We start from the raw sequence: 57671 nt of genomic DNA on the forward strand, positions 1-57671 counted from the left end.
ATTGTTTTCAATTAAGATGTGTGAATGACACTCATGGCTAAACAGATCAATAGTTTTTTTGGAGAGGTCGGCTCCGATGATGTGTTGAACTTTCATAGCTTTGCTTTTAGAAGTAAACAAATCAAGGTTGCTAGCCTAAGACCTTTAATTAGTCTTTAAGGACTTAATATTCTAACTAGGCCTTAGCAACCGTGGGGGAAGAGTGAGGACTAATACAGGGGTAAGACCGCAAGTCTATGTCTCCGTCAAGTTCACCTCACTTTTCTTCCCACAAAATTCTTAATCTTTCTTTTTTCAGCTATTCAATATGTCAATGAACTAATTTGATCTAAAGGCCCCGTGGTTCACATCTCTGAACAAGAATGAACAAATAAACTTTTCTTGCTATTCCTACCTTCGCCCACTTGATAAGAATGGTATTTTCCCTATAGATGAAACCTTGCTGGTAACGGATTTGATGGAGAGCGGATCCGTATCCTACTGAAGATGATAGTTTGATATCCCTTGCGAATAGGCTTGCTATTCTGTAAAAACCTGTGTATATGTGTAACCGTTGGCTGACTACTTTAGTTTTTTCTATAGGCTTTGTGCTGGCACTTACCAGTTGTGTGAATACCAAAAAGGCAACCTACTTCAATGATATTGCCGATACGGCCATGATAGCTGCTACCAACATACCAGAACCTGTCATTAATCCCAATGACCTGCTGTCCATTTCGGTGAGCTCACTGGATCCTCAATCGACGGCTATTTTTAATACGCCTAATCTTCCTGTGTCACCCAATGCCGGTGGTGCAAATAATACATTACAACAAGCGGTGGGTTACCTGGTGAACCGTGAGGGCATCGTGAAATTTCCTATCCTTGGAAATATCAAGGCTGCAGGGCTTACCAAGAAAGAACTGGAGAATACCATTACTTCTCAACTGACAGATAAGAAATTATTATTCGATCCCATTGTGAATGTGCGCTTCCTCAACTACCGCGTAACGGTACTGGGAGAAGTAGCCCGCCCGGGTGTGATCAATGTTCCTTCCGAGCAGATCTCCATACTGGAGGCCATTGGCCAGGCAGGCGACCTGACCATCTATGGTAAAAGAGAGAACGTGGCACTGATTCGCCAGGAAGAAAATGGCAACCGCACTGTGCACAGGCTGGACCTGAACTCTTCGAAAGTATTGAGCTCTCCCTATTTCTTTTTGAAGTCCAACGACGTGGTATACGTGGAGCCGGGTAAGGCCAGGGCCGCCACCGCCAGCCGCGGACAGCAATTGCTGCCATCCATTTTGAGCGGCGTATCCATTCTTGTAGTTATCATCACCAGCATCATCAAATAACCTATGCAGCAAAACCCCATCAAAAAAAATTATTCGGAAGACGAAGAGGAGAACCTCTTCCAGGACCTCCTGTTCAAATTCCTGCCCTGGTGGCCGCTGTTCCTGCTGCTGGTGCTGCTGGGCGGCGCGGGTGCCTGGTTCTACCTGCGCTATAAAGTGCCGGTCTATTCCACAGAAGCCTCCATATTAATCAAGGATGAGAAAAAAGGGATTGATGAATCGGATGCCCTGCAGGCGCTTGACCTGTTTGGCAGCAAAAAGATCGTGGAGAACGAAGTAAAGGTGATCCAGAGCAAGACGCTGGCACAGGAAGTGGTGAAGAACCTGCACCTATACGCACCTGTTACCATTGAGGGCCGTGTGTCTGACCGTTCTGGTTATGTGAACGCTCCATTGTTGATCAGCGTGCAGAATCCTGATTCGCTCAAGGCCACCAAAGAAAAAGTGTATTTCAAATACCTGCCTGGCCGGCAACAAGTGGAGCTGGATAGCCAGGCCTATGCCATCAATACATGGATCAATACCAGGTATGGAACGCTGCGCTTTGAGCCCAATAAATATTACAGTCCATCATCTAATGAAACAGAAGAGGGTGATAAAGAGACAAGGCCTTTATATTTCAACCTGGTGCCGGTAAAATCGGCTGCTAATGGCATGATCGCCCGGATGAAGGTGGCTGCTTCCTCCAAGCAAAGCACTGTTATTGACCTGAGCATCACAGATGAAGTGCCTAAAAGAGGAGAGGATATTTTAAATAACCTGATAGCTGTCTATAACCAGGCAGCGGTGCTGGATAAGAATACACTGGCCGCTAACACGCTTCATTTTGTTGAAGACCGACTGAAGTACGTGGTGAACGAGCTGGATTCAGTGGAAAGCCAGTTAAAGAATTTCAAGTCCCGCAACGAGATCACGGATATCTCTACACAGGGACAGATCTTTTTGCAAACCGTGAGCGCCAATGACCAGAAGCTTTCCGAGCTTTCCATGCAACTGGCAGTATTGGACCAGGTGGAAAGCTATGTGAAGGGTAAAAATGGCAAGGGCAATATCGTTCCCTCTACTTTGGGTGTGGCCGATCCTGTGTTGTCTTCCCTGCTGGATAAATTATATACTACCGAACTGGAATACGAGCGCATGCGCAAGATCGTTCCGGAGAACAACCCCAGCGTGGTGTCGCTGGTAGACGAGATGGAAAAGATCAAGCCGGGCATACTGGAGAACATTCGAAGCCAGCGCCGCAGCCTGCAGGCCAGCCGGGGCGACCTTTCCGCTACCAACAGCCGCTATTCCTCCATGCTGCGCACCATTCCTGAAAAGGAAAGGGAGCTGCTGGGCATCAGCCGCCAGCAGGGCATCAAGAACAATATTTACACCTTCCTGCTGCAGAAGCGCGAGGAAGCCGCACTTTCCTATGCTTCCACGGTGCCGGACAGCCGTATTGTGGACAGGGCCGAGTCAAGTGATGTGCCGGTGAGTCCTAAGCGACCACTCATATACCTGATTGCTGTAGTAGGAGCTCTTGGCCTGGGTATAGGAAGCATTTCTGCGAAGGATTTGCTCACCCGCACCATACAGAGCCGCCAGGAAATAGAAAGATATACCAACACACCCATACTGGGAGAAGTGGTACATGCCAAAACCAATTCACCATTGGTGGTGGGTGAAGGCAAGCGTACCGTCATCGCGGAGCAGTTCCGCCACCTGCGCACCTCCCTGGGCTACCTGGGCATCAATTCGAAAAAGAAAAAGGTGTTGATCACCTCCTCTATATCAGGTGAGGGCAAGAGCTTCATCACTGCCAACCTTGGTATTTCCCTTGCCCTCATGGGTAAGAAGGTGGTGCTGATAGAGCTGGACCTGCGCAAGCCCAAGCTGGCGGATGCCTTTGGCCTTGACCGCAAGGTGGGGATCACCAATTACCTGATAGAACAGAAGGAAGCAGTGGAGATCATCCGCAATACATCGGTCAATAACCTGTTCCTGATCCCATCAGGTCCCATTCCGCCCAATCCTTCCGAACTGTTATTGAACGGCAGGATGCAGGAGTTGCTGGCCTACCTGGAAGGACAGTTTGACTACATATTAATAGATACCGCCCCGGTAAGCCCGGTAACGGATGCTTATATTCTATCGCCTATCTGCGATGCTACTTTATACCTGGTGCGCGACGGCTACACGCCAAAGGTCTTCATGCAGAAGCTGGAAGACGGCAACCGCATCCACAGCCTGAAGAACATGGCCCTGGTGTACAATGATATCAAGAGCAAGGGTTTTGGAAAGTATGGATACGGATACGGTTATGGATATGGCTATGGTTACGGGTATGGATATGCGGAGGAGGAAACAGTGGTGAAGAAAGGATTGAAGAGCAAGGTGATGAGGATGTTCAATTTATAGAGAAGGTTGAAAAGTTGAAAGGTTGAAAAGTTTAAAGGTTGAGGAAAGAAAATACTCAATGTTCAAGTGAGAGAGAAGTTGACAAGTTGACAAGTTAACAAGTTGATAAGGTGAGAGCAAACTGATTGAAGGAGCAAACTGACCGCCCTCCCCCTTTTAAGGGGGAAATCAGTCACTCGGAAAATCAGACTGGTAGCAAGGGGGATTTTGTAAGGAGCGTAACGGAAATAAGTTCTAATAGTCATCATTTACAGGGGAGCCTGTAGGTGACGTGGGCGAAGCCGTACGAGCGGAGCTCGCAGTTTATAGTTTGAAGTTTATAGTTTCTGGTTCTTTAAGTTCAAGAGTCATTATTGAAACAACCTTTACTTAACATGTAGACTAAAAGTTTCAAGGATCAAGCGTTAAGCTAATCTCTTAAACAATCTTAAACAACCTTAAACCATCTTCAACCAACATTCAACCATTATTAAACCATACTAACTAACACATAATTACATCATGAACAACGAAGCACAATGGTTTGCCGTATACACCAAGCCGCGGTGGGAGAAGAAGGTGGCGGGGCTCTTTGAGAAAAGAGGCATCGAGCACTACTGCCCGCTGAATAAGGTGGTGCGCCAGTGGAGCGACCGGAAGAAGACGGTGCTGGAGCCCCTGTTCAAGAGCTATGTATTTATCAATATCACAGCAGAAGAATTAACCAAAGTGCGCATGACCGATGGCGTGGTAAACCTGGTGTACTGGCTGGGCAAGCCTGCCGTGATCCGCAACGAAGAAATAGATACCATCAAGCGTTTCCTCAATGACCATGAGAACGTGGTGCTTGAAAAGACCGAAGTATCGGTAAATGACAGGGTCTGCATCATGACCGGTCCTTTCCTTGACCAGCATGGCCGCGTGATAGAGATCACCAATAAACTGGTGAAGGTGCAATTGCCTTCATTAGGATTTGCCATGGTGGCGCAAGTGGCGAGGGAAAGCGTTCGGGTAATTCCCATTGAGACCGCCAGCGGAAGATATGAGTCGGTAGTCGGGAGTCGGTAGCCAGGACAGTTTGTAGTTTGTAGTTTGTGGTTTGTAGTTGTTTTAGGTGGAAGAGACAATATAGGTAGCTATTAGTCTTCAATTCAAAAGAGGGAAGAATTTAAGCTACAATTCTTTGAACTAAATCCCCCTCTGGCAAGCTCAAAATGTGCGGAAAGACCGCCCTCCCCCTTTTAAGGGGGAAAGCAGGCACTCCGCAAATCGACCACGTCCTAAGGGGGATTTGGTTGATTACCCGGACGTCAAAATCCTTAAGAGCGTTTAATAAAAAGGATAGAACCAGTATTCATATTTTGCAATCAGAACTAAATTCATAAGACAAGGTTACAAATCGGAGCATTCCTTGTCAACATGTTAACCAGTCAACTTATCAACCTTACTCAACCCCAATGAACCTCAACGACAAAATATACATTGCTGGTCACCGCGGAATGGTGGGATCGGCCATTGAACGGCAGTTACGGAAGAAAGGCTTTCAAAATATTGTTACAAGAACTTCCTCAGCACTGGACCTGCGCAACCAGGCAGCAGTGAACGAATTCTTTGCAGCAGAACAACCAGCCTATGTATTCCTGGCAGCCGCCAAGGTGGGTGGCATCTATGCCAACAACACCTACCGTGCAGAATTCCTTTACGATAACCTGGTCATGGAGACCAACATCATCCATGCAGCGTATCAAAACGAAGTGCAAAAATTATTGTTCCTTGGTTCCTCCTGCATCTATCCCAAGGCAGCGCCGCAGCCATTGAAGGAAGAATACTTACTGACAGCACCACTGGAGCCCACCAATGAGCCTTATGCCATTGCCAAGATAGCGGGCATCAAATTGTGCGAAGCCTACCGCGACCAGTATGGCTGCAATTTTATATCGGTGATGCCTACCAACCTGTATGGAATAGGTGACAATTACCATCCACAAAATTCGCATGTACTGCCGGCATTGATCCGCCGCTTCCATGAAGCAAAGGAAAGAGGCGATAATGAAGTGGTAGTATGGGGAACGGGAACGCCTAAACGCGAATTCCTGTATGCCGATGACCTGGCCGATGCCTGTCTGTTTTTAATGGAGCAGTATAATGACAAAAGCCTGGTGAATATCGGTACCGGTGAAGACCTTTCCATTGCCGAGCTGGCGCAACTGGTCAAGGAAGCCGTTGGCTTTGATGGCAGCATTGTCTTTGACGCCACCAAACCCGATGGCACCCTACGCAAACTGCTGGATGTTTCCAAACTCCATTCCATGGGCTGGAAGCATAACATCGAACTCAAAGAAGGTATTGCCATGGCGTATGCAGACTTCTTAAAAAAGGAAATACAGGTTGAAAAGGTTTAGGGTTTAAGGTTTAGATAGTTCCACTTTGAAATCTATGACCTTAAGCAATTCAAACAATAATCAGCCTGTCAGACCTAAAGAAACATAAACCATAAACCTTCAGGTCCTTAGCGCCTTTGTGGCAAAAAAATCTAAGCAAATAAATAGGTCAGCAAATCAGTCAGATTGTTAAACCTACAGAACAAGAAACTATAAACCATAAACCATAAACGGTTTGTAGTTCTCTTCGACCTAACGAACAAGAAACCATAAACAATAAACAAGAAACTTTTCTTAAACCTTAGCGCCTCTTTGTGCCTTCGCGCCTTAGTGGCAAATAAACTTATCATATGAAAGTTGCGTTAATTACCGGTATCACCGGCCAGGACGGCGCCTACCTTGCCGAACTGCTTTTGGAAAAAGGCTATTTCGTTCACGGCATCAAGCGCCGTTCTTCGTTGATCAATACAGACCGTATTGACCACCTGTACCAGGACCCTCATGAAAAGCATTTGAATTTTCGTTTGCACTATGGCGATATGACGGACAGCACCAACCTCATTCGCATCATCCAAGAAACACAGCCGGATGAGATCTACAACCTGGCTGCCATGAGCCATGTGAAGGTGAGCTTTGATACACCTGAGTACACGGCCAATGCCGATGGTATCGGAACACTGAGACTGCTGGAAGCCATCCGCATTTTAGGGCTGGAAAAGAAGACGCGTATTTACCAGGCATCCACCTCCGAGTTGTATGGCCTGGTGCAGGAAGTACCGCAAAGGGAAACCACGCCTTTCTATCCAAGATCTCCCTATGCAGTGGCCAAGCTCTATGCTTACTGGATCACGGTGAATTACCGCGAGGCCTATGGCATGTTTGCCTGCAATGGCATCCTGTTCAACCATGAGAGCCCATTGAGGGGGGAGACCTTTGTTACCCGCAAAATCACCAGGGCTGTGGCAGCCATTGCACTAGGCCAGCAGGATTGCCTGTACCTGGGTAACCTTGATGCGCAACGCGACTGGGGACATGCCAAGGATTATGTGGATGCCATGTGGCGCATATTGCAGCAGGATACCCCTGAAGATTTTGTGATTGCAACAGGAGTAACAACTGCTGTACGTGAGTTTGTAAGAATGGCTTTTGCTGAAGTTGGAATAACAATAGGTTTCAGTGGTGAGGGAGTGAAAGAAAAAGGAGTTGTGGTTGCTTGTGATAATGAAGATTTCCAGGTAGCAATTGGTAAGCAGGTAGTGGCAGTTGACCCGGCATATTTCAGGCCTACTGAAGTGGAGTTGTTGATTGGTGATGCGACAAAAGCTAAAACAAAATTGAATTGGAAGCCTCAATATGATCTATCCAAATTGGTGAAGGAGATGGTGGATGTTGATGTAAGGATAATAAAAAGGAAAGATTTAAATATAAGTAAAACAATGTTTGTTTAACAATATGAAAACTTTTAGTTGAAAATTGTAAAAGGATAATAAGAATTAATCAGAAAATAAGTTTTATGAAGTTAGCTGCACATGTTTTAGCATACAATGTGAATCGATTTTTAAAAGCTGTCATAGGCAACTTAGAGCCACATGTAGATAAAATTTATATTGCATACCCTGAACGACCGTTTGGATATAACACAGCGTCTAGACAAAATTTAGTAAATCCCACAAAGCTTGAAGACATCTTATCAATTACAGACAGTAATAAAATTGAGATTTTAAGAGGGGATTGGATTACAGAAGAGGATATGAGAAATGATTGTCTTCAAAAAGCAAGATTTGAAGGATTTGATTGGTTTTTAATCCAGGATGCTGATGAATTTTATACTGAGTCTACATGGAATCAAATTAAAAGAATATTATTATCAAATAAATCAGATAATTGTTTTAAGACAACTTGGTATAACTTCTGGAAATCCTCACAATATGTCCTAGTACAACCAGATGGAAGTATTAAAAATACGAATGCAAGCTTTGCCATCCGATGCAATTCAGATATTAAGTTTTTAAGAAAGCGCTGGTTTGGGGGCAATATACCTGTACTAGATTGTCCCTGTTATCATTATGGTTATGTTATGTCAGATAGGGAAATGGCCGAAAAAATTACAACATGGAGTCATGCCAATGATATTTTTAATAATAACTGGTATAAACACAAATGGCAGAACTGGAATGAATCAACAAGATTCTTAAATCCTATTGAGCCAACAATGTGGTCTCGCGCAATTAGATTCCCATTTGAACAGCCCAATTTTGCAGAAGAATTTGCTTTACCAATAAAAAACCTGCAGTCCCAGTCTTTTTCTGATATGTTTGGTGACGCAGTTTATAACTTAGATGTAAATCTTTATCGAGTAAGAAAATCTATAGGTAAAGTTGTTAAAAAACAAGTCATTTAATATGAATGACATTTTAATATTACGAGAATTATTCCTTTTAATAGCCAATTAATAAAATGATAAAATATATATCTGCTATCAATGATCCAGTATTAACTGATGCTTTGGAGGAAAAAATGGCAAAGTTTTACAAGAAAAATGAATCCTATTATGATGATATAGATTTTAACCGGTCAGCCTGGTTTGATAAATCCAATCTTTTATATCAAGACATATTAGAAAATAGCTTAGGTAAGTTAATTTGTGAGATTGGCTGTGGAAGAGCGGGTATATTAGATACTAAACAGATAGATCCAAACAATTATAGTGGATGTGATTTTTCATCTTCTCTTATAGAATTAAACAAAACAAAGTACCCTACCGCTAATTTCAAAACAATTACAGATCCAAAAAAATTTCCCTTTGAAGATGAAAAGTTCGACATTGTTTTTTCAGTCTTTGTATTAGAACATGTTGTCCGTCCACATCTTTTTTTAAATGAGTTAATCAGAGTCGTAAAACCAGGCGGTAAAATAATAATTCTTTGCCCAGATTACTTTGGCAGGTTAAGCATTAGCAGTCAGAAATTAGGAAAACTTCCAGGTACTGGTACCCAAAAACTTAATAACGGAAATTATATTGATGCTTTTAGGACTGTTATATATGGAAGAGTATTATTACCCATGTTTTTTTATTGGAAATTAAGAAATGCAGGAAGAAAGTCTGTTTTCTTATTAAACAACGATCCATCTTGCTTTTCATTTCCTTTTTCACCAGATGTTGATGCTGTTTATGTTACACATAAGGAGGAAATAAGTAATGAGTTAAATAATTTAGGAGCAAAGCCTTTAGAGATAAAGTCTGATCTGAAAGATTTTGCAAAATTGAAGCGCTGGATTTATTTAGTACATGAAGTTAATTAATCAATGCAATCAGGAACATTAAAGAGGATACTTTCGGGAAGTACGGCAGGTTGGTGTAATATTTTTTTGGGTCTACTTGCTCAAATCATTACAGTACCAATTTATTTGGTAAAGTGGGGGGCTGATGTATATGGACAGTGGTTAGCTTTAACTTCATTTTTCTTTTTTATTCAATTAATTGATACTGCGCATCAAACATTTATTGGATATGAAGTTCTCCGATTTGGAAGAAGCAAATTGGAGATGTTAGAAAGAACATTATTTTCTGGAATTGTAATTGGAATTATTATTGGTATATCTCAAGTTTTGCTTTTTGTTTTCTTATTTTATTTTACTGGGTTTGAAAGTTTTTGTATTGCAAAATTTTCCTTTGACAAACAATTTGTAAATGATCTGAAAATATTGATTATTGCGTACAGTATTATGTGGGCAATATTCGGCTCAGTTGGAGGTATACTTGTTCGTGGTTTAAGTGCATTTGGATATTATCCAAGAATGGCATGGTGGTCAGTTTATATTAATCTTATTAGCGTTGTTATACCTGCATTTGCAGTGTTACTAGGCTTAAGCTTTTATCAAGTAGGCATAATACTAATTCTTGTAACCTCTTTGGGTAATATTCAATTAGGATTTGATTATTATAAGCTTTATAAAAATTTGCAATTAAATCCAAATTCGTTTTCTTTTAAACTAGGATTTTCAAATTTCAAATTATCCATTTTAGTTGTATTCAAAAATTTGGCAGATGCACTTCGAATCCAAGGTGTAAGAATATTTTTAGCACCATTAGCAGGAGTTTCAAATTTAGCTGCTTTTTCTACAATGCGAACAGGAGCAAATGTAGCAATGCAAGGTTTGCATACCTTAACAAACCCACTTATGCCTGAATTAATGAGATTTCTGCAAAATAAAGATCAAGAACGAAGTGAAGCAGCTTTTGGTACTGTTTGGATTATGGTAGTTGGCATCCTTGCACCCTCGCTTGTGATTATCCAAACCTTTATTGGTAAATTATTTTTGGTTTGGACAAAAAATCAAATCTTATTTGATCCTTGGCTATTTGGTGTGCTTTCTTTATCTGTTTTAATTTATTCTATAGCACAGCCTGCCTTAGCAATTGTATCGGGAAATAATATTATTAAACCACAACTAGTTGTTTCTTCTCTTATGGGGGCATTTGTTATAATAGGAATTATTATCCTGGTACCTTTATTTGGAATTTTGGGTGCTGGCTTTGCTTTATTAATTGCAGAAATTACTGGGTTATTAGGATATAGTTATTTTGCGAAAAAATGGCTTTCTGAAAATGGTTTATATTGGCCAAAGCAATCATCGAATAGGGCAACACTTTCAGTAATTATATCTAGTATTGGAATTACTGCAATTATTTTATTTCCGGTTGTAAAATGGATAACATTATCCTGCTGTATTGCATCACTAATTTGGAATTTTTGCAGGTATTTAAATACTTTACCAGAATTCGCGACTAGAAAAATATATTCATTTATTCCTTTCTTGGAAAAAATATATTCAATAAAAATTTAGTTGGGTTTTTAAACTTTCTAATATCAATTTCTATTAAAATTTATTTTGTAAAGGGTTTCATGCGGCTTAAAAATTATCACAACTTCATCTATAACCGTCCACTTGAATATTGGATATTGACAACTACTCCAGCATGGTTTGTGGCTTGGGTTAGTGGTTATGTTTTTGTTGCAGATATAGGAGCGTTATGGGGGTCTCTTGTTATGGTTTTATGGATATGGAATATTATTGGAAATCCATTTAAGATGGTTCAAATGGTTAGGTTGAGTGCTGCCTCATTATGTGCAATTCAAAATATTTCTTGGTTGACAGCATCAGTAATTCATCGATTTCTTTTAAACACCTCAATTAAGGAATCATTAAATGAGGCAATGATGGGCGGTCTCCAATTTACATATTACGCCTCTGCCATTTTTTATATTGGACTTTTTGCAACCGTACTTGCTTATATAGGTTCTAATAAAAAAATTACATTACTTGAGAAGAAGCTTTGTACTTCTATACTCAAACTAAGATTCATGCCTATTTCTACTTTGATAGTTATTATCGTAGTGTTATTTTCGATTGAATTGTCATTCGTTATAAAAGGTATCATTGGACAAAGAACTATAATTACAGAAAACTATGAAAATGGCGAAATGCCTTTTTGGATTGTATTTTATGAATCTCTTATCCCCGCACATATTATGTTAAATGCTTTGCTTGTAGCAAAAAATTTACAATTAAGAGTTGGGTTAAAAAGAAAAATAAATTGGTGTTTATTTTCTATTTCATTTGTTTTAGTCCTCTTTCTTTATTTTAATAAAGGACGAGCTCCAATGATATTTTCTTTATTAGCACATGGATATTGGATTTGTTTTTTTACTTTATGGCGACCAAAATTTTTAAAAGTAATAATATTATTATGCATTTGTTACCCATTATTTTCGCAGGTTTTGCTTTTTAGTAATTTTATGCGAAACGGGGGAACAGAATATTTTGATTGGAAAACTAGTGCTATAGATATAGTTCCTAAAGCCTGGCAACAATTTCAATCCTCTAAGGAATTAATATTATTAGAGGAAGAAAATACCACAAATAATCTCGCAACAAGACCATTGGTTGCTACGCCTCTTGCTCTTTGTATACAATTGCCTTTTCAGTATAAATCATATATGCTTGGTGAAAATCTGTTTAATTCCGCTATTTCTGCTATACCAGGCCCAATTTTTCCTTATAAAAAAGATTACCCAACGCAGGAGGAGTTGCTTTATGATCATTTTCCAATTGGCGATAAGGATACTGCAGATTCGCTTTATTTAAGTTCATATGCAGAATTTGGATGGGGTGGAATTATCATTTACCCTTTTTTTGTTGTTATAATTTGGTTTATTGTTTTGTCATTATCCAAAACACTTAAGCTTTCTGGTTTCATTAAATTAATTAGCCTTTCAATTTTTTTCTATTTATTTATTTTGGGTATCGGCGAAGCGTCAGTAAATAGCTGGTTTGTTTCATTGCGTTCTTTCTTTTTTTGGGTAATTCTATATTACTTCTCTACTTTATTATTTTCTAAAAGAATTAGATAACAAATTACTGAACAGTATAATAGTGATGAAGATTTTTTATCTGGGCAACTTAAAAAGTGGTACTACTTCATTTCAACGATATGAAGCTTTAAAAAGGCTTAACCATGAAGTTTACGCTAAAGATCCATACGAAAAATTTCAAAATATATTTAATGGTAAATTGAGACATTTCCATTTTTATTCTGGTTATCGATTTATACAGAAAAAAATAAATGAATGGATAAAGGAAGTTATAGAATCAAACTTTAATCCTGATATAATTTGGGTCAATAGTGGAGAATTGTTTGGCAGCAAAAGTATAAAAATACTTAAGAATTTAAATAAACCAATTTTATTGTATAACAACGATGATCCCACAGGCAATATAAGTAGGTGGAGATTTGCTTCTTTGCTTAAAGCAATTCCTTATTATAGTCTTTGCGTGGTTATGCGAGAAATCAACATTTCTGAGTTTAAAAATAGAGGTGCTGTAAATGTCTTAAGAATTACTATGTCCTATGATGAGATAGAGCATCGACCATTAGATTTTAGTTGTAATATTCAATCAAATTATCTATCAGATGTTGCTTTCATTGGTACATGGATGCGTCATGAAAAAAGAGATAAATTTTTAACTGAGCTTATTAAGCTAGGAATTCCAATTAGTATATGGGGTTCCCGATGGCAAAAATCAAAATATTGGAAAATATTAAAACCTTATTATAAAGGTGGGGCATTGTCAGGAAGGAGTTATGTCACTGCAATACAAGGAGCAAAACTTTGTTTAGGGTTACTATGTAAAAGTAATAGGGATCTTCATACAACAAGGTCTCTTGAAGTTCCTTATGCTGGTGGCTTATTATGTGCTGAAAGGACATCTGAACATCAAAATATGTACAAGGAAGGCGAGGAAGCAATTTTTTGGTCAGATGCAAAGGAATGTGCGAAAGTTTGCAATGAATTATTACTAAATGAAACTTTACGTGAAAGAATTCGTTTGGCAGGAATGAAAAAAGTAAGGAGTCTTAAAGTTGGTAACGAAGACATTTGTCAAAAAATCCTAGATGAAGTAAATTATAAATGCTTAAATAAGCAGTAGTAATTCCTTTCATAAGCCTATACCCTTTGATACAATGAAAGTGTACTTATTTTATAGGAAGTCTTTTCCAGATAATTATAGCATTGAAAAGATATTTGATGGTGTATTATTTAGTCTACAGAATGAATTGAAAGTTACAAAAAGGATTGTTCCTTATTACAGTAATTCAATTTATGGTAGATTAAAAAACCTAATATGGGTTTCAAAGAACCAAGCCAGGATTAATCATGTAACAGGTGATATTCATTATGTTGCAATAGGGCTTAGAAAAAAGAATACTATTTTAACAATACATGATTTGAATTTCCTGAACCGTTCTAATCCATTTAGTTTGCTAATTTATTATTTATTATGGATCAAATGGCCAGTAAAGAAGGCTAAGGTTATAACAGTAATTTCAGAGGCAACCAAACAAGATCTTTTGAATAGAGTTGCCATTCCAGAAAGTAAGATTAAAGTTATACCTAACTATTATAACCCAAACTACACACCTGTTCCTAAGGTTTTTATCAAACAAAAGCCTAGAATACTCCAAATTGGTACCAAGAAAAATAAGAATGTTATCAGGTTGATAAGTGCCTTGGAAGGTTTATCATGCTCTTTAATTATTATAGGTAAACATGAAAGGGAAATCGAAGACCAACTAATTAAAAGGAAAATTGATTATAAATGGTTATCAAACTTAACTGACGATGAAATTAAAATTCAATATGAGAATTGCGACATAGTAAGTTTTATATCAACATTTGAAGGGTTTGGAATGCCAATACTAGAAGCTCAAGCTATTGGGAGAGTTGTAATCACAAGTAATATTTCTTCTATGCCGGAAGTTGCTGGGAACGGAGCTTTGTTTGTTGATCCTTATAATATTGATTGTATAAGGGAGGGAATTTCAAAATTAATTGAAGATGATACTTTGCGAGATGTATTAATAAATAATGGTTTAGAAAACATTAAGCGTTTTGAGTTAAAAAGAATTGCATCAATGTATCACCGCTTATATCAAGAAGTATATGATGATTTGGAAAATGAAATTTAAATTTTATAAATGCATAACCAGTAATGAAGGTTCTTCATATTACACCTACTTATAAACCCGCTTATATTTATGGGGGACCTATAGCATCAGTTAGTAAACTGTGTGAAATTGAGTCAAAAATAGGTGTTGAGATTTCTGTTGTGACAACAAATGCTAATGGATCAAATAATTTATTAAATGTTGAAACTAATACACCAATAATAGTAGATGGAATTAAAGTTCATTATTTTAAAAACCAAATAACAGGTAATATTTTTATTTCAATTGGATTATGGAAGTATGTGTTTAAACATTGTAAAAAATTTGATGTCGTACATATTCATTCTTGGTGGAATTTATTAGTTATTATATCCTGTTTAATATGTAAAATAAGAGGCGTAAAGGTTATCATCTCACCCAGAGGAATGTTAAATCATTACATTTTTAACTCAGGGAAGCAAAAAATGAAAAAGTTTATTCATTTTATTATTGGAAGAAGATTATTAAGCAATTGCACATTCCATGCAACTTCCGAGCAGGAGTATAATGATTGCAAAACATTAATAAAGAATTGGAATGGATTTAGGTTGCCAAATATTATTGAATTTCCAAAATTAGAAATACAGAAAAGTATAAATCAGCAATTTACAATAACCTTTCTTTCAAGAATACACCAGGTTAAAGGATTGGAATTCCTTTTCGAAGCTTTATCGTTAGTAGATATACCTTTTATTTTAAAGATTGCAGGCCGCGGAGATGATGATTATGTAAAACAATTAAAACAATTTGCCATTAGCCTAGGTATTGAGCATAAAATTGAATGGATCGGATGGTGTGATCAAAACAAAAAGTATCTGGAGCTAATGAATGCAGACATGTTTGTTTTGACCTCTTACACTGAAAATTTTGCCTGTGCTGTTATTGAGTCTTTGTATATGGGGACTCCAGTACTTATAACTAACTCTGTAGGTCTTTCAAACTTTGTCAAATCAAATGGATTAGGTTGGATTTCAGAATTAAATTCTGAATCAATTGCGAAATCAATAATAGAAGCCAATAAGGACAAAGGCAAAAGACACTATATCAATAGTAATGGTAGAAAAATTGTCGAAATGTTCTTTCAAGATAATGTACTAGGATCAAAATATTTGGAAGAATATCATAAAGTCGTAGCTGCTAATTAATGAAATAATGATAATCCTTGTAAGATATAAGTAAAGTTTTTTAATGGAACTAATTTGTATAATGATCTTTCAAATCAGCCATAGAACTTTAGTAATTTAGGTGCAATACAAAATGTGTTAGTAACATAATATCATTGCGAAGTTGATTTATAACGTATTGGATTAAATTGGGCATACCAATACCGGACATTAATGATTAACAATAAACCTATAATGATTTCCTTTCACGATTCAAATAGTCCAGATGCATATATGCGTCCTGTATTTCCAATCATTGATAAGTTACGTCGTTATAGTTGGAGTTTGGTTTGGTTGATTTTATGTAGGTGGACACCAAATCCAATGCATTCCTGGAGAATATGCATATTAAAAATATTTGGAGCCAAAATTGGCGGTCATAATTTTATTTATCCAAGCTGTAAAATTTGGGCTCCGTGGTTGTTAGAAACCGAGGCGGTTGTAACTATTGGGCCTGGTGTTGAGATCTACAACCCAGGAGGAATAAAATTGGCTCATCATACTATTATTTCGCAAGATGCGTACTTATGCGGAGCAACGCATGATTATAATTCTATTGATTTTACTTATTTAAAAAAACCCATCATTTTAGAAGCTTATTCCTGGATTTGCGCAAAAGCAATTGTTCTTCCTGGAGTTTTATGTAAAGAAGGAAGTGTATTGGGTGCAGGTGCTGTTGCCTCCAAGGACCTTGACCCATGGACAGTTTACACTGGTAATCCAGCATTTCCTGTTAAACAGAGGAAAAATATATTGCAGGATATAAAATCAACTGCTTCAATTAAAATTTAAATGTACAGCGAAACTGTTTATGATCTTTGTATAGTAGGAAGTGGTCCTTCTGGTATTATCCTGGGTCTTGAATTTACTTCTTTGAATCCCAATAAAAAAGTTTTATTAGTTGAATATGGACCTAAGGGTATATTGAAAAATAATGACCTTGATAATTCTATTCAAAATAAGAATAAAATTAACCACCATGATCCATATGAATGTACCAACAAAGGCCTAGGAGGAACTTCTGCAACCTGGGGTGGAAGATGTGTAATGTATGATGAGGTTGATTTTGTGAATCGCCCTATAATTGGAGATAACTGCACATGGGATCAGGATCTTTTTCAAGAAGTAAAGTCATATTTGAAATCTTCTGCGGAATATTTTGAATGTGGTGAACCTATATTTAATTCGAATGAACTCATCAAAGAGAAGCGAATAGCTGAAAATTTTAGTGAGGGAGATGTTACGGATTCAGTCCTGGAAAGATGGAGTATGCCCACAAGATTTGGACAGCGTTATAAAAAGGAGATTGCAGAAAGAAATAACCTGACAATTTTATTTGGATTTGAAGCAAGGGATTTTTTAAAATCTAAGAAAGACAATTCATTGTCTTTCTTAAAAGTTCGAAATCTATATAATAAAGGGACAATGGAAGTAAGGGCGAAAGCTTTTGTGCTTTGCGCAGGCGCCCAGGAAAGCACAAGGATTTTACTTAGAAACAAGCAGATTTTTGAAAGCATTGGAGGGCCCCCTTGTTCACTAGGCAAATATTACCAGGGCCACTTGTCAGGTAAAATTGCCTCAGTAAGGTTTAACGGAGATCCCAGAAGGACTGATTTTTCTTTTATAAAGGATTCTGATGGTATATATGTCCGAAGAAGATTTCAGTTTAACAAAGATTATCTTGTAAAAGAAAACCTTCTAAATACTGCCATTTGGTTAGATAATCCTCTGTACTTTGACCCTAAGCATAAAAGTGGTGCTATGTCCTTTATGTATTTAGCTATGTTAATGCCATTTATTGGAAAAAGATTAGCTCCTCCCGCCATAGCACATTCTATCACAAAAGGAAAGGTTCAAGATGTTTCAAAACACGTAATAAATATAATTAAGGGATTTCCCGGGTCATTGCTAAAACCTGCTTCAATCTTTTATAAAAGGTATTGCCTAAAAAGAAAACTTCCAGGCGTATTTCTTTATAGTCCTCAAAACTGTTATGCCCTTCACTTTCATGCAGAGCAAATTCCTACCGATGAAAACAGGATGGAATTAGCAGAAGATAATGAAACATTGGTAATACATTATTCTTTAACAAATGACGATATAGAATCCGTCATCAGATTGCATGAAAAGCTCGATAAACATTTAAGAAGTAATAATTGTGGCAAGTTGGAATATTGGTATCCACCAGCCGAATTAAAAGCTGCGATAAAAAATATGTCAAAGGATGGAATCCATCAATGTGGAACTACCAGGATTGCCAATTCAAGTGATAAGGGTGTAGTTGACAGGAGTTTAAAGGTATGGGGTACTGAAAACCTGTATGTATGCAGTAGTTCAGTATTTCCTACTTCCGGGCAGGCAAATCCAACATTTCTTCTGGGTGCCTTTGCCGTACGCCTTGCCCACCATTTAAGTAAATAATATGCGTAGAATAGAATTAGTGAAAGGTGTTTTTTCTTCACCTATTGGATTTGGCTGTGCCCCAATTATGGGTGCAGTTGATGCAAAAAAAGCCAAGAGGTCACTAGATTGTGCCTTTGATCATGGAATTAACCATTTAGATCTTGCACGTTCTTATGGTTATGGGGAAGCAGAGAAATTTGTAGGAAAATGGTTAAAAGGCAAAAGGAATAAAATAGTTTTAGCAAGCAAATTTGGAATAACAGCGAATTGGAAAGCTAAACTTTTCAAAACAGCAAAGCCAATAGTAAGACTTTCACTTTCAAAATTAAAAGGCTGGAAGTCATTAAATGGAGATTTAAAGCCAGGATCTTCCATTTCTGAGCGTTTTCATTCCAGAATAAATCTGAATGCTAGAGAAATGGAGAATAGTTTAAACAAATCCTTGAAGGCTTTAGATACAGAATACCTGGATTATTTTTTTATTCACGAACCTTTAGAAACTATATCGCAATATGAAGATCTGATAGCAACTGCTAAACTTCTTAAATCTAAAGGTAAAATAAAAGGGTTTGGAATAGCCTATTTATATTCTCAGGAAGATCTTCATTCTGAATATATTGATCAATTCGAGGTTTTGCAATTCAATACCTCACCTGGGATGATTGCATATGATGAAATAATTACAAAACGTGGAATGCAACCGAATGTTATTTTTTCTCCATTAAGAGGAGGAAATGCGCAACTAAAGCCAGAGCTTAAATTAAAGAAGCTTATTTCCGATTTTCCAAACAGTGTAGTACTATGTTCAATGTTTACCGAAGAACACATAAGGGCTAATGCATCGTTAATAGAAAAAATGGTTTAACTAAGTATCAATATTTTCTTATTATGGTATCAGTTATAATACTTACCAAAAATGAAGAGCAAGACCTGCCAGCTTGTTTGAAATCAGTAGATTGGTGTGATGACGTACATATTTTGGATTCTGGAAGCACAGATAAAACTATTGAAATAGCTCAAAAATCAAAAGTTACCATTTGGGTGAATGATTTTAAAAGTTTCGGGCAACAAAGAAATTATGCTATCGATAATATAATGACTAAATATGAATGGATATTTTTTTTAGACGCTGATGAAGTAGTTAGTGATAAATTTAAGAGTGCCATATTTAAGTCAATTAATGATGTAAGTAATGATATAGCAGGGTTTTACTGTTGTTGGAAAATGATTCTTGATGGAAAATGGTTGAAAAAGTGTGATAATTTTCCAAAATGGCAATTTAGAATTTTAAGAAAGGGTTGGGCAAGATTTACTGATTTTGGACACGGTCAAAAAGAAGATCAGGTCAAAGGAAGAATTGAGTACATAAAGGAGCCTTATTTACACTATGGATTCTCCAAGGGGTGGTCTCATTGGATTGATAGACATAATCGTTACTCAACTCACGAAGCGAAATCTAGATTGAATAGTAATATATCTTACAAACATATATTTAATGTTCATAGTAGTGTCAGGAACCCTGCATTAAAGATATTTTTAAGCAAAATACCTGGTTGGCCCGCTTTACGGTTTTTTCAAGCTTATTTATTCAATTTAGGTTTTATAGAAGGAATTCCTGGGTTAATTTATTGTTTGAACATGGGGTATTATGAATTTTTGATACAAATAAAAATGAGAGAAGAACGAAAAAATAGTAAAACAACTCATTCATAATTATATGAACAATTTTTATTTTGAATAAACAAGTTTTATTAATTGGTGGCAATTTTTCACCCGAACCTACAGGAATTGGTAAGTACAATGGTGAGATGATTATTTGGATGGCTCAAAATGGTTATGAGTGTACTGTAATTACAACTCAACCCTATTATCCCCAATGGAAGGTGCAAGAGCCTTATACTAATAAAGGGTACGTAAAGGAAATAATTGAAACCTCAGGAAATACTATCACCATTTTTCGGTGCCCCCAATATGTTCCTGCCAATCCAAGTGGCAAAAAAAGACTATTTCAGGAGTTCTCATTCACTTGTTCTTCTTTTATTCGTTTACTGGGAGTGCTGGGCAAGAAGAAATTTGATTATGTGCTCACGGTAGTCCCTCCCTTTCAATTAGGACTGCATGCTTTATTGTATAAAAAGCTTAGAGGAGCTAAGTTTTTATATCATGTGCAGGACCTGCAGATAGAAGCTGCAAGGGATTTGCAAATGATTAAATCAAAAACATTGATCAAAGGATTGTTTGGCCTGGAGAAGTTTGTATTAAAACAGGCAGATGTGGTAAGCAGCATATCGAAAGGAATGATCAAAAGGGTAGAAGCGAAGACTGGTAAAGAAGTTGTGTTTCTTCCCAACTGGGTGGATATGAATTTCTTTTACCCGCTATCTAATCGTGATGAATTAAAAATAAATGCCGGTTTTGCTGCTGATGATATATTGGTTTTGTATTCAGGAGCTATTGGAGAGAAGCAGGGGCTGGAAATGATACTGGAAAGTGCAGCACGTTTAAAAGATAGTAATGGTGTTAAGTTTCTTATCTGTGGTTCCGGGCCTTATAAAGACAAACTAATTGAACAGGCTAAGCAACGACAACTTCATAATGTGCAGTTTGTACCATTGCAGCCTTTCGAACAGTTCAATTCTTTCCTGAACATGGCGGATATACACCTGGTAATACAAAAGAAAGGAGCCAGTGACCTGGTGATGCCTTCCAAGCTAACTACTATCCTTGCGGTGGGCGGAGTGTCATTGGTTACGGCTGAAAAAGGAAGCAGTCTTTATGAAGTGGTGAATGAAAATAATATGGGTGTGCTAGTTGACCCGGAGGATGAAGAAGCATTTTCCAATGCATTGCTGAAGATCATTGGTGATGATCTATCTGTTATTAGAAATAATGCCCGTCGTTATGCTGAGGAGCATTTGGCTATTGATAAAGTGCTGGGAAAATATACAGAGCATTTGAATTAAGGTTTTGCATGAGTACATTTTTACGGTATTTCCTGGTTATTCTTTTCGTGGTCTTAACAGGGGTACTTTGCACGCTTCCCAATTTTCATCCAGAGCACTACCTGGGTACGGGGTATCACTGGTGGCTGGATATGATGATCCATGGGGGTTATTATTTTTTACTGAGCGTATTGCTTTATAGTTTTTATAAAAAAGAGAAAAGGCCTGCCTATTTGTTCGTCTCCATCTTATTGTTCTCGTATATACTGGAGCTGGCGCAAAAGGAAGTGCCGGGAAGATCGTTCTCGGGATTGGATTTTTTGAGTAATACGATTGGGGTGGGGTTGGCATGGGGTTTTTGTGTTTTGAAAAGGAAGAGGGCCAGGTTAGCTTCCGTTCAATAGTATGAGATTGCCACGGCGCTATCTCACAAAGCCAATGCTTCGCCTCGCAATGACGATAGGGAAAATGAGATTGTCGCAGCGATATTATACAAGCCAACACTTAGCCTCGCAATGATCCCGCACTGCGGCGGGACAGCGCCTACGTTCCTTGACAATTACGAAGGTTATACCAAACTAATATCAACAAGATCTACTAACTAACATGAACCAACGCTTACTGCGGGTGGTCAGGCTGGCTGCTTTTGGCCTGGACCTTTTTACACTGAACTTACTGGTGCTGCTTTTCCAGTTGTTGCTGCAACGCACACAGGGAGGGGAAGTGGTGGGCTATATCCGCTTCTGGATGTGGCTGAACATTGCCTGGATGCTGGTGAGCAACCTGGGCAACCTGTACCGCGAGAAAAGCCTTGCCTCCTTTGAACAATTCTGCCGCCGCACCATGCACTGCTTTTTTTACTGGCTCTGCCTGGTGATGGTGTACCTGTTCTTTGCCCGCCAGTTTGAGCTCTCGCGGCTCTATATCTTCCTGGTATTGAGCGGTCAGGGTATGCTGCTTTTGCTGAACCGCTTTATCTACCTGGGCGTGCGCCAGCATTTTCTGCGCCGCCAGTATCTCACCCGCAAGGTGATGATCATCGGTTTTAACGACACCGCCAAAAAACTGGCCACCTACCTGGAGGAAGAGGATCATTACGCGGAAGTGGTGGGCTTTTGCGAGGAGGAGGAGAACGTGCGGGAACTGACACACTACCCCATACTGGGCCCGGTGTCAGAAAGCATTGCCACCTCCCGGGCCCATGGGGTGGAGGAGATCTATTCCACCATCGCCCCCGAGCAGGACCTGGGCATTTACCAGGTGATGGACGAGGCGGACCAGCTCTGCATCCGCTTCAGGGTGATCCCCGACCTGAGCTACGTGATGAACCGCGCCTTCCACATCGACTACCTCAATGATATACCGGTGCTGAGCACACGCAAAGAACCACTGGATGATGGCGGCAACCGCATACGCAAACGCATATTTGATATCGCCTTCAGCGGCATGATACTCTTATTAGTCCTTCCCTGGCTGGTACCCCTCATTGGCCTGCTGATCAAGGTGGAATCGAAAGGTCCCATCTTCTTCAAGCAACCCCGCTCGGGCAAGAACAACCAGACTTTCCAGTGCATTAAGTTCCGCAGCATGCGCCTGAACGATGATGCCCACCATAAACAAGCCTCGCGCAATGACAGTCGCCTTACCCGCGTCGGTCGTTTTCTTCGCAAGACCAACCTGGACGAGATGCCCCAGTTCATCAACGTGTTCAGGGGCGAGATGAGCGTGGTGGGTCCACGGCCCCACATGCTGAAACATACGGATGATTACAGCAAGCTGATACAGCAGTTCATGATCCGCCATTTTGTGAAGCCGGGGGTAACGGGATGGGCGCAGGTGAATGGGTATCGCGGGGAGACCACCCGCCTGGGACAGATGGAGGGTCGGGTGAAGCATGATTTGTGGTATGCGGAGAACTGGAGTTTGTGGCTGGATGTGAGGATTGTTTTTTTGACAGTTTGGACGACCGTCAAGGGTGACAAGCAAGCATTTTAGGAGTTTGTAGTTTGTGGTTTGTAGTTTGTAGTTCTTTAGGTGGGAGAGGCTTTATAGATAGTTTATAGTTTGTGGTTTGTAGTTCTTTAGGTGAAAGAGGCTTTATAGATAGTTTCTGGTTTTTGGTTTATAGTTTATGGTTCTTTAGGAGGCAGTGGCTTTATCGAATGCAGTCTGTCCTAAGGATTGGATAGAGAGGTTTAAAAGAAAGACACTCCACTTGGGGTCTACCCTTTTCGGGTATGCGCGTTTGCCAGGGGGACCCCGGGTGATCAGGGACAGTTTATAGTTTGTGGTTTGTAGTTTGTAGTTTTTTAGGTGGGAGAGGCTTTATAGATAGTTTCTGGTTTTTGGTTTATAGTTTATGGTTGTTTAGGTGGCAGATACTTTGTCGAATGCAGTGTTTACTAAAGGACAACGTTCGGAGAAGCAACACTATCTGAACTTGCCTGTCCTGACGAATGGCGGGGTCATTGCGAGGAACGAAGCAATCTGTTTTTTAGAATGATGCTCCTGGCATTTGATTTTCTAAATGAAATCCCCCTTTAGCACTTGTCCGATTTGCGGACTGCCTGCTTTCCCCATTTTAAGGGGGAGGGCGGTCTCTCTGCACATTTTGAGCTTGCCAGAGGGGGATTTTGTTGGGTGGATAACGATATTGTGTATACGTTTTAAGTGCCTTCGGCGAGTTTCTTTGTTCGTTTTTTTTGCTTCCCGCAATGCTGCGGGACAGGTGCCCAAAAGCAGGCAAAAAAGGGCACCTTGCCGGTATAGCTCTCCCGCCATGGCGGGACAAGGAAGCCAGCGCACAACAACCATAACTACTGGTTGCTTGTCGCATTAGGATTACAATCTTTCCTCTATAGTCTTTACTTTAATATACATAGTAAGGCTCTAGAAGATCAATCACGTGTTATGCGGAGATGCTGAATCCTCCTTCGCTTAGCTACGGCGGACAAAGGGCGCTGAATTGCTGACGGTGGGCTTCGGACTAATAACGGCAGTGTAATCGAATACCTGCAATTAGGCGCTGGACGAGGCTAAAAGATCGAAGTGTTTTTGCAGTGCGTGAATTCGAAGCGGTTTAGATAGTGCAGGCGGCCTTCCGTTTAGAGTTTTTTACTTTTTAATTTTGACTTTTGACTTGCTCTCTCCGGGCTTCGGCCTACTATGGTTTCAGGTATCGAATTTCCGCAATGAGGCGCAACAGCCAGTCTGCAAGTTCGTAGTGTTTTTTCCTTTCGTGAAGTTGAAGCGTTTTATTGTGTGCTGGCAGACCATTGTATTGAAGGTTTATACTTTCGACTTTTACCTTTTGACTTGCTCTCTCTGTGTCTTTTCCGTAACTTTAAGTTATCAGTTTATGCCAACATCATTAAATATAAACGACATACTGTCTCAGGTAAAGCAACTTGACAAGGAGGATCAGCTAACACTTCTTCAACGGATGGCATATTTACTGAAGAGAAGAGAGACGAAAAAGGCAACGCCATCCGCCCGCCTGACATCACTTTCAGGTATGGGAAGTGAAATTTGGAAAAGTCAGGACAGTATTGACAAATACCTTGATGAAGAACGACAATGGTAATCCAGGATTTTGCCTCGAAAACCGTCTTTCTGGACACCGCACCTTTAATTTACTATATTGAGGGACATAGCGCTTATCAGCCTGTTCTTTCAGATCTGTTTGACTTTAACGACAAAGGTGGCTTTTTCTTTGTTACTTCTTCTATGACGCTGCTTGAAGTATTGGTGAAACCTTTACGCGAAGGGCAAAAAGCTTTGGCAGAACAATATAGAGATATTCTGACCACAGCAGCAGGAATTGAATTATTTGATATCACATCTGCCATTGCCGAACAGGCTGCCCTGTTAAGAGCCAGGTACAACATACAGACACCTGACGCTATTCAAATTGCTACATGTATTGAACTTGGGGCGGATTACTTTCTGACAAACGACAACCGACTTAAAGCTGTCAGCGAAACAACGGTTATAGCAGTTGGTGAACTTCAATAAATAATGTATTTGCCATAATAGGTTATTAGTGGGAGATGGCTGAAAAAAATTGCCAGATGAGAACAGTTGCTCAAGGCATTTGATTTTCAAACGAAATCCCCCTTAGGACGTGTTTGATTTGCGGAGTGCCTGCTTTCCCCCTTAAAAGGGGGAGGGCGGACTTGTCGCACATTTTGAGCTTGCCAGAGGGGGATTTTGTTCAATGAGTAAACGCATAATTCACCTGAAATAAATTCGTCCTACTAAACTTAAACTCTTAAATCCTTCATCCTTGAATCCTACATTTTCCTTGTCAACCAGTCAACTTTTCAACTTGTCAACCTTTGCGTTCCTTCGCGCCTTTGCGCCTTTGCGGCAAAGAATCTCTTTCATTGTACTCATTGGCTTGTTGTCAAACTTCCAATCCTCCGCCCAACTGGTGCCGTTGGGTCATTGGTACACCAACGAAGTAAATAGCCTTTCAGGAGGTGATACGGTGCGGTTTACGGCTATGAAACCGATGATGGTATCCTCGGTGCCACAGGAAAGGATAGACGCTGAAGGATGGTTGTTAAAGGGTTGGGACAGGGTGCCACCACCTAAACGCTCCTTTGGCAGTCGCCTGCTGAATGGTCACCTGCTGGAAGTGCACGAGGAAGGGGTGCACCTGTTCGTGGATCCTATAATTGACCTATCACTGGGTAAGAGCAGCGGCCGCAACGAGGCTACCTACCAGAGCTCCCGCGGCATCAGGCTGGAAGGTACCGTGGGTGATAAATTCTTTTTCAGGACCTCCTTCGTGGAAAACCAGGCGCGCTTTCCCCGCTATATAGATTCGGCAGTGCGCAACAATGGCTACGTGGTGCCGGGCAGCGGCATGGCCCGCAACTTCGGGCAGAAAGGCTTTGACTACTCACAGTCGCAGGCCGTGGTGGCCTTTGTGCCTTCCACCCATTTCAATGCCATGCTTGGCTATGGCAAAAACTTCATCGGCGATGGCTATCGCAGCCTGCTGCTGTCGGACAATGCCTTCTCCTATCCCTACCTTCGACTGAACGCGCAGTTCTGGCGCATACACTATACCGTTTTATACAACCAGTACCTGAACCTGCGCAACCGCGTGGGAGATACCTACCAGCGCAAGTTTGCCACCACCCACTTTGCCAGTATCCGCGTGGGCCGCAAGCTGGAGCTGGGATTTTTTGAGAATGTGCTCTGGCAGGGCAGTGACAGCACGGGCCGCGGCTTTGAGCTGCAGTACCTCAACCCGGTGCTCTTCCTGCGGCCGGTGGAATTCTCTGTAGGCTCGCCAGACAATTCGATGTTTGGCTTCAGTGGTAAGTACCAGGTAAGTGGCCATACCTTTCTCTACTCCCAGTTGATGCTGGATGATTTTAATTTCGGTGCCACCCGCAGCAGCGGCAAGCAGCACCTGAATAATAAGTATGGCATACAGCTGGGGCTGTGGACAAAGGACCTCTTTAAGATTGCGGGACTAAACTACCGCCTGGAATACAATACTGTGCGGCCATATAGCTATGGTCATAGAAAGATAGCGCAGAACTATACCCACTACAACCAGGCGCTGGCGCACCCGCTGGGCGCCAACTTCCATGAACTGGTGAACCAGCTTTCGTATAGCCATGGGCGTTGGTATGGATTGTTTCATAGCACCCTGGCATTGATTGGTGAGGATGTGAATGGTATTCTTTATGGCAACAACCTTTGGGGTGGTGAGGCTGGTGTGCCGCAGTTGGGCAGCTATACCCTGCAGGGAGAAAAAACGTCATTGATGTATAACCGCCTGCAGGCGGGATGGGTGGTGAACCCGGCGATGAACCTGCGGGTGGAGGTGGAGCTGGGGCAGCGGTCGAGGGTTAATGATCTGCGTTCGCAGCGGGAAGGGTTTTTTAGTGTGGGGGTGAAGACGGCGCTGGAGAATTTTTATCATGATTTTTGAACAACCAGTTGACAAGTTAACAGGTTGACAGGTTGACAAGGATCCACCTACGCTAAAGCTACGGTGGACGAGGGCGAGAAGAACCACAGCGGCAGAACGACACCGAAAGGCACCAGGAACACTAAGGGTTTCTGGTTTATGGTTTCTGGTTCTTTAGGTAGAATATACCCTATAGGTTGCAGTTAGTTTTAGCTAGAACAGAAAAGGTTTAAAAGGAAGACACTACACCTGGGGTCTACCCTCCTGGGTCTTGTGAGTTGGGCAGGGGGACCCCGGGATTGGCAGTTTCTTGTTTATGGTTTATTGTTTCTGGTTTTTTAGGTGGAAGAAACCCTATATGTTGCAGTTAGGTTTAAGAAAGTTCCTGGTTTATGGTTTTTGTTTCTGGTTTTTTTGGTGGAAGAGGCTTTATTTCGATGCAGTTTTTACTAAAAGAAACCATTCAAAGTAGTAACACAATCTGAATTTGCCTGTCCCGACGAATGGCGGGATCATTGCGAGGAACGAAGCAATCTGTATTTTAGGATAGTTTATTGTTTATAGTTTTTGGTTTCTTGTTCGTTAGGTGGGAGAAGCTGTTTAATTGCAATCCTTTCTTAGGATATAGAATATTGAGAAGAAAGACGCTACACCTTGGAACCCTGGTGTGGTTGAATTACGCTTTAATAGAAAGACTTTGGTGTAATAGAAAATGATGATGGCTGCCGTTGGCGGCTTTTTTTATTTGGCAAAGTGTAAGTGTCTTGTCCTCATTTCTGTGATCCTTGTTGCGCAAATAGCGCTAAGAGTAGCAGAGAAGATGAAGGTTGTTGATGAAATCCCCCTTTAAGACCTGTTTGATTTGCAGAGAGCCTGCTTTCCCCCTTTTGCAAAGGGGGACTTCGGTTTCTCCGCACATTTTGAGCTTGCCAGAGGGGGATATTGTTAGGTGGGTAATGTTGTTGCCTTCGGCCTTTGTTCGTTTTTTTTGTTTGCCCAAAAAAAAGAACCAAAAAAAAGGGCACCTTGCCGGTATAGCTCCGCTACCGCAAGGAAGCCAGCGCACAACAGTCAAAACTACTGGTTGCTTGATGCATTTTGAATACAGTCATTCCTTGAGCATGTTTACTTCACTACAAGTAGTTACAGTCTGAAGTTCGAATACGTGCTATGCGGAGAGTTTGGAGGCGCTGAATTGCGGACGGTGTGCTTCGGCCTATGAGCGGCAGTGTAATCGAATACCCGCAATGAGGCGCTGGACGAGGCTAAAAGATCGAAGTGTTTTTGCGGTGCGTGAATTCGAAGCGGTTTAAATAGTGCAGACGGCATTCCGTTTACAGTTTTTACTTTTAAATTTTGACTTTTGACTTGCTCTCTCCGGGCTTCGGCCTACTATGGTTTCACTAATCGAATTTCCGCAATGAGGCGCTGGACGAGGCTGAAGGGTCGAAGTGTTTTTTCATTTCGTTCGGGTAGAAGGATATTCATTAGTGGCTATTTGACTTGCTCACAGTTTTGACTGCAAAGTGTAAGCCTGGTTGTTGTCCTTGCTTGTCCCGACGAATGGCTGGATCATCCTGAGACACGAAGGATCTTTGGACTACACTTTAAGAGTCGTGTTTGTTCTGTAAGACCCTTGGAGCTAATCATTATTTGAGAGGCGCTACGTTTATTTATTAAGAAGGTCAAATTGGCTTTAAAGTTTTAACGGCCGCCTAAACATTCCCCACAGATCCTTCGTGCCTCAGGATGACAAGCTTGTGGGAGAAGGATAGCAGTCCGTATTATTTTCGACAACAGAGAAGAGAGAGATAGCAGTCATACTATACAAAGATTTACGTAAACTTTTAAAATTAGGACTGACTGCCAATTATAAACAATGATTCTTAGTCATTGGCAGGCACGAAGGATCTTTGAACTGCATTAGATCGGCGTTATTATGTAGCGCTGGTGAGCAGTCAATAGGAGCGCTTCCATTATTTTTTATAAGTCTTAAAATTTTGATCAATTTTTTGTTGACTTGCTTTTGGGTCACGGTGAAGCATATGCGTTGAAATTGTTATCCATTTTTTAAGTAAAGTTATTTTCCTTTTAACCTTAAATTTTGTCCTGCCCGCATTTGGCTATTGCTAAAAAAATTAGTAAATTGGGAATAGTTCTTTGACATATTGGATAAATAAAAAATTAAAGTTGTATTTCGAATTAAGGAATTGTTTTCCAGGACTTTGTGTGATAATAAAATCGCTACTCATCAATGAGGTGGTAACATGGACTAATTATTTCAAGGAGTCAGGTATCAACCTTTTCTGAACATCTGAAACCTTGGTTTTATCAAAATTTTTGCTTGCGGGTAAAAAAGACTAAATTTATTGCACTGATAGAATTATCCCCCCTTTAAATACTCATCCTTACGCTACGAAAATGATTGCTGATATTCATTAATTGGAAATCCTAAACAATATTGCTATGTCGGACGCTAACATTTTATTGCAGATGACCCTGGAAAGGACAAGGCTGATAGAGGAAAGGATCGTTCAATTCCTGGGACATGTACCAAGCTGGAAAGAAAGGAAAACTTTCCGCATTTTAAACAGGCTGGGTGAAAGCACCATTTATTACGAAAAGCAACTGGTGGGTACCGTGTACTTCCAGCCAGTTGACGATCCTATTATATAATCACCTTTTCGGTATCCTTTAAATAAGCGTCATCAATCACCGCCCCCAGGCCGGGAACTTCAGGTGTGTCAATGACTCCCTTATCCAGGTATTGTATGCCCCCGATCACAGGGTCTTCGGTGTACATGAGGGGTGTGTCGAAATCGCAATGATAGATATGGTCATTGGCCAGGGCCAGGTGCGCTGCTGCGGTCATGCCCAACCGTGATTCCATGAACCCTCCTACCTGCATGTGTAGTCCTGCGGCTGCACCGAGTTGTGCTATCTTCAACCCCTTATAAAATCCGGATGATTTACCCAATTTAATATTGATCATGGTGCAGGCGCCTATGGCGATCAGCCGTTCGGCATCGTGGTCGTCTCCACAGCTTTCATCGGCCATAATAGGAATAGGTGAGGCTGCGGATACGCGAGGCAGTTCCATGAAACGGTAGCGCGCAATGGGCTCTTCGCAGTGTTCTATATTATAGGGTGCCAGTGCCTGCAACACTTCAATGGCATTGTCGGCCGTGCTCCAGCCCTGGTTGGCATCAATGCGCAGGGGGTGGTCATTGCCAATGCCTTCGCGGATGGCCTTGATGCGGGCTACATCAATATCCTTTGCTTCTCCCAGCTTCACCTTGATGGCGGGAAAGCCTGCACTCTGGAAGCGCATGGCATCTTCCTTCATCTTCTGCGGATCGCCTATGCTCACAGTCATGTCTGTCTCCAGGATCCTGTCTTTCTTTCCTCCCAAAAACTGGTAGAGGGGCACCCCGGAGTGCTGGGCGGCAATATCATGTATAGCAATATCAAAGGCGCTTTTGATGCTGGTATTGCCATAGATGGTGCGGTCCATGATCTCCATGCAGCCGGCAATATCCAGGGCATTCTTTCCCTTGAGCACCTTGGCAAAGTACTGGCCCACGATGAAGCAGGTGTCGATGCTTTCTCCATTGATGGTCATGTAGGGACTGCATTCGCCATACCCGGCACAGCCGTCATGCGTGCGGATGATGACAACAACATTCTGTACGTCGTGGATGGGACCAAGGGAAATGACAAAGGGCTCTTTGAGGGGCAGGTATAATTTATAGATCTCTATTGATTCAATGGTAGTGCCGTGCTGCATAGCGTGGGTTTAGTAAAGGGTAAAAATAAGGAAACTGGGTTGAGTGGTTGAAAGGTTGAAAGGTTGAAAAGTTGAAAAGTTGAAAGGTTGAAATGTTGACAAGGAGGAAGAGAGTCGGGAGTCGGAAGTCTGGAGTCTATAGTCAGGATAGAAAGAGAACCGCAGAATATCGAACAAGGAATATTGAATGATGAAGAAGGGAGAAAGAGGTTGAAAAGTTAACAGGTTGCAAGGTAGACAAGGATCCACCTACGTTAGAGCATTCCAACAAAGTCGAGGTTTGAGATTACGTATACCTGATAGGGTATAATTTATACCAAATTATTAATTTTATACCTAAAAGGGTATAAATGAATAATATTTAGTAAATTCATACCCGAAGGGGTATAAATATGGAGCAAATGTTGACATTGAGGGATTTTCTCAAGCAAAAAAGAAAGAGTGCCAATCTAACGCAGCCTGAGCTAGCTTCTAAGGCTGGTGTAGGACTTAGATTTATTAGAGAATTAGAACAGGGTAAAACATCGGTTCGCATGGATAAAGTGAACCAGGTGCTGCGGTTATTCGGGCACGAAATGGGACCTGTACCTATGGATCGTCAAAAACTGACAGATGAGAATAGCTAATGTTTTCATGTTCGATCATTTGGCTGGCTATCTTTCTGAAACAGATGAAGGATACCATTTTATCTATGATATCAATTACCTGCAAAATCCTAACGCAGAAGCTGTGAGTCTTACGCTTCCATTATCTCATGTTCCATTTACCAGTGAAAGCATGTTTTCCTTTTTTGATGGACTGATACCTGAAGGATGGCTTTTGGAAGTTGCCGAAAAAAACTGGAAACTTGATGAAAGGGATAGAATGGGTTTATTAATGGTTTGTTGTACGGATTGCATAGGAGCAGTAAGCATTGTTGGAGTCAAAACAGAGGAAGCCTGATGCGGTGCCTGTATTGCTATAATGAATTGGAAAATGGCCTGGTAGATTTTCATCCTGACTGCAGTAGAAAAATATTTGGAACCAGGGTGCCTCCCCGGCTTCCTTATGATGAAAAGCAAATGCTTGAACTTGGAAAGCAGGTAATTAAAAGTCATGTTGCCGTAACCGGCGTACAGCCAAAGCTTTCTCTGGACATAGAAAAGACCGGCAGGCATATTGGTAAAATGGAACCTAAACGTTTTACTATTGTAGGTCTTTGGGGTGGGTATATTTTAAAACCTCCTACCTCTGCTTATCCCCAGTTGCCACAATTAGAGGATCTTACCATGCACCTGGCTGCATTGTCAGGTATTGCCACCGTCCCGCATTCCCTGATCAGGATGCAAAGTGGAATCCTGGCATACATTACAAAGAGAATTGACAGGGTTAGGAGTGAAAAGATACACATGGAGGATATGTGCCAGTTAACAGAAAGACTGACGGAAAATAAATACAAGGGATCTTATGAACAGATAGCAAAGGCTATCATCAAATATTCAATAAATCCCGGGCTGGATATGATTGATTTTTTTGAGCAGGTGGTATTCTCTTTTTTGACCGGTAATGCAGACATGCATCTTAAAAATTTTTCCCTTATCAAAAGACCAGGGATAGGATATATGTTATCACCGGCTTATGATATGATCCCATCCAGCCTGGTGACGGAAGGTGATAATGAAGAATTGGCATTAAACTTAAATGGTAAAAAAAGAAAGTTGCAGAAAAAGGATTTCGATGCCTTTGTAATTGCGGTCAAACTTTTGGAGGAGAGGTCTGTTGAAAATATATATAATAAATTCAGGACCACCATACCGCGTTGGTTTGACTTTATACCAGTAAGTTTTATAGATAAGGATTTGCAGGGTCAATATATATCATTAATAAAAGAAAGGGCTGATGTATTAGGGTTAATGTAATTGCACACCAAATTTGAAGAATGCTTTTAATGAAAGTTGATTTTAAAGGGATTCTATTCATTACATTACAAGCGATTTTACTGCCCGTGGTAATGGACCTAATGGAAACGAGTTTAACTGATTCAGATGGCAAGTAGCTGTTCACTGCAATTTCTCCTTAATATTACAGCACAATCAAAAGGTTTGAAGAAAAGGATCATTGTTATAGGACTGGCCATATTTGTATGCCAGGCTGCTTTTGCACAGGTGCGGTTTAGTATTGCTACTGATATTTCGCTGTTGCGCAATTTTAGTCCGCATCAAAAGTTCTGGGCTTTTGGGCAGGGGGTGGAGTCTGACTTTCATTTCTCTAAAAAGAACTCCGGCTATGCCTGGCTCAATTATCATACACAGGGCGCTTTTACCAACCGCTTTACTGCTACCGCCGATTCTTCCTTTACTGTGCCGCAAAAGCTGTCGTATGATGTGAAAGGCAAATGGCGTTTTCGCCAGGTGTCGCTGGGACTGAAGCATTATTTTAAGGGCGGCTATGATGTGGAGAACGATTGGAATATTTATGGCGCCATTGGCTTTGGATTGATGTTCACCAGGGTGGTGAATGAATTGCTGACACCTGTTGATACTTCATTATATACTTTGTCGCCTGCTCCTGCTATTGGTACGGATGATTTTAAAAGACTGACGCTTGATCTTGGCATGGGTGCGGAGTATCCACTGGCTGCCGGTATTTTTTTATATGGTGATGTGAGGACCACATTGCCTGCTTCTGATTATCCTTCGCCGTTATTGCATGATACGCGGCGGGTGCCGTTGCCCCTGAGCGCGAATGCGGGAATAAGGATATTATTCTCCTTTGGAGAATAGGTTTCTTGTTTTTGGTTTTTTGTTTCTGGTTTGTTTAGGTCGAACATGCATGTCGTATTGCAAGCAGGATTAAAGCCAGGGATGTGAATGAGATTACTCGTTGGCGGGGACGCCAACAAGAGCAATTGAGAATAGGTTTCTTGTTTTTGGTTTTTTGTTTCTGGTTTGTTAGATGAACATGTATGTGTTATAACAAGCAGGAGGAGTGAGTTGTTTTATTTATTAAGATAGACTTCATTTTTCGGGGATGATGGCAGAGGTGTATAATGTCTTGCATTTATCTCTGCGACCCTTTGCGAAAATCTTCGCGTTCTCTGCGAAACTAATTACACAAGGAGAAATATAGATCTGCTATTTTGATTAGCTCTACCCTGTCAACATTTCAACTTGTTAACTTATCAACCCTTCCTTCGTGTTCCTTTGAGCCTTAGTGTCTTTGTGGCCTCTCTACTCCCGACTCAACTCTCTTGCCCTGGCAATCCATTCTTTGCTTTCCATTTCTTCATCGCCGCTGGAATAGATGGCGGCCTGGCAGGCTGTGAGCAATGATTGGGCATCTCTTCTTTTTTCGGGTGTAATTGAAGCATGTTCCTGGCCAAGGAAACTAGATAGGATCTTTTGCAACTCAATAAGCTTTTCTTTTCCTGTGAGACTCGCTGTTTCGAGTTGATCTAGTTGTTGCCGGAAAATGATGGCTGGAGATGGCTGGACATTCTGTTTCTTTTGCCTGGCAGCTTTGTAGCGATACCATACGAAGGCTGAACTGGCAAGGAAGAGTAATACAATGGGTAACCATATATACGGAGAGGAAGTGCGTTTGCGTAGCTGGCTCACATAAGAGCGAATGGTCCGGGGTGTTACCTGGAGGTTCAATGTATCTGTGTGTACCTCAACAAAGCTTTCCTTTTGTGGGTTGAAAAATGAAAAGCTCACCGGCGGCAGCGCATAGTTGCCGGCAGAATCGACGGCAAAGCCAAATTCATACTGGCGCATTCCCTCTATCGGGATCTTTTCCTTTGCCAGCTTCTCTGTAATGACCGGCTCAAAGGGTTCGATGCCAGCAGGCCAATGTACTACCGGCTGGCCAAACTGGATGAAATTGCCATTACCCCTGATGGTGATCAGCAGCTTTCCCTGGGCATGCTGCTGCAACTGCGGATGATCTAACCGGGCTTCAATGGTGAAATTTCCTACACCACCAGTGAAGCCCTCTGGCCTGGTGGCAGGCAGGGGTTTCACGTTGATGGTTATGGGTTCCGTGATCAGCTCCTTGTCAACTGTTGTACGGCCACCGGTGAGGCTGTCAACAAATTCCACTTCATTATCAACATAAAGTTGATCTATGGTCAGCTTTCCAGCCTGCACAGGATAGAGCTGCACTTTGCGCAGGATGGATGTATTAAAGACGTTACCGTTTATTTTTTCCACGCCCATATGCGCCTGGTTGATGTCCAGTACATCTACTACGCTGAAGCCATAAAAAGAAGGTGACTTTTCAGCCTCAGATGTAGACTGTAAGCGTGAGTAAAGCGTGAAGCTGGCCACCACGGGCTCACCTTCGTAGCAATTGCGCTTGTCGACTGTTGTTTTAATAAACAAGTTCTGGTCCACCAGTTGCTGGCGGTCCACTGTTTTGGAAGGGGCATACAGGTTGACATCGGTATAGCTGGAAGAAGTGCTGAAGCTTGCCTTGGGTGGGGGCACAGCCGTAACTCCTCCATTAGAGCTTACCACCTGCCCGCCACCCTTATACATAACCGTTATAGCGCCTATCCTCAGTACACCCACTGTTTTGGGCTGGAGGGTATAGGTGATGTTCTCTATGGGTTGCATTTTTCCATCTATCATGGCATCGCCCCGGTACACATTGGGCCCGCTGATGACCTGGCAGCTATCAAAGGAAGGTTGCGATGCTTCCAGTAATTCCGATGGATTGGTAACGACATACTGCACCTGGAAGGCCGAGCCTACGATCACAGGCTGACCAGGCACGATCAACTGCACCCTTTGTGCAAAACAGCAAAAGGGCAGCAGCAATAAAATGATCATCGTACATTTCATGGCCTTGAATATAAAGAATGCTCGTTGAGGCTTTTCATGGAAGGGTGGAATGGACTTACAGTTTTGTAAATGGTCAGAGATCGCCCATTTGCGGGCGCACCACGATCTCTTCCACCACTGCCTGCGGCGATAACTGCGTGGCATTGTAAATGAGTTTGGCAATATCCTGGGCTTCCATGATCCGCTCATGTGGCACACCGCTGCCTTTCCAGGAATCGGTATATACTGCACCAGGTATCACGGCGGTAACCTTGATGCCATGGAATTTCATTTCCTGCCTCAGGTTTTTGGTGAAGCCCAATAGTGCATATTTGCTGATGCTGTAGGCGCCTCCGCCGGGATAAGCTGCCAGCGAAGCAATGGAGCAAATGTTGAATATATGTCCCTGCTCGGCAGCTATCATGCGCGGCAATAAGGCCCTGGTGGTATGGTAAGCGCTATAAAGGTTCACCTCCAGCATTTTTTCCAGTGCACCGTCTGGTTCATCACTCACATTGCCCTGGATGAAGGTGCCTACATTATTGACCAGCACATCTACCGCGCCTGCCTGGTTGAGCAGCCATTCAGCAAAAAGTTGGGCATTTTGTTTCTTGCCCAGGTCAAGGGCCTGCCCATTGATACTGATATTGGGATACAGCATCTCCAGTTCTTCAATGGTCTTCAGCAGGCTTTCTTCGTTTTGCGAACAGAGGTAGAGATCATATCCATGCAGTGCAAAGATCCTGGCCACTTCCTTTCCTATTCCCCTTGAGGCTCCTGTAATGACAGCATTCATTTTGTTCTGTATTTTTGAAATCTTTCTTTACAAATCTAATTCTCTATTTTCTAAACGATACATGAAGTATAAACACCTGTTCTTTGACCTTGACCATACCTTGTGGGATTTTGATGCCAATGCAAGGGCCACGCTGCAACAACTGCATATAGACCTGGACCTGCCGGGCAAAGGCATTCATGATTTTGATCTTTTTTATAAAAACTACCTGGTGCATAATGAAAAGCTCTGGGCCCGCTACCGGAATGGATACATCAAGCAGGAGGAACTGCGTCTCAAGCGCATGTGGCTGACGCTCCTGGATTTTAAAATAGCAGATGAAGCACTGGCGCAGCAGCTCAATGAATTGTTCCTGCAGTTGTTGCCCGGGCGCACCATTCTTTTTCCTCATACCAAAGAAGTATTGCAGTACCTGTTGGATAAGGGTTACCAGCTTCACCTGATCACCAATGGATTTGAGGAGACGCAACACAGCAAATTAAAGTACAGCGGGCTTTCGCCTTTCTTCCGCGAGGTGATCACCTCGGAGGGCTCTAATAGCCTGAAGCCGGAGAAGGAGATCTTTGATTATGCTCTGGGAAGGGCAGGGGCTGTAGCAGAAGAAAGCATCATGATAGGAGATAGCCTGGAGATAGATGTGGCGGGGGCGCTGAATGCGGGGATGGATGCGATACATGTGAATTTTACCGGTGCGGTGGATGAAGGGGTGAAGGCGACGTATGTGGTGACTGCGTTGAAGGAGTTGGAGGATATTTTTTAGTTGGATTCATATTGATTACTTGTGTGTTGTTGGTTGCCTTCGGCGAGTTCCTTTTGGCATTATCAAGGTATCTGTAGTTTTATTTTGGTCTTGATGAGAGCTTCGCAGGTGCCCCAAAAGCAGGCAAAAGGACACGCTTCCTCCCGCCATTGCGGGACTCCGCAAGGGAAGCGCAGGCCACCGCACAATGATCTTTTATGCGTAGAGGCGGAGGCACTGAATTGCGGACGGTAGCTTCGGACTATTGAGGTTTTAGTAATGGAATTTCCGCAATTAGGCGCTGGACGGGTGTGCAGGTTAGATCAGTTTTTTGGTTTATGTTGAAAGACGTTTAGTTCTTACAGGTTTAATTATTCCATTGGTCGCTTATGCTTTTGCTACAGACTCTGCATGTGGCGGGATTGTCACTCCATTCTTAGCAACATGCAGTCAAAGAGTGAGTGGTTGCAGGCTTATTGTATTCACTGGTTGATTTATGTATTAATCTGCTCAATGTATCAAATCTTAAAACTTTTGAAATTAGTACGGACTGCAAAGTGTAAATAATGATTTTTTGTCATCCTGAGGCACGAAGGATCTTTGGATTGCACTGTGAGCGGCGTTTTGTGTGATAGGGGTGGTGAGCATGGATAAATAGAAACGTGTACATTCTTTTTGTTTTAGGTCGTATAGACTACAATAATATAAAGGTTACCTAAGTGGCTACCACAGATCCTTCGTTCCTCAGGATGACAACTTTGTGGGTGAACGATAGCGGTTTTTATTATTTTCGACGACAGAGAAGAGAGCGAGGCAGGGAATGAAGCTAAAGTGTCTTGCCCTTATCTCTGCGAACCTTTGCGAATAGCTCTTTGTCCTCTTAGATAGTGATTACGCAAGGGTGGATAGGTAGGCTGCTTAACTTAGTAGTCTTTTTCTTTGGTTAACAGATTGGATAATTATTGAGAGTATTTTATTTTTTATTTTGCCTTCGGCGAGTTCCTTTTGGCACCCCAAAAGGAACCAAAAAGTCTAGGCAAACCCAATAGCTCCGCTGGGTATTGCCGGGCCAGCGCACAACAACCATAACTACTGGTTGCAACAATCATTTTAAATACAGTCATTCCTTTAGAGTGTTTTACTTCACTACGTGTATGTAGAGTATGCAAGCTCAATCACGTGCTATGCGCAGAAACTAAAGGCGCTGAATTGCGGACAGTAGGCTTCGGACTATTATGGTTTCAGTAATCGAATTTCCGCAATGAGGCGCTGGACCAGGCTGCAGGTTCGATCAGTTTTTGGGTTACGTTGAAGTGGAAACGGTTTGGATGGAGTTGCCAATAAGGTATTATGTTATTACTTGTTTATTTTAACTGGCGCTCAATGTCAACATTTCAACTTTTTAACCTGTCAACTCTTTCCCCTTCGTGTTGCTTAGTGCCTTTGTGGCTTTGCGGCAAGCTTCACTACTCACTATACTTATAGCCTACCCCTCTAACCGAATGGAAATGCTTTGGATTGCGGCTGTCATCTTCAAAGTATTTGCGGAAATTGAGAATGAAGTTGTCGATGGTGCGGGTGGTGGGGTATACATTATAACCCCATACCGACTGGAGTATCTTTTCACGGGGCACCACTTCATTTTTATTTTCAATCAACAGTTTTAACAGCATCGCTTCTTTTTTACTTAGCGGAAGCTTTTCGCCCGAGGCGGTGATGGCTTCCTGTCCCTTGAAGTCAATGGTATGCCCTCCAAAAGTATAGGTATCGCCAACGGTGGATTTATCTTGCAATTGTTTATTCTTCCGAATGAGCTTTTGCACCCTTAGTAATAATTCTTCCAGGTTGAAAGGCTTGGTGAGGTAATCATCTGCGCCCTTACGCAAACCCATCACACGGTCCTCGCTGGTGTCTTTGGCACTTAAAATAAGAATAGGCACTTCTGTATTGGTAAGCCGGATGTTTTGGGTCACATTAAAACCATCGATCTCCGGAATCATGACGTCCATAATGATCAGGTCGAAGTATTCATTTTGTACGGCCTTCATGGCCTGGATGCCATCGAAAGCTGAGGTAACTTCATAGCCTTCCAGTTCAAGGTTCATCTTGAGCGCTTCGTGCAGGTTCTCTTCGTCTTCAACTAATAATATGGATGTTTTCGCCATGCTTGTTTTTTTATGCCGGGAATTGAACAATAAAATTACTGCCTTGGGGTTGATTATCTTTCAACAGTATAGTGGCATCGTGATCAGCTGCAATTTTTTTACAGAGGTACAATCCCAGTCCTGTGCCCTGGGTTCTTCTTGTCTGCTCGCTGCCAATGCGGTAAAACTTTTCAAATACATTCTTCTTTTCATCATCAGCAATGCCGGGACCTTCATCCCTTACCTGCAGCCTGATGTTGCCATCCTCCCGGGCCAGTTCCACGTAAATAGGTTTATCGCGGGCAGAATATTTATTGGCATTTTCCAACAGGTTGCTTACCAGCAGCTTTAACAGCAGTGGATCACCCGCCATCTCCACTTCTTCCTCAATAGCTGTATGCACAGGCCTGTCGGGGTAGCGGTTGGAAAACTGGTGCACCATATCATGGGTCAATGCAGAAAAGTTGATATCATCTTTTGATAACTTATATGAGTTGCCATCCAACTGCGAGGAGATGAGTATGTTGTTGATCAGTGTGTCAAGGCGCAGTGTTTCCTGCAAGGTCATATGCAGGAGTTTATTCTTTTTCAGTTCATCAAGCTGGTATTTGAGCAAGGTTTCCAGGTTGAGCCGGGAAACAGCTATGGGTGTCTTTAATTCATGGGTGACTGCCATTACAAAATTCTGCTGCTGCAACTGGAGGCGAAACTGCCTGCGCACAGACCTATATATATAAACAGCACCGATCAGTATCAGCAATAAAAAGGTGCTGCCTTCTCCTATGAATTTCGAGACGGCTCTTTTGCGTTCGAGTTCTATTTTTTGCAATTCGGCCTGGAAGAAGGGCGCATTTTTGTAATGGGTGACCAGGTGTTGTTTTTGTAAAAGATAGATCTCTTCATTTTGTTTTTGAAGTGAGAGTGCCCACCAAAGCAATGCGGCTATGATATATACCAGCAGCACCCAGTAGATAACAGTGGTAATTTGCAGTTTGCGTTTGCTTTCATCGGCCATGGTCATCAGGGTTTCTTTTCCAGCCGCAGGCCTACATCCATTACCTGTTGCAGTGGATCTTCACGCATGATATGCTCTAAAGTAAAGATGTATTCACCTTTATGCTGGAAATATAGCTTTTGATTTTGCGGCGTAATAGCGATGCGGTGCTCATATATATCATCCATGGCACTACCCAGCCAACCTTTTTCTTTTGTCGCCAGCGGTAGTTCGTACTGCACTTTTTGGGCAGGACTATTAGGTGCCTTGGTGTACAGGTTCAGCCATATATTATTAAAATTATAGCGGTCATTATGCCGTATAATGATATATACCTGGTAAGGTACCGTAGTATCTGTAATGGTGAATCTGAACTGGGGCTTGAACCTGCTATCCCAGGCATGGTTGGGAATGGGCACTGTCTTTTCATAGAGGTCTATGGAGGTGCAGGATGAAATTGAAAAAAGAGCCACCAGTAGTGGCACTATTAAAAAGGAACGCATCATTTTTTGGGAGAACATGTTACAAATCTAAATGCTTTCTATAATGGGCAGTAATCATAATACATTCAACACCTGTTCTTTTGCTTTTTCAAGCTCGTCTTTCATCAACACCACGCATTTCTGGATGGTGGAGTCGTAGGCCTTGGCGCCGGTGGTATTGATCTCGCGACCGATCTCCTGCAGGATGAAGGAAAGTTTTTTGCCCTTGGATTCTTCGGGTTCATTCATAACGGCATAAAAGTAGTCGCAATGGTTGCGCAGTCGCACCTGCTCTTCACTGATGTCTATCTTCTCTATATAATAGATGATCTCCTGTTCCAGCCGGTTGCCATCATAATTCTCTTTTCCCACATTCTCTTCAAGCAGCTTGGTGATGCCTTCCTTGATCTTTACCTGGCGCAGGGGTTCCAGCTTTTCTACTTCCGATTGTTGCACAAGGATATTATCTATGCGCAGTTGCAGGTCTTTTTGTAAGGATTTGCCTTCTTCAACGCGGTGAGCATTGAGGTCATCTATGGCGGCTACGATGGCGGTAGTGAATTGTTTCCATTCTTCATCGTTCAACGTTTCACTGGTAGGGGTGATCACTTCAGGGAGTTTGATAAGTGTGGCCAGGATACCTTCCGTATCCAGTCCCAATTCTTTGGAAAGGGCAGCCAGTGGTTTGTAATACGCTTTTGCCAGGTCCGTATTAATGGTAACAGGTTTTGCATTTCCTGTTTCTTTCAGGTTGATGGAACAATCAACTGTTCCGCGGCCCAGCTTCTCGGAAAGTATCTTGCGGATATCAAATTCGAATGGTTTGAGAAAGGCCGGCATTTTCAGTTGCAGGTCAAATTGTTTTCCATTGAGGGACTTGATGTCGATTAAAAAGGTCTTGTCACCAACAGCTTGTTCCGCTCTTCCAAAACCGGTCATTGATTTTAACATGCAGTATTTTTTTATGAAGAAAGTAAAGTTATTTTAATTGAAAGTACGCATCTATCCTGTATTGTAAATACTATAAACAAAAAGCCCCGCGGAAGGCGGAGCTAATATGTAGATGGGTTAGTAAGTAAGGGAATAAAATTCCCAACACAATATTAAAAAGATTTTTCTCTAACTAAAAAATTTTAGTGTAAAAATTATTCACATTTTTTTTATGCTTTTGTGGATTGCCCCGGCTTGCAATGGCCTTTTGCAGGCGCATTTTCAATGAATGGTGAATACTATTTCTTTCAACTTAATGTAATGGTAAAATCATGCAATCCCCTGAGATGCACTGTTCATCAATGTTTCAGCCGATCACGATTTTTTAATAATGAAATTGCATACACCTGCATTTGGTGTTGCCATCAATAAAATACATGGAATAAACAACGAAGAGAATGGGCTGAAAGGAGAAAATTATTTTTTATTTTCTTCACTCTTTTTTTTGAAAAAGGGAACGGATGGTAATGAAATTTATCAAAAGGAAGCTCCGGCAGGTTATAGATGGCAAGGGTATTTTTCACCCATTCCCTATTTCTATGAAGAAGCATCTATTCATTGGGATGATGAGGTGAAGAAAAAACTATGATGATTTTCATCCAAAGTATGGAAATGAAATGGAGCTGGCAGGGTAAAGTTTGTTTACTGTTCCAGGGTCTTTCTGAAGTGTCAGTAGCCCTACCTTTGTCAAAATTTATTGCATGCGTTTTGAAAAACCTGTACCCCTAACAACAATCGCCAGTTTAATTGGCGCAGAAATAGTTGGTACATCATCAGGGATGGTAAGGGGTATCAATGAGATCCATAAAGTGGAAGAAGGAGACCTGGTTTTTGTTGATCATCCTAAATATTATGCTACATGCATCAACTCTGCAGCTACGTATATTATTATTAATACGCCCACAGAGTTTCCTCCAGGTAAATCTTTGCTGATTGTGGATGAACCATTTGAAGCTTACCAGAAAATCGTGCAACATTTCAGGCCATTTGAACCGGTGGTGAAAGCCATCAGTGATTCAGCTACCGTAGGCGCAACCTCTGTTATTATGCATGGTGCCGTGATAGGTAACCATGTGACCATAGGGGAGCATTGCGTTATTCATCCCAATGTAGTGATCATGGATCATTGCGTGCTTGGTGATCATGTCATTATCCAGGCCGGTACTGTCATTGGAAGTGATGCGTTTTATTATAATAAGAAAACTAACAGGGAGATCTATTTTAAAAAGATGCTGAGTGGTGGCAGGGTAGTGATAGAAGACTATGTAGAGATAGGTGCCAACTGCACTATTGACCGGGGTGTGAGTTCGGATACAATATTGGGTGCAGGTACCAAGCTGGATAATCTTGTGCATATAGGTCATGATACCGTAACGGGTAAGAATTGTTTATTTGCGGCCCAGGTAGGCGTGGCTGGTGCTGTGACCATGGAAGATGAGGTGATCATGTGGGGCCAGGTTGGGGTGAATAAAACTATTACTATAGGTAAGGGTGCAGAGGTGTTTGGACAAAGTGGCGTGGTATCAAGCATTGAAGGTGGAAAGAGATACTGGGGTACACCTGCGGAAGATTATACAAAAAAGCGAAAGGAAGTAGCCTGGATAAAAAGGATACCGGAGTTGTGGGAGAAGGTGATGGGAATGTCGGATAGGTAATAAGAGAGAGAACTAAGATTGGTAGGATTGGAGATGATTTTTGAGGAGGAGGGAGAGAGGGTTGAAAGGTTGAAAGGTTGAAAGTTGAAAAGTTGAAAGGTTGATAAGGGATTGAATATCGAATATCGAACAAGGAATGTCGAATGAAGAAGGGGAAGAGAAGTTGAAAGGTTGAAAAGTTGAAAGGTTGATAAGGATCCACCTACGCTAAAGCTATGGCGGACGAGGGAAAAAGAGAACCGCAGAATTTCGAACAAGGAATTTCGAATGATGAAGGAGAGAGGTAGAAAGGTTGAAAAAGGGGAAGAGAGGTTGAAAGGTTGAAAGGTTGAAAAGTTGATAAGTTGGAAGAGTACTTCAAATATCGAAGGCTTGGGTGGAATACTTTCTATAGCGATTATTTCTTAGGTCATTAAAGAAGAATACGCATGTACTACTCAATTAATAATGAATCATTGAATATATCCCAATAGTGGGATTTTTTATGAAAGCAAAATATACGATACTGCTGATAGCATTTGGGTTTTGCCTGGGATATGTGGGCGAGCAAATGCGTTTGATGCACTGGCAGGGATGGAATATTATTTCTTTAATGGCTACGATTCTAAAAGTAGTCGGCGTTCTTTGGTTTGCTTTTAAGATACTGAGCTATGATGGTTTCAGGCGCTTTATGGAAAAATAATTACCGTCATTTATAACACTGATACTATTGCTCTATTTTAATCTTGCCTGGAGCCTGTTCATAAAATTCGGGCTGTACCAATATATAGCGTACCAATGCGTATTCCTTTTTGATCATATCACGAATTCTCTCAATAGCTTCATTGATATCAGAGGTATCAAGGTTTTCATGAAAAGCAACAACGATCATTAATACGATCTCTTCGGGCGATTGGTAAGTGGATAAAATATGCAGCACTTTTTTCACATGAGGATCCTTTTCAATAAGCGCAGTGATCCTGGCCTGTGTATCAGGTGCTATACCTTCACCCATTAAAAGACTCCGCGATTCACGGGCAAGGATCAATGAAACAGCCACTAACAGGAGGCCAACGGTAACTGTAGCTATACCATCCAGGTAGGGTAGCTGGTAGCGATGCCCGAAGTAAACTGCTGCCAGTACAACCAGCAAACCAATCACCGCAGCACCATCTTCAAATAGTATGGTAAAACTGGTGGGGTCCTTACTGCGGTGAATGGCAGACCACATGGTTTCTTCTTTATGCTGTTTATTGAATTCTTTAAAAGCAATGAAAAGTGAACTGCCTTCGAATACAATTGAGATGATTAATACTACGTAACTCCAGGTAGGATCGCCCAGCGGTTCGGGATGGCGGATATGCTGGTATCCCTGGTAGATAGAGATGCCACCTCCCAGGCCAAATATGAGCAATGCCACAATAAAGGACCAGAAGTATAACTCTTTCCCATATCCGAATGGACGAAGGGCATCGGCAGGCTTTTTACTTAGCCTGATGCCATATAACAGTAACAATTCATTTATAGTATCAACTACCGAGTGCACTCCTTCGGCAATCATGGCCGAACTGTTGCTGATGGAGCCTGCAATGAACTTGGTGATAGCAATAAGTATGTTGGCTGCCAGTGCACTGTAAATAGACTTTTTAGATTTAGTCATAGTTCGATGGAGAGCATTGCAAATAATATTCCCTGTTAATGATGGGCTTTAATTACAGTTGAAAAAATACCAGGCATTTTTTGTAACCTTTTTGGTAGCTGGCTGCTCTATTCTAAAAATGGGTCATACAGCATTGGTAATGAAGAAGAATAAGTAAGATTTCAATTATTCATTTGCCCTGTATTTATAATTCGGTACCTAAGAATGACAGCGTATTAATGGTATGCGGAATCATTTAGGTTCAACGCTGCCGCCAGAAATCTGTCTTAAGTAAAGTAATTTTAAGTTACCTGCTGCGGGGAAACAGGCCATTTTAATTGTTCAATAATAAAAAATGCACATGCAAATGCTTCTCACATCCGGCCAGGATTCCGGTGAACAAGTTCTGATCCGGTCAATTATTGACGGGGAGACTGATTTGTTTGCTGAATTGATCAGGAAAAATAACGCGGGACTTTATAAAGTGGCAAGAAGTTATGGATTCAATCACCAGGATGCACAGGACCTGATGCAGGAAACCTATATCAGTGCCTACACAAAATTAGCCCAATTTGAAGGGCGCTCGTCTTTTAAGACATGGATCACCCGGATACTGATCCATAAATGCCTGTATAAAAAAACGTATGGTGCTTATAAAAGAGAGAGCAGCCAACCAGAGATCCAGGAAAATGCCCAGCCTATGCATTTAAACACAGTTTCCCCCGAGAAAGATCTTATGCGCAAAGAATTTGGAAGGGTGGTGGCTTATCACCTGGAACATTTGCCACTCATTTATAAAACCGTATTTATATTACGAGAGGTGGAAGGTTTTTCTGTGGCTGAAACCGCTGAACTTTTAGACATTTCGGCTGTTAGTGTAAAAGTGAGACTTAACAGGGCCAAAACAGTACTACAAAAAAGGCTGGAAGAAAGTTATAGTACAGCAGATATTTTTGAATTTAACCTGGTGTATTGTGACTGTATGGTCAATAAGGTTATGGAACAAATAAGGAATATTAAATAATTGCCATGGAAGAAATACAATTATCCCAAACAAGGGTGTTAGTCAATGACCGGTCGGTGCTTAAAATGAAATTGTTCACTGAGTCAACGCACAGCCTTGTAGAAACAAAGGTGAATGAATGGCTTCAGCATCATAGTGTTACGATAGCGCACATTGGACAATCGCAAAGTGAAAAAGGAGGTAAGTTCTTATTTACTATATCACTGTTCTATTACCCTTAATTGAAAAGTGCTTAATCTTCCGTTTTCTTAGTGTCATCTCTTTGGCCCCTGCGCTCTTCCCTTTCAAAGTTTTTAGGAATGGGTTCATGTTCATGCCCATTCATATCCTCTACTTCTTCAGGGTTGAAGGTATTTACGGCACCCATGCCCTCTGCTGGTGACTGTTCATTTGTAGAAGCGGGATTGTATATCTTTTCTTTCATACTAATATTTATTATTACAGGTGAAAAACCTGTGCCAACTTATAGGCCACAGGTTCGCAAATTTTAACGGTGCCTCAGCATTATCCTCATTAATTTTAGGCAATGAAATCATCACGGCCTTTCTATACATTGATCTTGTCCCTGGCATTCATTATTATTTCCATTACTGGTTTTGCCCAAAAGCCTGTGAACTGGACCCCGGATCATGTTATGCAGCCATCTGAACTGGCCCAAAAGTTAAATGACAGTTCAACCGCCTTGCCAGTAATAATCAGTGTAGGTCCGGGTGCACTAATACCTCATTCCATAGTAGTGGGACCGGTACAGGAGGAGGAAAACCTGGCCAAGCTGACCAACCAGCTAAAAGGACTGGACAGGAAAAAGGAAGTAGTGGTCTATTGTGGTTGCTGTCCTTATGAGCATTGCCCAAATGTGCGCCCTGCAGTGGCCTTATTGAAGGAACTTAAATTCACTAATTATAAATTGCTGGACCTGCCACATAATATGAAAACAGACTGGCTGGACAAAGGTTATCCGCGGGTGAAACTATAATGCTAATGTGACTGCTCCTTCATCCTGACAATAGTGATTTTGGATTGATCATCTCCTGTGATGATCATCGAGTCACTGGTAATGGCTTCCATAGAATAATTACGAATACCTCTTTTGGAAAAAATGGTATCGCCTACCAGTAAGTAATTGATGGTATCAGCGTCTTTTTTTGAACCTGCAGCCCGATGCACTGTTGTATCATTAATAAAAGAAAGGTATCTTTTAGTAGTATCCGTTCGGGCATTATACAAAGCCACTTCTTTTCCCGAAGAATCTTTTCCTTTCAATAAAATGATTTGCCACCTTCCCAGCAAGGAATCATTTTTTTTATGCAGGCAACCTGCCAGGAACAGGAGCACTAACAGGTAAACAGGCTTCATTCCATAATTATTTTAAGTCAATTAATAGGGAGGTTCTTTCAAGGAGTGGAAAGGAAATGTATATGACTGCCTAAGCATCAATCTTCGACGCACGAAACCAGCATGCACTGCAGGATAAATCTATTTCATTTTTTGTTAGCAATGGAAGGTGTGGTCAGAAAAAGTATTTGCTTCAGTGACAGCTGTTTTTTCAACAGTATTCCGCCAGCCATTTGATCTTTTGCAACATCATCTGGCAATTGCCTGAAACAAGTTTATATAAGCCTGGTGAAGGTAATTCCAGTTCCTGCGAAATGATGAGCCTGATGCCTCCTTCTTCCGGGGCCAATTCGTAAGAACAGGTTACTGGGGATTCAGCAAATTCAGGCAAGGCATATAAGGTATACTGCATGGAAATGCCCGGCACTACTTCCTGTACCGTGCCTTTGCTAACAGATTCCCGTATGCCGTTGCTTTCAATATCAAGTATAATAGGACTGCCTTTCATCCAATCGGAACGCAACTCTTCGTTAAACAGGAACTGTCGTGCATATTCAGAAGAGGTAAGCACTTTCCAGACCTTGGAAGGAAGCGCATGAATGATGAGGTCATGCTGAATTTTGTGTGTATGCATGTTGGTTGGTTAGTCGTTAAACGAATGATTTCGTCATTAAGTCTTAACAAACTGTGAAAGTGTTGACAACAGATGTTTTTCCCCATTGTCAATTTACCACAAATTATTCACCTTTTGGGTGGAGACAGGTTTGTAGTGTACAGGTTTTCCACAATGCTAAACATTATAGCAATTCACTGCTACCTTTGATACATGTCCTTACTGAAAGATAAACTGCTCCAAAACTTCAATGCTGAATACAATAAACTGAATGCGCAGCAAAAGCAGGCCGTAGACAAGATCTATGGGCCTGTGATGGTGGTAGCTGGTCCGGGAACGGGGAAGACCCAGATACTCAGTGTGCGTATAGGTAAGATTTTGCTTGAAACCGATGTGCTGCCCTCCAATATACTTTGCCTGACGTATACCGATGCGGGGGTTTTGGCAATGCGGAAGCGCTTACTTTCTTTGATAGGACCTGATGCGTACACCGTGCAGATCCACTCCTTTCATTCCTTCTGCAATATGGTGATCCAGCAGAACATGCATTTATTTCATAAAAAGGACCTGCAGCCCATCAATGAACTGGAACAGGTTCAATGCCTGGTAGAATTGATTGATTCGTTTGATAATACCAATCCTCTGAAGCGTTTTAAAACGGATGCCTATTTTGAGGCCAACTACCTGAAAGAACTGTTTGGAAGTATGAAGCGGGAAGGATGGACCCCCGAGTTCCTGTTGCAAAAGATTGATGACTATGTTGAAAACATCATTCCCGAGACTTTTTATAATAAAACAAAGTTCAAAAAGGGTATTGTAGAGTTAACGGTTGAGGGAAAAAAGGAAATAGAGAAGATGGTAATGCTAAAGGCGGCTGTGCAGGCCTTTCCTCAATACCAGCAAATATTGAAAGAAAAGCAGCGCTATGATTTTGATGATATGATCAACTGGGTGATAGCTGTATTTGAAAGCGACCCGGAAGTGCTGGCATCTTACCAGGAGCAGTACCAGTTCTTTTTGGTAGATGAATACCAGGATACCAGTGGAGCTCAAAACAAACTGGTGGAATTGCTTGTTAGCTATTGGCAGGAAGAAAGTCCTAATCTATTTGTGGTGGGTGATGATGACCAGAGCATCTACCGGTTCCAGGGGGCCAATATGGAAAACATGGTACAATTGGCGCGGAAATATGAAAAGGACCTGCTGCAGGTGGTGCTTACCCAAAACTACAGGAGTGTGCAGCCTATTCTTGATGCGGCCCATTCACTGATCCAAAACAATGTGCAGCGCCTGGTAAATGAATATAAAGACCTTGAGAAGATACTTACATCGGCCAACGAAGCACATAAGGACCTGCAGATTGCCCCTGTTATCCGGAGTGTAAACAATGAATTTGAAGAGAACATACTGATAGCAGAAGAGATCAGGGAATTAATAGCTGAAGGGGTAGAGCCGGGACGCATAGCTGTAATTTATAAGGAGCATAAGACAGGAGAAGAATTACAGAAATTCCTGCAATTGCAAAGCATACCTTATTATACACGCAAGTCGTTGAACTTACTGAAGGAACCCCTGGTAAAAAAGATATTATCGTACCCGCAATACATCATTGCAGAAAAGGAAATTCCCTTCAGCGGCGAATCTGTTCTATTTGAAATACTGCATCATAATTTTCACCACTTGCCCGCACTCAAGATTGCTACCATTTGCAATGAGGTGAATACCAATAAGCGGACAAAGAAGGAACCGGTATTTCTCAGGGATTACCTGGGCAGGCTGACCACTGCCAACCAGCAAAAGCTTTTCAGTGATGATGAAACCACGGACAGGTTTATACGCGTTCACCAGGTGCTGGAACAACTGATCTCAGCTTCTGAGAACCTTCCCTTGTTGAAATGGTTTGAATTGCTATTCAACGAAGCGGGCATTCTGTCTTATATCATGAAGCAGCCCGACAAGGCCTGGCTGATGAAATTGCTGAATGGGTTCTTCGATTTCCTGCAGGATGAATGCCGCCGCAATCCGGATATGGATTTGGAAGGGCTGTTGAAGCAAATTCACCTGCTTGAAGAAAATGGCATCTCAATACCATTGGTGCAAACTAGTGGTAATGAAAAAGGTGTGAACCTATTGACCTGTCATGGCAGTAAAGGATTGGAATATGAATATGTATTCTTTATTGGTTGTTATTCCAGTGTTTGGGAAACCAAAAGAAAATTCAGCCAGGGATATAAGCTGCCTCCCAATGTATTCAATAGTGAATCGCCTGAAGAGAAAGAAGAAGAATTGAGAAGACTATTCTTCGTGGCTGCCACCAGGGCCGAAAAATACTTATATATTTCTTTCCCTTCATTTACAAATGAGGGTAAAGCGCTGGAAGCTTCGCGTTTCATTGCTGAAATGAATTCCCTGGATCTGAAAGTGCAGCCTATAACAATAAATGAAGATACCAGGCTTGTATATTCTTCACTCCGGTATGGCCTTGTACAACAACCCGAGTTGGAAAAGGCGGAAAAGGATTTTATTGATAACCTGCTGGTCAATTTTAAAATGAATGTTACGGCACTTAATAACTACCTGGAGTGCCCGATTAAATTTTATTATAACAATCTTATACGGATACCTTCAGCCATCAGTGAAAGTGCGCAATTTGGTAGCAGCATGCACGATGCTTTGAATTTCTTCTATGTAAAGATGATGGAAGCAGGGCGGCAATATCCGGGAAAAGAAGTATTGATCAACCGTTTTCAGTGGCATATACATTTTAACCGGGAAGTGTTTACAAAGGAAAGCCTGTTGCGTTTTACAGAGTATGGGTCCAGGTGTTTATCAGCCTTCTACGACCAGTTCTTTGCTGGTGCTGGAGAGGAATTTGTACGCACAGAGGTGCCTATGGAGGCCGTTGTGGATCATGTGCCATTAAAGGGCTTTGCTGACAAATTGCAGTATTGGGGCAACGAAGTAATGATCACTGATTTTAAAACCGGGAGCCTTGAAAAAAGTAACCGGCGTTATGAATTTGTTGAACCAGGACATCCGCAAAAGCCGGAAGGTGGCAATTACTGGAGGCAGGCCGTATTTTATAAGATCCTGTTTGACCGGCAGAAGGCAAAAAACAAGGAATTAAGAGGCATCGAATTCCTGTTCATTGAGCCAAATGAAAAGAATGAATTTGACCATAAGAAAATAATTATCAGGCCAGACCATGAAGAGATAGTGCTTGACCAGGTACAGCAAAGCTGGGAACGCATACAGGCGCATGATTTTTACAAGGGCTGTGGCAAGCCGGAGTGCCACTGGTGCAATTTTGTAAAAGAACATAAGCTCTATGTTTCCCTTCATGAACTGAAAGAAGAAGAGGAGCTTACAGAATTCAGGGTTATGTAAGCCGCCCGATTAATTTACAGTTTACATGTTTGGGTCAGTATAAATATTTACTTGCAGCCTATCCAGCTTTTAAGGCTTTATTAGTAACAGCCTTTAAAGGATTTATGGGAAAGGTTTTATGTTTGCTTTTCAATGAGGCATGTTTTTCCAGTAGCTATATTGTTTTTTGTAGTTGTTGCCAGCCTGTTCGGTGGTTCCTGTGCCAATATTATTCCCCCGCAGGGAGGGCCCAGGGACTCAATTCCACCAGAATTATTGAGCGCCACACCCCGCGATTCTACATTGAATTTCCGATCTGACCGTATCACCCTTACTTTCAATGAATACGTAGACTTGCAGGATGTGCAGAACAACCTGCTTTTTGCGCCATTGTTTCAAAACAATCCAAGGGTGGATGTAAAAGGCAAAACAATCACTATTCATTTCAGGGATACGCTGGAACCCAATACTACCTATATATTTAATTTTGGTAATGCCATCAAGGATTTTAATGAGGGGAATGTGTTAAAGAACTATACCTATACTTTTTCAACAGGCCCGGTGTTGGATTCCCTGGAATTGAAAGGGAAAGTTCTGTTAGCGCAAACAGGCAAGACAGATTCCACCTTAATAGTTGTATTACATAAGAACCTCCAGGATTCGGCGGTGATGAAACAAAGGCCAATGTATGTGACAAAGGTGGATGCCAGTGGTAATTTTCGATTTCATAACCTGCCGCAAGGCACTTTTGCTGTTTATGCACTTAGTGATGCCGGAACAGGAAGGAAATATATCAATAAAACACAGTTATTTGCTTTTGCTGATTCTCCTGTTCATACCGGGGCTGCGGATACTGCACTGACATTATATGCCTATAGAGAAGTGCCGGTTGCAACACCTGTAGCTGCCAATCCTTTGGCCAGGGCAAGGGCTGAAAACCGCCTTATTTTTACTTCTGATGCTTCAGCCGGGCAGCAGGACCTGAATAAAGACCTCCTGATCAATTTTGGCACAGCTTTAAAAAGTTTCGACAGCACGAAGATTGCCCTGACAACGGATAGCAGCTTTAATCCTGTGACTTACACGGCAAGACTGGACAGTTCAGCTAAAGTACTAACCATTCATACCCCATGGAAGGAAGCTACCCGCTATAACCTGGTGCTGAATAAGGATTTTGCAGTTGATTCTGCTGGCAAAAAACTATTAAAAACGGATACGCTGACCTTTCTGACTAAATCACAGGCTGATTATGGCAATGTGAGTATACGCCTGCGTAATATTGACCTGGCAAGGAACCCCGTTTTGCTTTTTGTACAAAATGACCAGGTGATGTACTCAGCTCCTGTTAAATCAGGGACATTCAGTAAAAACAGTTTTGTACCGGGCGATTATGAACTTCGGATATTGTATGATATTAATGATAATGGAAAGTGGGATCCCGGGCAATTCTTTGGCACAAAAAGGCAACCTGAACTGGTAAAACCAATAGAACAGAAGATCACCATCAAGCCTAACTGGGATAATGAATTTGAAAGATGACCCTGTCTTTCTATTGGCCATTTTTACCCTGGATTTCTTAACAACAATTTGAACCTGTGAAGCAGGTTTTATACCGTCCTGCTGCCTCATTTTTAGTACCTTTATCACTTATGCAATTCTCTTCTTCACTCCTGGAAAATGCTGTCAATGAGTTCTCGAAGTTACCTGGCATTGGCAAGAAAACGGCATTACGGTTAGTGCTTCATTTGCTGAAAGAAGATGCGGAAGACGTGCAGCATTTTAGTGAAGTTATGAGCAGGATGCGCACGGAGATCAGGTTCTGCCAGCGCTGCCATAATGTAGCGGATGCCGATATATGTTCTATTTGTGCCAACAGTATGCGCAAGCAGGATGTGATTTGCGTGGTGGAGAATATCAGGGATGTGATAGCCCTGGAGAGCACCCAGCAATTCAGTGGCACCTATCATGTATTGGGAGGGGTAATTTCACCTCTTGATGGCGTAGGACCTAACCAGTTGAATATAGAGACCCTTGTGAACAGGGTGCATAAGGAAGAGACCCTCGAAGTGATCTTTGCACTTAGTCCTACCATACAGGGTGATACTACCATTTATTATATTCAAAAGAAACTGCCTGAAGGCACACGGGTTACCACCATTGCCAGGGGCATTGCCTTTGGTGGTGAGCTGGAATATGCTGATGAAATGACACTGGCACGCAGCCTGCAGAACCGCCTTCCCGTGGATAGTTATGTCTCCAGCCGGTAATTTTTCCTTTAACTTTTATTGATACAGGTAAAGTTTTTACCATTACGGGTTATATTTTTTACTTTTGCGCTTCACAGGCGGATTTGTTTATTGTTCGGCCTTAACAGAACTAATAAACGTAGAAACTCACTCTAAGGGATTCCTCGTTTATTAGCTACTCCATACAAACTGGTAAGAATAGAACAATGTAGGACCTGCATTTATTCTTTTGCTAAATAAATTCTTTATGAAAGATATCCGTGATTTACTGAATCATCGCATTTTGATCATTGATGGTGCTATGGGCACCATGATACAGCGTTATCACCTTAAAGAAGAAGATTACAGGGGTGAACGCTTTCAAAACTGGCCAAGTGATGTAAAAGGAAACAACGACCTTTTATGCCTGACACAGCCCCATATCATCCGTGAGATCCATGGTCATTACCTGGAGGCCGGCGCCGATATCATTGAGACCAATACTTTCAATGCAAACAAGATATCGCTTGCTGATTATGGCATGCAGGAACTTGCTTACGAGATCAATGTAGCTGCTGCCCGGATTGCCAAAGAAGCTACCCTGCTGGTAGGGTCTGGAGAAGAAAAATATGTGGCAGGTGCAATTGGTCCTTTGAATAAGACGCTTTCACTTTCCCCCGATGTGAACAATCCCGGGTACAGGGCGCTTACTTTTGATGAGGCTGTGGAAGCTTATTATGAACAGGTGAAAGGCCTTGTAGATGGCGGCGTTGACCTCTTATTGATAGAAACCATCTTTGATACCTTAAATGCAAAGGCTGCCATTTTCGCCATCAAAAAGTACTTCAGGGAGACCAATCAAAAAGAACTTCCTATTATGATCAGTGGCACTATTACTGATGCTTCAGGACGTACTTTAAGCGGACAAACATTGGAAGCTTTTTATACTTCCATACGTCATGCGCATCCATTGAGTGTGGGATTGAATTGTGCGTTGGGTGCTAAAGAGATGCGTCCTCATATTGAGGAGTTGAGCCAGATAGCTGAATGTTATACTTCTGCCTATCCGAATGCAGGCCTGCCAAATGCTATGGGTGAATATGATGAACAACCAGAGGAAACGGCTCACTTCATTGAAGACTGGGCTGAAGCCGGGTTTGTCAACATCGTTGGTGGCTGCTGTGGTACCACTCCTGATCATATCAGGCATATCGCGGAGCATGTGCGCAATATCAAACCAAGACCCTTGCCGGTGCTTGAAAAAGATCTGGTCTAATTAAGCAGCGGCCGCAAAGACACAAAGTCACAAAGAAACACAAAGAAGGAAATAAGAGATTATTAATGGATAAGGCAGAGAAAATATTCATTGAAAATGTTGGAAAAGAAATAGTTGATATTGCCTATCAATTGCATACAGCACTGGGTCCGGGTTTGTTGGAAAGTGTTTATGAAAAGTGTTTTTGTTATGAACTTACAAAAAGAGAATTAAGCTTCATCTCACAAAAGAAAGTCCCGATTGTCTATGATAATTTAATCTTTGAAGAAGGATTAAGATTGGATCTGTTAGTTGAAGATTGTGTTATTGTTGAATTGAAAGCACAGGAAAATTTTCATCCTGTTTGGGAAGCTCAATTATTAAGTTATTTGAAGCTTACCAACAACAATTGGGTTATTTAATAAATTTTAGCGTCCCACTAATTAAAGATGGCATTAAAAGAAGAATTCTCACTTTGTGAACCTTGGTGCCTTAGCGTCTTAGTGGCAAAATAAATAAAATGAGTGAACAGACTATTATCAAACCTTATCTGAAACTATCAGGGCTGGAGCCTTTGACCATCAGGCCCGAATCGAATTTTATCAATGTAGGTGAGCGAACGAATGTAACGGGATCTAAAAAGTTTGCCCGGTTGGTAAGGGAAAATAAATACGAGGAAGCCCTGTCCGTAGCACGCCAACAGGTGGAAAACGGGGCACAGGTACTTGATGTGAATATGGATGATGCCTTACTGGATGGTGTAAAGGCAATGACCACTTTTCTGAATCTTTTGCAGGCGGAGCCAGACATCGCCAAAATTCCTATCATGATCGATTCATCGAAGTTCGAGATCATTGAAGCAGGATTAAAATGTGTGCAGGGAAAATGTATTGTGAACTCCATATCCATGAAAGAGGGCGAAGCCAAATTCATTGAGCAGGCTTTCATCTGCCAGGCCTATGGAGCCGCTGTGGTAGTAATGGCATTTGACGAACAGGGCCAGGCCGATACCCTGGAAAGAAGGATCACTATCTGTGAGAAAGCCTATAAGATACTTACAGAGCAGGTGGGTTTTGAACCACAGGATATCATTTTCGATCCCAACATTTTTGCTATTGCAACGGGCATTGAAGAACATAATAACTACGCTGTTGATTTCATAGAAGCCACACGCATTATCAAACAGAAAATGCCGTTGGTGAAGGTGAGTGGGGGTGTAAGTAACGTGTCTTTTTCCTTTAGGGGCAATGACCATGTACGTGAAGCCATACATGCAGTATTCCTTTACCATGCTATCAGGGCAGGTATGGATATGGGTATTGTGAATGCGGGACAACTGGTGGTCTATGACGAGATAGAGCCACAGCTAAAGGAACTCTGTGAAGATGTGATACTGAACCGCAGGCCAGATGCCACTGAAAGACTGGTGAACTTTGCAGAAACTGTAAAGGCCAAAGGAAAAGAAGGAGAGGCCAGGGATGAAAGCTGGCGTAATAGTTCAGTGGAGGAACGCCTGAAGCACGCGTTGGTCAATGGTATTACCGACTATATTGATGCCGATACAGAGGAGGCAAGGATAAAATATCCAAAGCCTTTGGATGTTATTGAAGGGCCGCTGATGGCAGGTATGGATGTGGTAGGTGACTTGTTTGGCAGTGGTAAGATGTTCCTGCCACAGGTAGTGAAAAGTGCCAGGGTCATGAAAAAATCAGTGGCCATATTGACACCATATATTGAAGCTGAAAAGGAGGAAAGACTTAAAGCGCATTTGGCTGCTGGCACAAAGGCAGATGAAGTGGCCGGAGCTGCTAAAGTTTTAATGGCAACAGTGAAAGGAGATGTGCACGATATAGGAAAAAACATTGTAGGGGTGGTGTTAGGTTGTAATGGATATGAAGTGATAGACCTGGGTGTAATGGTGCCTGCTGATAAAATACTTGAAACGGCGCAAAAAGAGAATGTTGATATCATAGGCTTGAGTGGATTGATCACTCCTTCCCTTGATGAGATGGTGCACGTGGCACGGGAGATGAAGCGGCGAAATATGAAACAGCCATTGCTGATTGGTGGGGCTACCACTTCACGTACACATACAGCCGTAAAGATCGCACCTGAATATGATAACGGTGTAGTGTATGTGCTTGATGCTTCAAGGAGTGTAACCGTAGTAAGTAACCTGCTGAACAAAGAAGGCAAAGAGGGGTTTTTGCAACAAACAGGTACAGAATACAACGCCCTCAGGGAACAATTCCTGAATAAGCAGAAAGCCAAAGTATTGATCCCTTATGAACAGGCAGTGGCCAGTAAGGAAACATTTGACTGGGAAAGTTATCAACCTGTAAAGCCACAGGTTGATGGAGTTAAAGTATTAAGGAATTATGACCTCGCCTCAATAGCCCGGTATATTGACTGGGGTCCTTTCTTTATTGGATGGGAAATGCCGGGAAGATTTCCTGAAGTATTGAATGATGAAAAATTTGGAAAAGAAGCTACCCGCCTGTACAATGATGCCATGAAAATGGTTGATAGGATCGTGGCAGAAAATTGGTTTATTGCTAATGGGGTAATAGGTTTCTGGCCTGCCACTTCTAATAATAGGGATAGCATCACTGTGCAAACTGACAAAGGAACTGTACAACTGGAATCTCTACGCCAGCAATCCAAAAAAGCTGCAGGTCAACCTAGTTACTCATTAGCAGATTTTATTTCGCCAAAAGGGGATGATTATATGGGTGCTTTTGCAGTGTCCATTCATGGT

51 protein-coding genes (1 of these 51 running past the window's edge) are annotated in these 57671 nt (G+C 41.6%); 40 read left to right on the forward strand and 11 right to left on the reverse strand.

Features of this window, described 5'->3' with window-relative positions:
* Positions 1–542 precede the first annotated feature (542 nt).
* The 23 genes from BUA53_RS16575 (at position 543) to BUA53_RS16690 (ending at position 29764) form a co-directional block, all read left to right on the forward strand.
* Positions 543–1337 (forward strand): polysaccharide biosynthesis/export family protein, encoded by a 795-nt coding sequence (locus BUA53_RS16575; RefSeq protein WP_072836517.1) that lies wholly within the window; start codon positions 543–545, stop codon positions 1335–1337.
* A gap of 3 nt (positions 1338–1340) precedes the next feature.
* A complete protein-coding gene (locus BUA53_RS16580; RefSeq protein ID WP_072836518.1) occupies positions 1341–3737 on the forward strand; it encodes a GumC family protein in 2397 nt (798 codons plus the stop codon).
* A gap of 501 nt (positions 3738–4238) precedes the next feature.
* Complete coding sequence (locus tag BUA53_RS16585; RefSeq protein ID WP_072836519.1) at positions 4239–4784, forward strand: UpxY family transcription antiterminator; 546 nt, start codon at positions 4239–4241, stop codon at positions 4782–4784.
* 389 nt (positions 4785–5173) lie between these two features.
* Positions 5174–6118 (forward strand): GDP-L-fucose synthase, encoded by a 945-nt coding sequence (gene fcl / locus BUA53_RS16590; protein ID WP_072836520.1) that lies wholly within the window; start codon positions 5174–5176, stop codon positions 6116–6118.
* Positions 6119–6447: 329 nt separating this feature from the next.
* Entirely contained in the window at positions 6448–7545 is a 1098-nt protein-coding gene (gene gmd / locus BUA53_RS16595; RefSeq protein WP_072836521.1) for a GDP-mannose 4,6-dehydratase, read from the forward strand.
* Positions 7546–7610: 65 nt separating this feature from the next.
* Entirely contained in the window at positions 7611–8498 is an 888-nt protein-coding gene (locus BUA53_RS16600; protein ID WP_072836522.1) for a hypothetical protein, read from the forward strand.
* Between the two features lie 56 nt (positions 8499–8554).
* On the forward strand, positions 8555–9400 hold the full coding sequence (locus BUA53_RS16605; protein ID WP_072836523.1) for a class I SAM-dependent methyltransferase: 846 nt from the start codon (positions 8555–8557) through the stop codon (positions 9398–9400).
* 3 nt (positions 9401–9403) lie between these two features.
* Positions 9404–10945, forward strand: coding sequence for a lipopolysaccharide biosynthesis protein (locus BUA53_RS16610; protein WP_072836524.1), 1542 nt, complete (start codon positions 9404–9406; stop codon positions 10943–10945).
* A 116-nt stretch (positions 10946–11061) separates the two neighbouring features.
* The gene (locus BUA53_RS16615; RefSeq protein ID WP_139256472.1) at positions 11062–12513 is read left to right on the forward strand and encodes a hypothetical protein; all 1452 of its coding nucleotides are present in this window, start codon (positions 11062–11064) and stop codon (positions 12511–12513) included.
* 25 nt (positions 12514–12538) lie between these two features.
* Positions 12539–13591, forward strand: coding sequence for a CgeB family protein (locus BUA53_RS16620; protein ID WP_072836526.1), 1053 nt, complete (start codon positions 12539–12541; stop codon positions 13589–13591).
* A gap of 34 nt (positions 13592–13625) precedes the next feature.
* Positions 13626–14630 carry a glycosyltransferase family 4 protein gene (locus BUA53_RS16625; protein WP_072836527.1) on the forward strand — a complete coding sequence of 335 codons (1005 nt, stop codon included), beginning with the start codon at positions 13626–13628 and terminating at the stop codon, positions 14628–14630.
* Between the two features lie 23 nt (positions 14631–14653).
* Complete coding sequence (locus BUA53_RS16630; protein WP_072836528.1) at positions 14654–15793, forward strand: XrtY-associated glycosyltransferase XYAG1; 1140 nt, start codon at positions 14654–14656, stop codon at positions 15791–15793.
* A gap of 192 nt (positions 15794–15985) precedes the next feature.
* The gene (locus BUA53_RS16635; RefSeq protein ID WP_217653016.1) at positions 15986–16603 is read left to right on the forward strand and encodes an LbetaH domain-containing protein; all 618 of its coding nucleotides are present in this window, start codon (positions 15986–15988) and stop codon (positions 16601–16603) included.
* Positions 16604–16684: 81 nt separating this feature from the next.
* Positions 16685–18232 carry a GMC family oxidoreductase gene (locus tag BUA53_RS16640; RefSeq protein ID WP_217653017.1) on the forward strand — a complete coding sequence of 516 codons (1548 nt, stop codon included), beginning with the start codon at positions 16685–16687 and terminating at the stop codon, positions 18230–18232.
* A gap of 1 nt (position 18233) precedes the next feature.
* Positions 18234–19079, forward strand: a complete 846-nt coding sequence (locus BUA53_RS16645; RefSeq protein WP_072836531.1) for an aldo/keto reductase — start codon at positions 18234–18236, stop codon at positions 19077–19079.
* A gap of 23 nt (positions 19080–19102) precedes the next feature.
* Positions 19103–19927 (forward strand): glycosyltransferase family 2 protein, encoded by an 825-nt coding sequence (locus BUA53_RS16650; RefSeq protein ID WP_072836532.1) that lies wholly within the window; start codon positions 19103–19105, stop codon positions 19925–19927.
* Positions 19928–19947: 20 nt separating this feature from the next.
* The gene (locus BUA53_RS16655) at positions 19948–21177 is read left to right on the forward strand and encodes a WcaI family glycosyltransferase (protein WP_072836533.1); all 1230 of its coding nucleotides are present in this window, start codon (positions 19948–19950) and stop codon (positions 21175–21177) included.
* An 8-nt stretch (positions 21178–21185) separates the two neighbouring features.
* Positions 21186–21560 carry a VanZ family protein gene (locus tag BUA53_RS16660; protein ID WP_072836534.1) on the forward strand — a complete coding sequence of 125 codons (375 nt, stop codon included), beginning with the start codon at positions 21186–21188 and terminating at the stop codon, positions 21558–21560.
* Positions 21561–21762: 202 nt separating this feature from the next.
* Positions 21763–23151 carry an undecaprenyl-phosphate glucose phosphotransferase gene (locus tag BUA53_RS16665; RefSeq protein WP_072836535.1) on the forward strand — a complete coding sequence of 463 codons (1389 nt, stop codon included), beginning with the start codon at positions 21763–21765 and terminating at the stop codon, positions 23149–23151.
* A 1363-nt stretch (positions 23152–24514) separates the two neighbouring features.
* Complete coding sequence (locus tag BUA53_RS16675) at positions 24515–24739, forward strand: hypothetical protein (protein WP_072836537.1); 225 nt, start codon at positions 24515–24517, stop codon at positions 24737–24739.
* A complete protein-coding gene (locus tag BUA53_RS16680) occupies positions 24733–25170 on the forward strand; it encodes a type II toxin-antitoxin system VapC family toxin (RefSeq protein WP_072836538.1) in 438 nt (145 codons plus the stop codon). The genes BUA53_RS16675 and BUA53_RS16680 overlap by 7 nt, the downstream gene beginning before the upstream one ends.
* Positions 25171–25441: 271 nt before the next feature.
* Positions 25442–27109 carry a hypothetical protein gene (locus tag BUA53_RS16685; protein WP_139256473.1) on the forward strand — a complete coding sequence of 556 codons (1668 nt, stop codon included), beginning with the start codon at positions 25442–25444 and terminating at the stop codon, positions 27107–27109.
* A gap of 2445 nt (positions 27110–29554) precedes the next feature.
* Positions 29555–29764 (forward strand): hypothetical protein, encoded by a 210-nt coding sequence (locus BUA53_RS16690; protein WP_072836540.1) that lies wholly within the window; start codon positions 29555–29557, stop codon positions 29762–29764.
* Here BUA53_RS16690 and BUA53_RS16695 read toward each other — a convergent pair.
* Positions 29757–30875, reverse strand: a complete 1119-nt coding sequence (locus tag BUA53_RS16695; protein WP_072836541.1) for a mandelate racemase/muconate lactonizing enzyme family protein — start codon at positions 30873–30875, stop codon at positions 29757–29759. The two genes, BUA53_RS16690 and BUA53_RS16695, sit on opposite strands and share 8 nt — an antisense overlap.
* A 392-nt stretch (positions 30876–31267) precedes the next feature.
* Between BUA53_RS16695 and BUA53_RS16700 the strand changes: the two genes are divergently transcribed.
* The 4 genes from BUA53_RS16700 to BUA53_RS16715 all read left to right on the forward strand — a co-directional run bounded on the left by BUA53_RS16700 (position 31268) and on the right by BUA53_RS16715 (position 33637).
* Positions 31268–31501 (forward strand): helix-turn-helix transcriptional regulator, encoded by a 234-nt coding sequence (locus BUA53_RS16700; RefSeq protein WP_217653018.1) that lies wholly within the window; start codon positions 31268–31270, stop codon positions 31499–31501.
* Complete coding sequence (locus BUA53_RS16705; RefSeq protein WP_072836542.1) at positions 31488–31817, forward strand: HipA N-terminal domain-containing protein; 330 nt, start codon at positions 31488–31490, stop codon at positions 31815–31817. The genes BUA53_RS16700 and BUA53_RS16705 overlap by 14 nt, the downstream gene beginning before the upstream one ends.
* Positions 31817–32773, forward strand: coding sequence for a HipA domain-containing protein (locus BUA53_RS16710; RefSeq protein ID WP_072836543.1), 957 nt, complete (start codon positions 31817–31819; stop codon positions 32771–32773). Before BUA53_RS16705 ends, BUA53_RS16710 begins: the two co-directional genes overlap by 1 nt.
* 126 nt (positions 32774–32899) lie before the next feature.
* Positions 32900–33637, forward strand: coding sequence for an outer membrane beta-barrel protein (locus tag BUA53_RS16715; RefSeq protein WP_072836544.1), 738 nt, complete (start codon positions 32900–32902; stop codon positions 33635–33637).
* A gap of 447 nt (positions 33638–34084) precedes the next feature.
* Here BUA53_RS16715 and BUA53_RS16720 read toward each other — a convergent pair whose 3' ends face one another.
* Both BUA53_RS16720 and BUA53_RS16725 read right to left on the reverse strand, forming a co-directional pair.
* Positions 34085–35698 carry a BatD family protein gene (locus BUA53_RS16720; RefSeq protein WP_175546102.1) on the reverse strand — a complete coding sequence of 538 codons (1614 nt, stop codon included), beginning with the start codon at positions 35696–35698 and terminating at the stop codon, positions 34085–34087.
* Positions 35699–35771: 73 nt separating this feature from the next.
* Complete coding sequence (locus tag BUA53_RS16725) at positions 35772–36473, reverse strand: SDR family NAD(P)-dependent oxidoreductase (RefSeq protein WP_072836546.1); 702 nt, start codon at positions 36471–36473, stop codon at positions 35772–35774.
* A 61-nt stretch (positions 36474–36534) separates the two neighbouring features.
* Here BUA53_RS16725 and BUA53_RS16730 point away from each other — a divergent pair, with 61 nt between their 5' ends.
* Positions 36535–37233 (forward strand): YjjG family noncanonical pyrimidine nucleotidase, encoded by a 699-nt coding sequence (locus BUA53_RS16730; RefSeq protein WP_072836547.1) that lies wholly within the window; start codon positions 36535–36537, stop codon positions 37231–37233.
* A 1445-nt stretch (positions 37234–38678) separates the two neighbouring features.
* Here BUA53_RS16730 and BUA53_RS16735 read toward each other — a convergent pair.
* From BUA53_RS16735 to BUA53_RS16750, 4 genes are read right to left on the reverse strand one after another with little or no spacing between them, the layout of a single operon-like run.
* A complete protein-coding gene (locus BUA53_RS16735) occupies positions 38679–39377 on the reverse strand; it encodes a response regulator transcription factor (protein WP_072836548.1) in 699 nt (232 codons plus the stop codon).
* A 10-nt stretch (positions 39378–39387) separates the two neighbouring features.
* Positions 39388–40371 (reverse strand): sensor histidine kinase, encoded by a 984-nt coding sequence (locus BUA53_RS16740; protein WP_072836599.1) that lies wholly within the window; start codon positions 40369–40371, stop codon positions 39388–39390.
* Positions 40372–40376: 5 nt separating this feature from the next.
* Positions 40377–40871, reverse strand: coding sequence for a gliding motility lipoprotein GldH (locus BUA53_RS16745; protein ID WP_084080201.1), 495 nt, complete (start codon positions 40869–40871; stop codon positions 40377–40379).
* Between the two features lie 36 nt (positions 40872–40907).
* Positions 40908–41783 carry a YicC/YloC family endoribonuclease gene (locus tag BUA53_RS16750; RefSeq protein WP_084080203.1) on the reverse strand — a complete coding sequence of 292 codons (876 nt, stop codon included), beginning with the start codon at positions 41781–41783 and terminating at the stop codon, positions 40908–40910.
* Between the two features lie 370 nt (positions 41784–42153).
* Between BUA53_RS16750 and BUA53_RS16755 the strand changes: the two genes are divergently transcribed.
* The 3 genes from BUA53_RS16755 to BUA53_RS16765 all read left to right on the forward strand — a co-directional run bounded on the left by BUA53_RS16755 (position 42154) and on the right by BUA53_RS16765 (position 44159).
* Positions 42154–42411 carry a hypothetical protein gene (locus BUA53_RS16755; protein ID WP_072836550.1) on the forward strand — a complete coding sequence of 86 codons (258 nt, stop codon included), beginning with the start codon at positions 42154–42156 and terminating at the stop codon, positions 42409–42411.
* A 112-nt stretch (positions 42412–42523) separates the two neighbouring features.
* Complete coding sequence (locus BUA53_RS16760; protein WP_072836551.1) at positions 42524–43477, forward strand: UDP-3-O-(3-hydroxymyristoyl)glucosamine N-acyltransferase; 954 nt, start codon at positions 42524–42526, stop codon at positions 43475–43477.
* A 484-nt stretch (positions 43478–43961) separates the two neighbouring features.
* Positions 43962–44159: a hypothetical protein gene (locus BUA53_RS16765; RefSeq protein WP_072836552.1), complete on the forward strand. Its 198-nt coding sequence runs from the start codon at positions 43962–43964 to the stop codon at positions 44157–44159.
* A gap of 24 nt (positions 44160–44183) precedes the next feature.
* On the opposite strand, the gene BUA53_RS16770 is transcribed toward BUA53_RS16765, so the two are convergent.
* Positions 44184–45116 (reverse strand): cation diffusion facilitator family transporter, encoded by a 933-nt coding sequence (locus tag BUA53_RS16770; protein ID WP_072836553.1) that lies wholly within the window; start codon positions 45114–45116, stop codon positions 44184–44186.
* Positions 45117–45456: 340 nt separating this feature from the next.
* Here BUA53_RS16770 and BUA53_RS16775 point away from each other — a divergent pair, with 340 nt between their 5' ends.
* Together BUA53_RS16775 and BUA53_RS16780 are read left to right on the forward strand one after the other, a co-directional pair.
* The gene (locus BUA53_RS16775; RefSeq protein WP_175546103.1) at positions 45457–46119 is read left to right on the forward strand and encodes a sigma-70 family RNA polymerase sigma factor; all 663 of its coding nucleotides are present in this window, start codon (positions 45457–45459) and stop codon (positions 46117–46119) included.
* Positions 46120–46124: 5 nt separating this feature from the next.
* A complete protein-coding gene (locus BUA53_RS16780; RefSeq protein ID WP_072836554.1) occupies positions 46125–46340 on the forward strand; it encodes a hypothetical protein in 216 nt (71 codons plus the stop codon).
* An 11-nt stretch (positions 46341–46351) separates the two neighbouring features.
* Here BUA53_RS16780 and BUA53_RS16785 read toward each other — a convergent pair whose 3' ends face one another.
* Entirely contained in the window at positions 46352–46543 is a 192-nt protein-coding gene (locus BUA53_RS16785; RefSeq protein ID WP_072836555.1) for a hypothetical protein, read from the reverse strand.
* Between the two features lie 102 nt (positions 46544–46645).
* On the opposite strand from BUA53_RS16785, the gene BUA53_RS16790 reads away from it, so the two are divergent.
* Positions 46646–47095: a rhodanese-like domain-containing protein gene (locus BUA53_RS16790; protein WP_072836556.1), complete on the forward strand. Its 450-nt coding sequence runs from the start codon at positions 46646–46648 to the stop codon at positions 47093–47095.
* A gap of 2 nt (positions 47096–47097) precedes the next feature.
* On the opposite strand, the gene BUA53_RS16795 is transcribed toward BUA53_RS16790, so the two are convergent.
* Both BUA53_RS16795 and BUA53_RS16800 read right to left on the reverse strand, forming a co-directional pair.
* Positions 47098–47475, reverse strand: coding sequence for a hypothetical protein (locus BUA53_RS16795; RefSeq protein ID WP_072836557.1), 378 nt, complete (start codon positions 47473–47475; stop codon positions 47098–47100).
* 190 nt (positions 47476–47665) lie between these two features.
* Positions 47666–48088, reverse strand: a complete 423-nt coding sequence (locus BUA53_RS16800; protein WP_072836558.1) for an SRPBCC domain-containing protein — start codon at positions 48086–48088, stop codon at positions 47666–47668.
* 192 nt (positions 48089–48280) lie between these two features.
* On the opposite strand from BUA53_RS16800, the gene BUA53_RS16805 reads away from it, so the two are divergent.
* The 6 genes from BUA53_RS16805 to metH form a co-directional block, all read left to right on the forward strand.
* The gene (locus BUA53_RS16805; RefSeq protein ID WP_072836559.1) at positions 48281–51454 is read left to right on the forward strand and encodes an ATP-dependent helicase; all 3174 of its coding nucleotides are present in this window, start codon (positions 48281–48283) and stop codon (positions 51452–51454) included.
* A 132-nt stretch (positions 51455–51586) separates the two neighbouring features.
* Complete coding sequence (locus tag BUA53_RS16810; RefSeq protein ID WP_072836560.1) at positions 51587–52972, forward strand: Ig-like domain-containing domain; 1386 nt, start codon at positions 51587–51589, stop codon at positions 52970–52972.
* 56 nt (positions 52973–53028) lie between these two features.
* On the forward strand, positions 53029–53700 hold the full coding sequence (recR, locus tag BUA53_RS16815; protein ID WP_262494417.1) for a recombination mediator RecR: 672 nt from the start codon (positions 53029–53031) through the stop codon (positions 53698–53700).
* 226 nt (positions 53701–53926) lie between these two features.
* Positions 53927–54934, forward strand: coding sequence for a homocysteine S-methyltransferase family protein (locus BUA53_RS16820; RefSeq protein WP_072836561.1), 1008 nt, complete (start codon positions 53927–53929; stop codon positions 54932–54934).
* Between the two features lie 65 nt (positions 54935–54999).
* Positions 55000–55335, forward strand: coding sequence for a GxxExxY protein (locus BUA53_RS16825; protein ID WP_245793193.1), 336 nt, complete (start codon positions 55000–55002; stop codon positions 55333–55335).
* A 98-nt stretch (positions 55336–55433) separates the two neighbouring features.
* A protein-coding gene (gene metH, locus BUA53_RS16830; RefSeq protein ID WP_072836562.1) for a methionine synthase crosses the window boundary here: on the forward strand, positions 55434–57671 show its 5' portion. 468 nt of this gene lie beyond the right edge of the window; only the first 2238 of its 2706 coding nucleotides appear in the window; its start codon is at positions 55434–55436; its stop codon lies off the right edge, out of view.

This window comes from Flavisolibacter ginsengisoli DSM 18119 (assembly GCF_900129295.1).
In the GTDB taxonomy this organism is placed as follows: Bacteria; Bacteroidota; Bacteroidia; order Chitinophagales; family Chitinophagaceae; genus Flavisolibacter; species Flavisolibacter ginsengisoli.

Bases quoted from the DNA above. Each gene is read 5' to 3' on its own strand.
- BUA53_RS16610 (WP_072836524.1), top strand. From the start codon at position 9,404: ATGCAATCAGGAACATTAAAGAGGATACTTTCGGGAAGTACGGCAGGT.
- BUA53_RS16700 (WP_217653018.1), top strand. From the start codon at position 31,268: ATGGAGCAAATGTTGACATTGAGGGATTTTCTCAAGCAAAAAAGAAAG.
- BUA53_RS16710 (WP_072836543.1), top strand. From the start codon at position 31,817: ATGCGGTGCCTGTATTGCTATAATGAATTGGAAAATGGCCTGGTAGAT.
- BUA53_RS16745 (WP_084080201.1), bottom strand. From the start codon at position 40,871: ATGTTCTCCCAAAAAATGATGCGTTCCTTTTTAATAGTGCCACTACTG.
- BUA53_RS16725 (WP_072836546.1), bottom strand. From the start codon at position 36,473: ATGAATGCTGTCATTACAGGAGCCTCAAGGGGAATAGGAAAGGAAGTG.
- BUA53_RS16780 (WP_072836554.1), top strand. From the start codon at position 46,125: ATGGAAGAAATACAATTATCCCAAACAAGGGTGTTAGTCAATGACCGG.
- BUA53_RS16620 (WP_072836526.1), top strand. From the start codon at position 12,539: ATGAAGATTTTTTATCTGGGCAACTTAAAAAGTGGTACTACTTCATTT.
- BUA53_RS16720 (WP_175546102.1), bottom strand. From the start codon at position 35,698: ATGAAATGTACGATGATCATTTTATTGCTGCTGCCCTTTTGCTGTTTT.
- BUA53_RS16750 (WP_084080203.1), bottom strand. From the start codon at position 41,783: ATGTTAAAATCAATGACCGGTTTTGGAAGAGCGGAACAAGCTGTTGGT.
- BUA53_RS16605 (WP_072836523.1), top strand. From the start codon at position 8,555: ATGATAAAATATATATCTGCTATCAATGATCCAGTATTAACTGATGCT.
- BUA53_RS16755 (WP_072836550.1), top strand. From the start codon at position 42,154: ATGAAATTGCATACACCTGCATTTGGTGTTGCCATCAATAAAATACAT.
- BUA53_RS16585 (WP_072836519.1), top strand. From the start codon at position 4,239: ATGAACAACGAAGCACAATGGTTTGCCGTATACACCAAGCCGCGGTGG.
- BUA53_RS16580 (WP_072836518.1), top strand. From the start codon at position 1,341: ATGCAGCAAAACCCCATCAAAAAAAATTATTCGGAAGACGAAGAGGAG.
- BUA53_RS16785 (WP_072836555.1), bottom strand. From the start codon at position 46,543: ATGAAAGAAAAGATATACAATCCCGCTTCTACAAATGAACAGTCACCA.
- BUA53_RS16790 (WP_072836556.1), top strand. From the start codon at position 46,646: ATGAAATCATCACGGCCTTTCTATACATTGATCTTGTCCCTGGCATTC.
- BUA53_RS16680 (WP_072836538.1), top strand. From the start codon at position 24,733: ATGGTAATCCAGGATTTTGCCTCGAAAACCGTCTTTCTGGACACCGCA.
- BUA53_RS16600 (WP_072836522.1), top strand. From the start codon at position 7,611: ATGAAGTTAGCTGCACATGTTTTAGCATACAATGTGAATCGATTTTTA.
- BUA53_RS16740 (WP_072836599.1), bottom strand. From the start codon at position 40,371: ATGGCCGATGAAAGCAAACGCAAACTGCAAATTACCACTGTTATCTAC.
- BUA53_RS16810 (WP_072836560.1), top strand. From the start codon at position 51,587: ATGAGGCATGTTTTTCCAGTAGCTATATTGTTTTTTGTAGTTGTTGCC.
- BUA53_RS16820 (WP_072836561.1), top strand. From the start codon at position 53,927: ATGAAAGATATCCGTGATTTACTGAATCATCGCATTTTGATCATTGAT.
- BUA53_RS16695 (WP_072836541.1), bottom strand. From the start codon at position 30,875: ATGCAGCACGGCACTACCATTGAATCAATAGAGATCTATAAATTATAC.
- BUA53_RS16690 (WP_072836540.1), top strand. From the start codon at position 29,555: ATGTCGGACGCTAACATTTTATTGCAGATGACCCTGGAAAGGACAAGG.
- BUA53_RS16645 (WP_072836531.1), top strand. From the start codon at position 18,234: ATGCGTAGAATAGAATTAGTGAAAGGTGTTTTTTCTTCACCTATTGGA.
- BUA53_RS16630 (WP_072836528.1), top strand. From the start codon at position 14,654: ATGAAGGTTCTTCATATTACACCTACTTATAAACCCGCTTATATTTAT.
- BUA53_RS16650 (WP_072836532.1), top strand. From the start codon at position 19,103: ATGGTATCAGTTATAATACTTACCAAAAATGAAGAGCAAGACCTGCCA.
- BUA53_RS16795 (WP_072836557.1), bottom strand. From the start codon at position 47,475: ATGAAGCCTGTTTACCTGTTAGTGCTCCTGTTCCTGGCAGGTTGCCTG.
- BUA53_RS16775 (WP_175546103.1), top strand. From the start codon at position 45,457: ATGCAAATGCTTCTCACATCCGGCCAGGATTCCGGTGAACAAGTTCTG.
- BUA53_RS16715 (WP_072836544.1), top strand. From the start codon at position 32,900: ATGGCAAGTAGCTGTTCACTGCAATTTCTCCTTAATATTACAGCACAA.
- BUA53_RS16665 (WP_072836535.1), top strand. From the start codon at position 21,763: ATGAACCAACGCTTACTGCGGGTGGTCAGGCTGGCTGCTTTTGGCCTG.
- BUA53_RS16675 (WP_072836537.1), top strand. From the start codon at position 24,515: ATGCCAACATCATTAAATATAAACGACATACTGTCTCAGGTAAAGCAA.
- BUA53_RS16770 (WP_072836553.1), bottom strand. From the start codon at position 45,116: ATGACTAAATCTAAAAAGTCTATTTACAGTGCACTGGCAGCCAACATA.
- BUA53_RS16805 (WP_072836559.1), top strand. From the start codon at position 48,281: ATGTCCTTACTGAAAGATAAACTGCTCCAAAACTTCAATGCTGAATAC.
- BUA53_RS16705 (WP_072836542.1), top strand. From the start codon at position 31,488: ATGAGAATAGCTAATGTTTTCATGTTCGATCATTTGGCTGGCTATCTT.
- BUA53_RS16730 (WP_072836547.1), top strand. From the start codon at position 36,535: ATGAAGTATAAACACCTGTTCTTTGACCTTGACCATACCTTGTGGGAT.
- BUA53_RS16635 (WP_217653016.1), top strand. From the start codon at position 15,986: ATGATTAACAATAAACCTATAATGATTTCCTTTCACGATTCAAATAGT.
- BUA53_RS16575 (WP_072836517.1), top strand. From the start codon at position 543: ATGTGTAACCGTTGGCTGACTACTTTAGTTTTTTCTATAGGCTTTGTG.
- BUA53_RS16800 (WP_072836558.1), bottom strand. From the start codon at position 48,088: ATGCATACACACAAAATTCAGCATGACCTCATCATTCATGCGCTTCCT.
- BUA53_RS16735 (WP_072836548.1), bottom strand. From the start codon at position 39,377: ATGGCGAAAACATCCATATTATTAGTTGAAGACGAAGAGAACCTGCAC.
- BUA53_RS16825 (WP_245793193.1), top strand. From the start codon at position 55,000: ATGGATAAGGCAGAGAAAATATTCATTGAAAATGTTGGAAAAGAAATA.
- BUA53_RS16625 (WP_072836527.1), top strand. From the start codon at position 13,626: ATGAAAGTGTACTTATTTTATAGGAAGTCTTTTCCAGATAATTATAGC.
- BUA53_RS16660 (WP_072836534.1), top strand. From the start codon at position 21,186: ATGAGTACATTTTTACGGTATTTCCTGGTTATTCTTTTCGTGGTCTTA.
- BUA53_RS16765 (WP_072836552.1), top strand. From the start codon at position 43,962: ATGAAAGCAAAATATACGATACTGCTGATAGCATTTGGGTTTTGCCTG.
- fcl (WP_072836520.1), top strand. From the start codon at position 5,174: ATGAACCTCAACGACAAAATATACATTGCTGGTCACCGCGGAATGGTG.
- BUA53_RS16760 (WP_072836551.1), top strand. From the start codon at position 42,524: ATGCGTTTTGAAAAACCTGTACCCCTAACAACAATCGCCAGTTTAATT.
- gmd (WP_072836521.1), top strand. From the start codon at position 6,448: ATGAAAGTTGCGTTAATTACCGGTATCACCGGCCAGGACGGCGCCTAC.